At 26.8% G+C, this 57,671-nt stretch carries 61 protein-coding genes (1 of these 61 running past the window's edge); 15 read left to right on the forward strand and 46 right to left on the reverse strand.

The genetic code is table 11. The annotated features are described in order from the left end of the window. Positions 1–638: 638 nt before the first annotated feature. The 13 genes from E6771_RS11970 to E6771_RS12030 all read right to left on the reverse strand — a co-directional run bounded on the left by E6771_RS11970 (position 639) and on the right by E6771_RS12030 (position 10,365). Entirely contained in the window at positions 639–1,697 is a 1,059-nt protein-coding gene (locus tag E6771_RS11970) for a hypothetical protein (protein ID WP_316091553.1), read from the reverse strand. 131 nt (positions 1,698–1,828) lie between these two features. Then, positions 1,829–1,990 (reverse strand): hypothetical protein, encoded by a 162-nt coding sequence (locus E6771_RS11975; RefSeq protein ID WP_316091554.1) that lies wholly within the window; start codon positions 1,988–1,990, stop codon positions 1,829–1,831. A gap of 54 nt (positions 1,991–2,044) precedes the next feature. Then, positions 2,045–2,782 (reverse strand): hypothetical protein, encoded by a 738-nt coding sequence (locus tag E6771_RS11980; RefSeq protein WP_316091555.1) that lies wholly within the window; start codon positions 2,780–2,782, stop codon positions 2,045–2,047. A 59-nt stretch (positions 2,783–2,841) separates the two neighbouring features. Continuing rightward, a complete protein-coding gene (locus tag E6771_RS11985; RefSeq protein WP_316091556.1) occupies positions 2,842–3,393 on the reverse strand; it encodes a zinc ribbon domain-containing protein in 552 nt (183 codons plus the stop codon). 19 nt (positions 3,394–3,412) lie between these two features. Further along, positions 3,413–4,027 (reverse strand): hypothetical protein, encoded by a 615-nt coding sequence (locus E6771_RS11990; RefSeq protein ID WP_316091557.1) that lies wholly within the window; start codon positions 4,025–4,027, stop codon positions 3,413–3,415. Between the two features lie 207 nt (positions 4,028–4,234). Then, positions 4,235–5,164 carry a M48 family metalloprotease gene (locus E6771_RS11995; RefSeq protein ID WP_316091558.1) on the reverse strand — a complete coding sequence of 310 codons (930 nt, stop codon included), beginning with the start codon at positions 5,162–5,164 and terminating at the stop codon, positions 4,235–4,237. Positions 5,165–5,290: 126 nt separating this feature from the next. After that, positions 5,291–5,812 carry a DeoR family transcriptional regulator gene (locus E6771_RS12000; protein ID WP_316091559.1) on the reverse strand — a complete coding sequence of 174 codons (522 nt, stop codon included), beginning with the start codon at positions 5,810–5,812 and terminating at the stop codon, positions 5,291–5,293. A 173-nt stretch (positions 5,813–5,985) separates the two neighbouring features. After that, positions 5,986–6,240: a hypothetical protein gene (locus tag E6771_RS12005; protein WP_316091560.1), complete on the reverse strand. Its 255-nt coding sequence runs from the start codon at positions 6,238–6,240 to the stop codon at positions 5,986–5,988. A 10-nt stretch (positions 6,241–6,250) separates the two neighbouring features. Further along, complete coding sequence (locus E6771_RS12010; protein ID WP_316091561.1) at positions 6,251–6,868, reverse strand: Rad52/Rad22 family DNA repair protein; 618 nt, start codon at positions 6,866–6,868, stop codon at positions 6,251–6,253. 12 nt (positions 6,869–6,880) lie between these two features. Then, positions 6,881–7,171: a DUF960 family protein gene (locus tag E6771_RS12015; protein ID WP_316091562.1), complete on the reverse strand. Its 291-nt coding sequence runs from the start codon at positions 7,169–7,171 to the stop codon at positions 6,881–6,883. 2 nt (positions 7,172–7,173) lie between these two features. Then, positions 7,174–8,025 carry an ArdC-like ssDNA-binding domain-containing protein gene (locus E6771_RS12020; protein ID WP_316091564.1) on the reverse strand — a complete coding sequence of 284 codons (852 nt, stop codon included), beginning with the start codon at positions 8,023–8,025 and terminating at the stop codon, positions 7,174–7,176. 15 nt (positions 8,026–8,040) lie between these two features. Then, positions 8,041–8,535 carry a siphovirus Gp157 family protein gene (locus E6771_RS12025; RefSeq protein ID WP_316091565.1) on the reverse strand — a complete coding sequence of 165 codons (495 nt, stop codon included), beginning with the start codon at positions 8,533–8,535 and terminating at the stop codon, positions 8,041–8,043. 267 nt (positions 8,536–8,802) lie between these two features. After that, positions 8,803–10,365, reverse strand: coding sequence for a hypothetical protein (locus E6771_RS12030; protein WP_316091567.1), 1,563 nt, complete (start codon positions 10,363–10,365; stop codon positions 8,803–8,805). A 190-nt stretch (positions 10,366–10,555) separates the two neighbouring features. On the opposite strand from E6771_RS12030, the gene E6771_RS12035 reads away from it, so the two are divergent. From E6771_RS12035 to E6771_RS12050, 4 genes are all read left to right on the forward strand, one after another. Continuing rightward, the gene (locus E6771_RS12035) at positions 10,556–11,299 is read left to right on the forward strand and encodes a hypothetical protein (protein ID WP_316091569.1); all 744 of its coding nucleotides are present in this window, start codon (positions 10,556–10,558) and stop codon (positions 11,297–11,299) included. A 12-nt stretch (positions 11,300–11,311) separates the two neighbouring features. After that, a complete protein-coding gene (locus E6771_RS12040) occupies positions 11,312–13,051 on the forward strand; it encodes a BREX system Lon protease-like protein BrxL (protein ID WP_316091571.1) in 1,740 nt (579 codons plus the stop codon). A gap of 42 nt (positions 13,052–13,093) precedes the next feature. After that, the gene (locus E6771_RS12045; RefSeq protein ID WP_316091573.1) at positions 13,094–13,288 is read left to right on the forward strand and encodes a hypothetical protein; all 195 of its coding nucleotides are present in this window, start codon (positions 13,094–13,096) and stop codon (positions 13,286–13,288) included. A gap of 132 nt (positions 13,289–13,420) precedes the next feature. Beyond that, positions 13,421–14,449 carry a tyrosine-type recombinase/integrase gene (locus E6771_RS12050; RefSeq protein WP_316091574.1) on the forward strand — a complete coding sequence of 343 codons (1,029 nt, stop codon included), beginning with the start codon at positions 13,421–13,423 and terminating at the stop codon, positions 14,447–14,449. A 350-nt stretch (positions 14,450–14,799) separates the two neighbouring features. Here E6771_RS12050 and E6771_RS12055 read toward each other — a convergent pair whose 3' ends face one another. The 22 genes from E6771_RS12055 to E6771_RS12160 all read right to left on the reverse strand — a co-directional run bounded on the left by E6771_RS12055 (position 14,800) and on the right by E6771_RS12160 (position 35,876). Beyond that, the gene (locus tag E6771_RS12055; protein WP_316091576.1) at positions 14,800–15,990 is read right to left on the reverse strand and encodes a DNA cytosine methyltransferase; all 1,191 of its coding nucleotides are present in this window, start codon (positions 15,988–15,990) and stop codon (positions 14,800–14,802) included. Positions 15,991–16,135: 145 nt separating this feature from the next. Continuing rightward, positions 16,136–16,921, reverse strand: coding sequence for a SinI family restriction endonuclease (locus E6771_RS12060; protein WP_316091577.1), 786 nt, complete (start codon positions 16,919–16,921; stop codon positions 16,136–16,138). A gap of 38 nt (positions 16,922–16,959) precedes the next feature. Then, the gene (locus E6771_RS12065; RefSeq protein ID WP_316091578.1) at positions 16,960–18,423 is read right to left on the reverse strand and encodes an HD domain-containing protein; all 1,464 of its coding nucleotides are present in this window, start codon (positions 18,421–18,423) and stop codon (positions 16,960–16,962) included. Continuing rightward, complete coding sequence (locus E6771_RS12070) at positions 18,413–18,928, reverse strand: hypothetical protein (RefSeq protein WP_316091579.1); 516 nt, start codon at positions 18,926–18,928, stop codon at positions 18,413–18,415. The genes E6771_RS12065 and E6771_RS12070 overlap by 11 nt, the downstream gene beginning before the upstream one ends. Before the next feature lie 165 nt (positions 18,929–19,093). Continuing rightward, the gene (locus tag E6771_RS12075) at positions 19,094–20,089 is read right to left on the reverse strand and encodes a restriction endonuclease (protein ID WP_316091580.1); all 996 of its coding nucleotides are present in this window, start codon (positions 20,087–20,089) and stop codon (positions 19,094–19,096) included. An 18-nt stretch (positions 20,090–20,107) separates the two neighbouring features. Further along, positions 20,108–20,569, reverse strand: coding sequence for a hypothetical protein (locus E6771_RS12080; RefSeq protein ID WP_316091581.1), 462 nt, complete (start codon positions 20,567–20,569; stop codon positions 20,108–20,110). A gap of 63 nt (positions 20,570–20,632) precedes the next feature. Then, positions 20,633–21,211: a hypothetical protein gene (locus E6771_RS12085; RefSeq protein WP_316091582.1), complete on the reverse strand. Its 579-nt coding sequence runs from the start codon at positions 21,209–21,211 to the stop codon at positions 20,633–20,635. Positions 21,212–21,434: 223 nt separating this feature from the next. Further along, positions 21,435–22,460, reverse strand: coding sequence for a hypothetical protein (locus E6771_RS12090; protein ID WP_316091583.1), 1,026 nt, complete (start codon positions 22,458–22,460; stop codon positions 21,435–21,437). Positions 22,461–22,810: 350 nt separating this feature from the next. Beyond that, positions 22,811–23,428 (reverse strand): hypothetical protein, encoded by a 618-nt coding sequence (locus E6771_RS12095; RefSeq protein WP_316091584.1) that lies wholly within the window; start codon positions 23,426–23,428, stop codon positions 22,811–22,813. After that, a complete protein-coding gene (locus E6771_RS12100; RefSeq protein ID WP_316091585.1) occupies positions 23,415–25,448 on the reverse strand; it encodes a dynamin family protein in 2,034 nt (677 codons plus the stop codon). Before E6771_RS12100 ends, E6771_RS12095 begins: the two co-directional genes overlap by 14 nt. A gap of 73 nt (positions 25,449–25,521) precedes the next feature. Further along, positions 25,522–26,838: a tetratricopeptide repeat protein gene (locus E6771_RS12105; RefSeq protein WP_316091587.1), complete on the reverse strand. Its 1,317-nt coding sequence runs from the start codon at positions 26,836–26,838 to the stop codon at positions 25,522–25,524. A 12-nt stretch (positions 26,839–26,850) separates the two neighbouring features. Further along, positions 26,851–27,993, reverse strand: a complete 1,143-nt coding sequence (locus tag E6771_RS12110) for a hypothetical protein (RefSeq protein ID WP_316091588.1) — start codon at positions 27,991–27,993, stop codon at positions 26,851–26,853. A 50-nt stretch (positions 27,994–28,043) separates the two neighbouring features. Next, on the reverse strand, positions 28,044–28,628 hold the full coding sequence (locus tag E6771_RS12115) for a hypothetical protein (RefSeq protein WP_316091589.1): 585 nt from the start codon (positions 28,626–28,628) through the stop codon (positions 28,044–28,046). A 33-nt stretch (positions 28,629–28,661) separates the two neighbouring features. Beyond that, complete coding sequence (locus E6771_RS12120; protein ID WP_316091590.1) at positions 28,662–29,231, reverse strand: zinc ribbon domain-containing protein; 570 nt, start codon at positions 29,229–29,231, stop codon at positions 28,662–28,664. A 79-nt stretch (positions 29,232–29,310) separates the two neighbouring features. Beyond that, positions 29,311–30,918, reverse strand: coding sequence for a hypothetical protein (locus tag E6771_RS12125; protein ID WP_316091591.1), 1,608 nt, complete (start codon positions 30,916–30,918; stop codon positions 29,311–29,313). A gap of 43 nt (positions 30,919–30,961) precedes the next feature. Further along, complete coding sequence (locus tag E6771_RS12130; RefSeq protein WP_280729219.1) at positions 30,962–31,474, reverse strand: hypothetical protein; 513 nt, start codon at positions 31,472–31,474, stop codon at positions 30,962–30,964. A gap of 210 nt (positions 31,475–31,684) precedes the next feature. Further along, entirely contained in the window at positions 31,685–31,945 is a 261-nt protein-coding gene (locus E6771_RS12135; protein WP_316091592.1) for a hypothetical protein, read from the reverse strand. A gap of 10 nt (positions 31,946–31,955) precedes the next feature. Next, positions 31,956–32,561, reverse strand: a complete 606-nt coding sequence (locus tag E6771_RS12140; RefSeq protein WP_316091593.1) for a Rad52/Rad22 family DNA repair protein — start codon at positions 32,559–32,561, stop codon at positions 31,956–31,958. A gap of 12 nt (positions 32,562–32,573) precedes the next feature. After that, positions 32,574–32,864, reverse strand: a complete 291-nt coding sequence (locus tag E6771_RS12145) for a DUF960 family protein (RefSeq protein ID WP_316091594.1) — start codon at positions 32,862–32,864, stop codon at positions 32,574–32,576. 2 nt (positions 32,865–32,866) lie between these two features. Continuing rightward, entirely contained in the window at positions 32,867–33,709 is an 843-nt protein-coding gene (locus E6771_RS12150) for an ArdC-like ssDNA-binding domain-containing protein (protein WP_316091595.1), read from the reverse strand. A 16-nt stretch (positions 33,710–33,725) separates the two neighbouring features. Then, the gene (locus tag E6771_RS12155) at positions 33,726–34,220 is read right to left on the reverse strand and encodes a siphovirus Gp157 family protein (RefSeq protein ID WP_316091596.1); all 495 of its coding nucleotides are present in this window, start codon (positions 34,218–34,220) and stop codon (positions 33,726–33,728) included. A 183-nt stretch (positions 34,221–34,403) separates the two neighbouring features. Next, entirely contained in the window at positions 34,404–35,876 is a 1,473-nt protein-coding gene (locus E6771_RS12160; RefSeq protein WP_316091597.1) for a hypothetical protein, read from the reverse strand. A 298-nt stretch (positions 35,877–36,174) separates the two neighbouring features. On the opposite strand from E6771_RS12160, the gene E6771_RS12165 reads away from it, so the two are divergent. The 4 genes from E6771_RS12165 (at position 36,175) to E6771_RS12180 (ending at position 39,984) form a co-directional block, all read left to right on the forward strand. Then, positions 36,175–36,771, forward strand: coding sequence for a hypothetical protein (locus E6771_RS12165; RefSeq protein ID WP_316091598.1), 597 nt, complete (start codon positions 36,175–36,177; stop codon positions 36,769–36,771). After that, on the forward strand, positions 36,761–38,593 hold the full coding sequence (locus E6771_RS12170) for a BREX system Lon protease-like protein BrxL (protein WP_316091599.1): 1,833 nt from the start codon (positions 36,761–36,763) through the stop codon (positions 38,591–38,593). The genes E6771_RS12165 and E6771_RS12170 overlap by 11 nt, the downstream gene beginning before the upstream one ends. A 48-nt stretch (positions 38,594–38,641) precedes the next feature. After that, positions 38,642–38,848: a hypothetical protein gene (locus E6771_RS12175; RefSeq protein WP_316091600.1), complete on the forward strand. Its 207-nt coding sequence runs from the start codon at positions 38,642–38,644 to the stop codon at positions 38,846–38,848. Positions 38,849–38,955: 107 nt separating this feature from the next. Next, on the forward strand, positions 38,956–39,984 hold the full coding sequence (locus E6771_RS12180) for a tyrosine-type recombinase/integrase (RefSeq protein WP_316091601.1): 1,029 nt from the start codon (positions 38,956–38,958) through the stop codon (positions 39,982–39,984). A gap of 227 nt (positions 39,985–40,211) precedes the next feature. Here E6771_RS12180 and rpsI read toward each other — a convergent pair whose 3' ends face one another. The 7 genes from rpsI to E6771_RS12215 all read right to left on the reverse strand — a co-directional run bounded on the left by rpsI (position 40,212) and on the right by E6771_RS12215 (position 47,226). Next, positions 40,212–40,610, reverse strand: coding sequence for a 30S ribosomal protein S9 (rpsI, locus tag E6771_RS12185; protein ID WP_316091627.1), 399 nt, complete (start codon positions 40,608–40,610; stop codon positions 40,212–40,214). 16 nt (positions 40,611–40,626) lie between these two features. Further along, complete coding sequence (rplM, locus tag E6771_RS12190) at positions 40,627–41,061, reverse strand: 50S ribosomal protein L13 (protein WP_316091602.1); 435 nt, start codon at positions 41,059–41,061, stop codon at positions 40,627–40,629. 120 nt (positions 41,062–41,181) lie between these two features. Next, positions 41,182–41,895: a DUF6941 family protein gene (locus tag E6771_RS12195; RefSeq protein WP_316091603.1), complete on the reverse strand. Its 714-nt coding sequence runs from the start codon at positions 41,893–41,895 to the stop codon at positions 41,182–41,184. A gap of 182 nt (positions 41,896–42,077) precedes the next feature. Further along, on the reverse strand, positions 42,078–43,820 hold the full coding sequence (locus E6771_RS12200) for a flavocytochrome c (RefSeq protein ID WP_316091604.1): 1,743 nt from the start codon (positions 43,818–43,820) through the stop codon (positions 42,078–42,080). Positions 43,821–43,907: 87 nt separating this feature from the next. Further along, positions 43,908–45,569, reverse strand: coding sequence for a sensor histidine kinase (locus tag E6771_RS12205; RefSeq protein ID WP_316091605.1), 1,662 nt, complete (start codon positions 45,567–45,569; stop codon positions 43,908–43,910). Between the two features lie 11 nt (positions 45,570–45,580). Further along, complete coding sequence (locus E6771_RS12210; protein ID WP_316091606.1) at positions 45,581–46,261, reverse strand: response regulator transcription factor; 681 nt, start codon at positions 46,259–46,261, stop codon at positions 45,581–45,583. 113 nt (positions 46,262–46,374) lie between these two features. Continuing rightward, positions 46,375–47,226 (reverse strand): PstS family phosphate ABC transporter substrate-binding protein, encoded by an 852-nt coding sequence (locus E6771_RS12215; protein WP_316091607.1) that lies wholly within the window; start codon positions 47,224–47,226, stop codon positions 46,375–46,377. A gap of 230 nt (positions 47,227–47,456) precedes the next feature. Here E6771_RS12215 and pstC point away from each other — a divergent pair, with 230 nt between their 5' ends. From pstC to E6771_RS12250, 7 genes are all read left to right on the forward strand, one after another. Then, positions 47,457–48,332: a phosphate ABC transporter permease subunit PstC gene (gene pstC / locus E6771_RS12220; protein ID WP_316091608.1), complete on the forward strand. Its 876-nt coding sequence runs from the start codon at positions 47,457–47,459 to the stop codon at positions 48,330–48,332. A 17-nt stretch (positions 48,333–48,349) separates the two neighbouring features. Then, positions 48,350–49,192: a phosphate ABC transporter permease PstA gene (gene pstA, locus E6771_RS12225; RefSeq protein WP_316091609.1), complete on the forward strand. Its 843-nt coding sequence runs from the start codon at positions 48,350–48,352 to the stop codon at positions 49,190–49,192. Between the two features lie 38 nt (positions 49,193–49,230). After that, positions 49,231–49,995 carry a phosphate ABC transporter ATP-binding protein PstB gene (pstB, locus tag E6771_RS12230; protein WP_316091610.1) on the forward strand — a complete coding sequence of 255 codons (765 nt, stop codon included), beginning with the start codon at positions 49,231–49,233 and terminating at the stop codon, positions 49,993–49,995. Between the two features lie 57 nt (positions 49,996–50,052). Beyond that, a complete protein-coding gene (locus E6771_RS12235; RefSeq protein WP_316091611.1) occupies positions 50,053–50,745 on the forward strand; it encodes a phosphate signaling complex PhoU family protein in 693 nt (230 codons plus the stop codon). A 339-nt stretch (positions 50,746–51,084) separates the two neighbouring features. Then, positions 51,085–52,269 (forward strand): M20 family metallopeptidase, encoded by a 1,185-nt coding sequence (locus tag E6771_RS12240; RefSeq protein WP_316091612.1) that lies wholly within the window; start codon positions 51,085–51,087, stop codon positions 52,267–52,269. A gap of 32 nt (positions 52,270–52,301) precedes the next feature. Beyond that, on the forward strand, positions 52,302–53,051 hold the full coding sequence (locus tag E6771_RS12245; protein WP_316091613.1) for a transporter substrate-binding domain-containing protein: 750 nt from the start codon (positions 52,302–52,304) through the stop codon (positions 53,049–53,051). Between the two features lie 11 nt (positions 53,052–53,062). Next, entirely contained in the window at positions 53,063–53,815 is a 753-nt protein-coding gene (locus E6771_RS12250) for a transporter substrate-binding domain-containing protein (protein ID WP_316091614.1), read from the forward strand. Between the two features lie 84 nt (positions 53,816–53,899). Here the strand turns inward: E6771_RS12250 and E6771_RS12255 are convergent, their stop codons facing one another. The 4 genes from E6771_RS12255 to E6771_RS12270 all read right to left on the reverse strand — a co-directional run. Continuing rightward, a complete protein-coding gene (locus tag E6771_RS12255) occupies positions 53,900–54,688 on the reverse strand; it encodes an aldo/keto reductase (protein WP_316091615.1) in 789 nt (262 codons plus the stop codon). A 104-nt stretch (positions 54,689–54,792) separates the two neighbouring features. Further along, complete coding sequence (locus E6771_RS12260) at positions 54,793–55,941, reverse strand: glycerate kinase (protein WP_316091616.1); 1,149 nt, start codon at positions 55,939–55,941, stop codon at positions 54,793–54,795. A gap of 3 nt (positions 55,942–55,944) precedes the next feature. Then, positions 55,945–56,844: a dihydrodipicolinate synthase family protein gene (locus tag E6771_RS12265; protein ID WP_316091617.1), complete on the reverse strand. Its 900-nt coding sequence runs from the start codon at positions 56,842–56,844 to the stop codon at positions 55,945–55,947. A gap of 12 nt (positions 56,845–56,856) precedes the next feature. Continuing rightward, positions 56,857–57,671 carry the 3' portion of an enolase C-terminal domain-like protein gene (locus E6771_RS12270; RefSeq protein ID WP_316091618.1) on the reverse strand. Its footprint extends 514 nt past the window's final position, so the window shows 815 of its 1,329 coding nt (coding positions 515–1,329); its start codon lies beyond the right edge, outside the window; it ends in the stop codon at positions 56,857–56,859.

Below are 57,671 nucleotides of genomic sequence, written 5' to 3' on the forward strand. Positions count from 1 at the left end.
TCTTCTTTATTAATTTCTTCAGAATTTGAAAAAGACATTGATGAAAACATGAAAAAACTAAAAAATACTATCTTCCATCTCATATACTTTCCCCATTTTATATTATTTTAATGTATTTAATTTTATTATACATTCTTTTGGATTAAATTAGTAGAAATTTTTGTTGCTTTTATGTAAAACAAGAAACATTTCCTACTATATCAATGAAGGAAAGGTATTATTCTAAAACAATTCATTTTTTAAATAGTATGAAGTAAAATACTAGATATACTAATTCTTAGAAGAAAAATTTTAACAAATAATTATTTAGACAATTATAAAATTACGAAAATATTCATTATAAATAATATGAATTTGACTTTTTCATTCAATTTGATACTATCTATATAGATAGTATCAAAAATATAAGTATATATATAATTTTTAAAAATAAAATTACATATTGCTTTATCTTTTCAGTGAGTATAGAACCTTCCAGCTTCTATACTCACTGTTTATTTATATAAATATATGCTTTTTTCTTAATATTTATATCTTTTCTCTTAATTTTATATGTTTTTTATATAAAAATATTCTTTATATCTAAAACTTTATTCTTATAAAAAAATAAGATACCCCCAAGCATGAAGGGGAATATCTCATAAAAATATATTTTCATTTTTATCTACAATACTATATTTTATAAAGTTATTTCTCATTTCTATAATATGTTTATATGTATCTAGAACTATTATTCCTGTACTTTCTTGATAATCATTCAATATTTTCCTTACCTTTGTAACTGCATTTTCTCTTGTGCTTGTATTTTCTATTTCTATATTTAAAGCTCTTCTTAATATTTCATAATCGTATATTTTACTTAAATTTTTTAATATAAATACTTCATAGTTAAAATTTCCTAAGGCTCTTTCTGAATATAAAATTTGTGCTAATCTAACAGATGCTTCTTTGTATAGCATTTCTATTATTTCTATATCAAGAACATTATCTAATATATAGCCTTTATATTCTTCAAAGTATGAAAGGTATATATCAAAGCTTTTAAACTCTTCTAAATTTAAAGACTTTCTCCTTATCCTTTTTGAAACCTCAAATCTGATTCTTTTTCTAAGATCAGGATAATTAGCAGTTATATCTTTCATCATATCATCTTCTGTCTTACTCAATATATTTTTATATTGATCATATATTACTAATTTACTATTATAGGAACTTATTGATTTTGTATCTGCATATGTTAAGGTTTCTTGCTCCTTACTTACTATATCAATTATTCCTTTAGTTGAAGATTTAGGTTTTTTTATTTGATACACTTGAGCGAATATCATGAATATATTTTGATGATTATGAAAACTTTCTTCTTCTCCCATGTAATAAGTAAATGGTATATCTACTCTTGTTAGGTTTATATCCTTAATGAGAGTTTTTAAATATGGATCATTCATTATATATTCTATAAGGTGTTTTTGTACTTCAAAGCATTCTCTTCTTGTTGATATTAGATATGCATTTATTCCTTTAAAAAATCTTGGGTATGATATTTTTACCGCTAAACTTCCATTTTTAGTCATTTGTAATACATCACAGTATGTGTATCCATATGTGCTTCTTAAATTATTAAAGCTATTCTGAAGAATTCCTATCTCCTCAAGTGTTATCCCTTCTTGTAATCCAATTACTATTTCTATTGTATCCATTCTTGTTTCCTCCATATTATATGATTTCTAATAGGTTGTTGATTAAAACTATAAAAGACTTCTAGCAATTAGAAGTCTTTTATAATAGAATATATAAATTTCAAAATATAGTTATCTCATATCCTCTCTATTCATTTTCTAAATAATACATCAATTAATCCTGCAATTATAGTAATTGCAAATCCTATTGCTGAAAAAATAGATATATTAATTAATATTTCAGAATTTATTGCAAACCCTATAATTGAAAATAAAATAATTGAAACTAAAAATATTAAAGCTGCCCTAAACATTTATATCATCCCCTTTTTTATTTCACTTTTTAAATTCTTATAATTTTATTATAATTATGATCTATCCTCATCTTTCTTTAATATTTTTAGAATATCTTTAGGTATCAATTTATAGACCTCTTCAACATTATCAAAACCTATCTGACTATTTTGTATCACTTTGTCATTTTTTTTATTAATCCTTATTATTATCTTTTTTTTGTCTTTTTGATAAACATAATATAATATTTCATTCTCAGTAAAAATCGCCTCTATGATTTGCCCATTTTCTTTTTTTAATTTACCTTCTGAAGTACTTAAAGAACCATTATATAAGACTTTTTCCAATGGAAATTTTAAGATAAATCCATCAATTTGTGTTCCATTATATTCTATTAAATAATTTCTATTTATATAAAATTTTCCTGTAGCCGATTCATTAAGATCTTTTATTCCCCCATTAAAACTATCTTCTATTGTCTGACCAAAAATTTTTATTTCTCCATTAAACACATCTTCTTCTTCCCATGTACCTTTAGCTTCAACTACTGTATATCCTGCAAGATTACGTAATATAAAATTTCCATTAGGAATCCCTTTATCATAATATATCTCTGATACAACAACTAAATTGCCAGTTCTATTTTCAACTGTATTTGTTATTCCTCCTTTAGCAGGTTTATTATTAGAATATAAAAGCATTTTTCCATTTTCTTGTCTAATAGTAAATGGTCCTCCATTATTATCACAACCAGTTAATAATGTCATTATTAATAACATTAATATTTTTAGTAATTTTTTAATATTTTTCATTTCAAAATCCTTCCTTAATTTATATTGTTTTTCTAACTTGGAAAATAACTAGTTTTAAATTATTGATCTGCATTCTTATTTTCTACTGCTGTTCCACAATTAGGACAGAATTTAACATTCTTAGGAAATGTAGCTTCACACTTACTGCATTTTATTTTGGAACTTATTGGTTTCTTTTTGCTAAACACCACAGTTGAACGTTTTATTATATATTCATTCATCTTAGGATAAGTTACACAACTAAGTACAGTTCCCAACATAGTGCTCATAGCTAGAGTAAACAATACTGAAAATGTTGAAGGTTCTGCAGAGCCTAACTCTAGTATAACTATTCCAAACAACATACTAGCTGATGATAAAGAAAACATTGCTGGTAATCCATATTTAAGTATTTTAGTTGCATAACCATTATCTTTAATTCTATCTCCATATACTTCTTCAAATAATTTACAGATAGATATAAGAGCTATGCTGAGCATAAATGCTGAAACAGAAGCATATACAGACAAAGTCTCTGTACTATCTAACATATTAAATTCTTCTGCCATAATTAGGCTTCCTATAAATACTAAAATTGCTGATATTGCTGATAAAATAATATTAAGTTTCATGATTTATTCCTCCTCTTTTTTATTTAGTTTGTAAAATCCTTCTAACTGGAAAATTTATTGTACTTGGTTTTCCATTTAAAATGATATTAAGTGTTCCATCTAATACACCATTTATATCTTTAGTTTTCTTATCAATTGGAATTATGAAAAAAACTAAATTAGAAACTTGTGTTCTTAAATCACTATTAGTAAATGATATTACAATATTATTTTCTGTATCAAAGTAATCTTCATCAACTGTTTCATAAAAATAATACTTACTATTTCCTAATAGAATTTCTTTTTTTCTCTCTATAATCATTTCTTTTAAATGTTGGGGATCCATCATATAAATATCTAAATCTTCATCTTTTGCCATATCTAGATCAAAAGTTAAATAAGCACAAAGTTCAATTGGATCTTCTATCCTTATTCGTCCAACTCCATTTTCAATAAAATATTTACTTTTAAATTTTTCTTTTTTTATTTTTTCTATAACTTTATTGAATTCATTAGATGCTTTAGTTCCTTCTGAAGTTAAATATTCTATTTTTGTACTGTCCTTTTTTAATATATTTTCAATTTTCTGTATTATACCTGCAAAACTAGAAATATAAATTAAAACTGTTAAAATTAGAATCAATATTTTTTTCATTCTTATTCTCCTCTTTTAAAATATTTTATTAAAAACTTCTTAAACATCCATCTTTCTTATTGTGATGCTAAATCCTAAATAAATACTTATTCTAAAAATAATTAATGATATTATTACAAATAGCCTAAGTACAATAATCCTCTCCAATTACAGCTACTTACTTTGTAAAAAAACTGGTAACACTTTTTCATTATTATCCTCTTAATATTAGTAACTTATTTCTTGTGTCAATTCCGCAGTGTACTCTTCTAATTTTCTTATTCTATCTTCTGTTTTAGGATGTGTTGAATATAGTATCTGAACTAAGCTATTAGAAGTTGATATTCCATATAATCTCTCAAGAGCTAAAAACTTATTAAAAACACTTATTAAGGAGTCTCTATATCCTAACTCAGCTACAAATTCATCACATTGATATTCTATTTTTCTATCATGTACTCTTAATAATATAGTTAATATTGTATCTGATAATAATTTTACAAATATAAAATAAATTATTAAGATTATTATGTCTAATACAAACGTATTATTTCTCTCTCTTGAATATTCTGATCTTTTTCCTATTCCTTTAATCCAAAATGATCCTACACTCCCAATTCCCTTCATAAATAAATTACTTATTAACATACACATAAGAAAAATCGTATCTTTATTTAATAGATGTGAAAATTCATGCATTAATACAGCTTTTAATTCATCTTCTGAAATATTTTCATCATATAAAAATCCTTCTGAGACACAAATAGTATTTTTTCCATAAGCGAATGCTTCTAATCCCCTAGTCTTAATTATTTCAAATTCAAATTGTTCTATTTTTAATTCCAAATTCTTCTCTGAATTAATAATTAATAAAATTTCATTAACAATAGAGTTCAAGTATTCTTCTTCTTTGTTCAACAACTTTCGAGTATTATTAATATAAAAGAACTTTAGTATCCCTATAAGTAAATCAGTAGATGCTAATACAGTCATTCCCAATGGTAATAATAAAGGAATTCCTAAAGCTATATATGGATTTCTGCAATTGAAAATCCCTATTAATATTGGTACTAATATAACCAGAGATATTAATGTATTTAATAAAATATTTATCCCCAATAGTAAATATGCTGTCTTTGTTCTAAAGCCTTGTCTCATTTTCTATAATTTCCTCCTAATTTTATTTTTAAAAAATTTTTTATTAATTTTAAAATTTTTTTATTATCTTCCATCCCTTTTTATAAACTTTATTCAGTATCAATTACTGTTATTTTATTCTTATCCTTAACTAATGATTTCTATTTGACTTACATAATAACTTTTTCCATTAACTAAAATTTGAAGATAGTTTTCTTTTTTATTTCTATCTATTTTCTCGATTCTTCCTTCTACTATTCCTTCAACAGTATGAAACTTTAATACTCTATATTCTTTATGGGATGACATTAAAAATGCTATTTTTTCTCTAAAAAGATTTACCTCTCTTAAAAATGATGGTAATACTGCATAAGATGAAAATATTTCTCTTATCATTTCTGATTCATTCATTCCATTTATTCCCTTTCGGATTTCAATATAAAATCCTGTATTTTCCTTATGTAATGTAAATTGTAAATACTCCTTTTCTTCAAATGACATCTCCTGACAATGATTTGATCTAAATCTTAAAGAAAACTTTAATAATATTAAATTACAAAGCTTGTACTTTGATATTTGGAAATGCTCTACATCTTTTGCTATTATTTCCAAAATATATTTGGGGACCAAAGCCCTTATATTATCTTTTTCTGCATTTATTTTCAACATTTCCAACTCCTTTCCACTTCCTTATATTCTACTATCAAATCTAAAAGGTGCCTATACATAGGATTTTCTTAATTTTATTTGTATATATACAATTTTTTCCATAAAAATAGTTTATACTTTTCAACATTTAATAAAAAAGAAGAGCAGAAATGTTTTCTGCTCCTTCTTCCACATCATATCTTTCTATAGATTCTTAAAAATTCTGCTATCTCTTCATTATCACTCACATTCAGTTTCTCATACTTTATATAAAACATATAAAGTGATTGTAATGTAATATCTTTTTCTATGCATGCTCCTGTTGTTTTAAAATATCTATACAGTTCATTATAAAATACTATCTTTACTGCTCTTTCAAATATATCTTCTTTTTTTAAGCTTAATATATAATTTTTAAATTTTAAATATTCTTCTGTTATCCTATCCATGATTCACTCCTTATGCTATAAGCTTAGTACAAGCATTTATTATTTCTGCATCCTTAGCCTTATCCTTCAAGTATTTTATATAATTATGGTCCTTTTCATATATCTCTTCCAATGTCATCCCTTTATATTTTCCAAAATCAATTATAATACCATTCCTTTTATTTTCTTTATCATCTTTAGAAATTATTTTATTATTGAGTTCAAGTTTTGGTTCTGTAATAAATATATAACCCTTTCCCTGTTGTTTTATTGGAAACCACATATTCTTTGCATTATATAGGTATCTTCCTATTCCAAATCCACTTGAAGCCACTCTTTTAAAAGCACTTGATATTCCCCCTTTTACTGATTCAAATTCTGTTGTTGGTGCTCCATCTTCCTTTGTAACCCATTTATCATTTATCTTTACTGACAGAGAACATATAAAACCTGCTGTTATCTCTTTGTATGATACACTCCATCCATCTACTCCAAATAAACTATCTAATCTATTTTGGATTGCGCGTGCTTGTACATATGCTAGTGCCATTCCTTTTGTTTTATCACTATTTGTTGCGCCTACTCTGAACTCAATTTCACTGTCTTCAAATGGTTCCTGCAATTTTTTCATTATTTCCTTTATCTCCATAAATTCTCCCTCCTAATACTCTTCTGGATACATAATAGTCCAATATTCTCCTACTGTTTCATCTATTCCTTGAACTGCCCAAATTTTTTCTTTATTCTGAACTTTAAAATTCAACTTATATTCCTTCTTTTCTTCTGGTATTTCCTGCTTATTTATTAAAGTATCTTCAGACATTTCAAATATCTGGAAATAATCCATATTTTTATTTATTCTTATCTTTTCTCTAAGTATTTCTATTATTTTTGCTAATATTCTCAAATCAAGATTCTCTCTTACATTTCTTGTTAAATATATATTTTCCATTCTCATTCCTCCATCAATATTTCATTTAAACCTTTCTTTTCTTCATTTCCATATATAAGAAGCTCAAAAGTTTTCAGCGCAGTATTAAAACATTTACCTAAGTCTATACCTTTTCTATATCCAGCAAGATATTTATATTTTCCCGATATGTCTAAATTAAAATAGGAACCATATATCATGGCTCCTAATTCCGCTTCTGTTTCCTCTTCATTTTTATTAATCTTTTCTCTTTCTTTTTTAAAGTGATTCATAAAATGTATAAACTCATGTACTAAAGTTCCTGTCATAGCTGTATAATCAGTTTCTACTACATATATTTTCTCTCCATCTGTCATTCCTCTCGCTCTTCCAAGATTTTCTACTTCTTTTACAATAGTATACTGTTCTATTATCTCTTTAGTTTTATTATATAGCCTGTCTGAATTATACCAGCTATTCTCCCCTATCTTTAAACTTGTATCTATGTCTGGTATCACCACTGCATTTTCTCCTGCTTTTGTCTGGGATATATCAAATACATTACAGTATTTATATCCATATATGTGTAATTCCTCCGATTCTTCTTCAATATTTTTTCTGATAAGTGGGATTAATATTTTTATCCCTTTACTGCCTTTTGATACATAATATCCAAGTTCTTCCCATTTCTTATATCCTGCTACAAATGATGCCAGAGGATTTTGCTTATATATCAATATACTATTTCTTACACTATATGAATAAAAGTGTCTTCTTCTAAATTTTATAAATTCCTTCAGCTCCTGTGAATTATCTACAAAATCTTTTATCTTAATATCTATTCCCGCTTTAAGCTCTTCTAATACTTTTTGAAAACTATTTTCCCTTGCTTTCATTTTCAACGCCTCCTTTTATTTTATAAGCAGATTATAGTCCTCCACAATTACTGCTCCTGCTATTTCTTCTCCATTTTTCATTTTCTGTGCTATTAATGCTTTATCAGGTGATATTTCCTGCTTTATTCTTAAACATTCTTCTGGTAGTTTAGATATATCAATAATTTCTACTTTACTTGATTTCCTAAGATTATAGTTCCCAAGTTCTGTTTCTATCTTCTTTTTACCTAAAAGTACGAGTATATTTTTTAGATATCCTTTTAAAGATTTTACTTTATTTTCACGATTTTTCTTTACATCCTCAAGTCTTTCTATCTCTGTTTTTACTGATATTGCTTCAAGTTCAAGATTTCTTATGTACTTAAGAATATTTGTTCCTTTATTTTGCAGTTCTTCTTTCAAATATTCCATAACATCTTTATATGTTTCTTTATCTGCTTCCTGCTGTTCTGAATCTAAAAATATGTCCAGGGTGTCAATCATAGCCCCTGCTATCTCATATGTTTTCATATGTATCTTCCTCCTTTTAATCATCATTAAATAAATCATCCAATGCTCTTAATGTTGTTCCTGCTATAACTAATATTCCAGCTATTGTTCCTAACATTCTTCTCCTCCTCTTATTTTAAAAAACAAAAAGTCCAATCTTCCCTTAAGGAAAACCAGACTTTTTTATCTTTGATTCAGTTTATAATATATAATTATTTAAAAATTTTGTAATCAAGTACTTTCATTTCTCTGTAAAGTTAATGTTTTCCTTACATACTTCAGAAATAGCTATCTATGAAAAATTGAATATTCTGATCTTATTTCTAAAACCATTCCTAAAACTTCAAAATCACCTTCTTTTAGAACTATTTCAAAAAACTCTTCTCTATTATATAAAAATCTTTCTCTATATTGACATATGTAAAAATCTCTTCTCACATCTAAACAAGTTATAACTGTTTTGTTAAAATTGCTATTCTCCCTTTCCACTAAAAATAAATTACAATCTAAATATTTTTCTTGTAAGTATGACTCTCCAAATGTGCTTTCTCCTTTTTCTTTAATTTTTTTTACTTTTCTTTTAAAATGTTCTATATTATTCTTAATATTCTCTATATTTAATCTAACAAAACAAAGTCTTCCAAATTCTATTTTTTTATATTCTTCTGCTGTATCTACTTTTACATTAACATTATGTAAAAAATCATCTTTAAATTCCTCTATTTCTTCAGTTGTATTTTGAGACTCTAAAAGCCTTTCATCTAAACTAGTATGAGGTTTTTTTAAAATTTTTTTTCCATTCACATGAGACAATTCATTTCTATATAAAACATCTATTTCATATTCAAAAATCTTTTCTTCAGTATAGTCTAACAAAATTAAAGAATAAATCTGATTTGATTTAAAATAATCACCATACAATTCAACTATTCCATATCCTTGTACTGAATTTCTATCTCTATATTTTCTTACAAACTTATCAATAACATTTAGAGGAATTGACCTATAACCTTTTAAATAGCCATTTCCAATAATTATAGGTGATTTATTTTCAACTAAAAAATCTTCATAAAATTTCTTTCGATCTTTATTATATTCTATATCAATTATATTCACCATTCTTAAAATTGTTTTTAAATAACAATAAATTTCAAATTTTAAAGGGCTTGATAAAAAAAATGAAAGTGCAATTTTTTTATAAAAATCATTTTTTAACAAGCTTTTCAAATAATTTTCTCTTAATTCTGATAATTTAATTTCACTCTTTCCTAATAAAATCAATCTTTCTTCTATACATAAAAGATAAAATTCTATTTTTTTTATTAAATTGTCTGTATCTTGAGATATGTTTAAACTTTTTTCTAATTTTCTTTTTTCATTTTCAAGTTCTATTTTAATGTTCTTTAATAAGTTCACAGAGCTTTTTCCCTCTTGTACAGAATAAAAAAATTCAATTATAAGACGACATGCCTTTATAGTATTTATAAAAAATTCTTCTTCTCGTGAAACTGCTATTCCTGCTATATATTTTGATATATTAGGATTATTAGTATTACATATTACTTTAAATGAAGTTTTTTCTAACTCTTTAATTTTAAAGATAACTTCTTCACTGATTTGGAGTTCTTGAGCATACTCACCATTAATTTCATTTAATATTCTATGTAAAATTTCATCAAAAGACATATAAGCTAACTTCATATCTTTGGTATATATAATTCGAAAACTATATTCAGAGCTGTTATCATACAATTCTGATAAATTTTTCATTTTTTTCATAACTACATACTCTGTATCTTTAAAAATAGATTGATCTAATCCATATTCATTTTTTATTATTATTTTTTTCATATTTATCTCCTTTCTAAATTATTTTTTAATTTTTAAAATTAAAACTTGATAAATTAATTTTTTATAGTATTATTATGTTGTGTATGCTTTTAACTTTTAAAAGTTATTTTTATTTATTTTAATTCTATGGAGTATGGTACCATAAAAACAAATATATTTGCAAGAAAATCTAAAGTAAAAGGAGAAATTTATGAATACCCAGAATAATCAATTCAATAATTTGGTATCAATAAAGCTTAACACCAAAAGTAGTTTTGAACAAAGAAAGATATTTGAAAAAGAAATTTGCAATGAAAAATTAATCAGAAATTATCGCCCCTCTCCATCTACAGAGAGAAAATTTATTAACAAAGAATATTTTCGATTTTTTACAGACTGTGCAACAATCCAAGATCAATTTTTTCTTATAGACATTTTTAATAATTTTTTTGGATTTAGTGATTTTAATAAAATGAAAGATTCAGCTTATTCTACAATTGAAAAATATTATCTTGAACTATTTTCACCTTTTACTAAGGTGGATGAGAGAGATAATATTATTGAAATCTCTTTTTTAAAACACTCTCCTATATCTCCAAAAGAAATTTTCACTGATATAAAACATTATGAACGTATCAAGCTTATTACTTTTATTCTAGAACATATGGGATTCTTATTTGAAGTTTTTTCTCTTGATGACTTTTATCTAAATCCATTATTTGGTATCTTTCTTTATCGTTATCATCATCTTCATAAATTTGATGAAGATAAGCTTAAAAATATCCTTAGATGTCATAAATGTCATTCTTCAATGGAGTTAGATTTAGATCATTTCAAAGAAAAGGGATTAAGAACACAAGAAGCATATTATTCATGTCCTCACTGCAAAACATCTAGTAGTTATACAAAACTACTCAAAACTTATGAAACAAATAAAAAAAATTCTTATAACTAAAGGAGAACAAGTATGAAAAAAACAAAAATACAACTTATCCCTATGCTTTCTGTTATGAAAGAAAGCATAAAAAATCCAAGGCTCTCATATGCTGATATTGAAAGTAAAATTTCAAGTACCTATGAAGATTTTCTTGATCATAGTTTCTCTATTAATGATAACTTTAATCTTATCATTAATAGTACTGGTAGAGATGGAAAAAATATGTTGGCAAAAGAAAAAATTATCTATTCTATGCTCATAATACCACAGTTACAAAATGCAGTTCATTTATGGGCTTATGGTCGCCCTTCTCTTGGAAAATCATATCTCTTTAAGAATGTTTTTTCCTCTACTTCAACCAGCATAAGTGGAAATATTACTATCCCACAATTATGCGGTAGTTTAAGAGAAAATAAAGCTGAAAGTATTCTTTTTACTTTTAAATCTCTTGCTTTTGAAGATATCCAAAGCTTTCCTTTAACTACTGAAATAGTAGGAAAGTTATTAGATATTCTCAGTACTGGTAATATAAGCAGAAGTGAAAAAGAATCCAAAGTTACAGATAGTAGCATCATTTTTATTGGAAATTATAGAGATGATATTGAAAGTAAACTTCAAGAAAACCCATATGATAATCTCCAAGAAAGTGTAAGTACTTCTTTTAATGAAAAACTCAACACAGAAGCTTTTAAATCTAGAGTATCTATTGTTCCCTTGTGGTTATGCCGTACTTTACCACTAATTAAAGACAGCTCTTCATTTGGAGTCAAGATAGATTTTCTACTTGATAAATTCTCTGAACTTCGTTCTCAAGTACCTTTAGTAAACGATTTTTCCAATCTAAGTATGGAAAGACTAAAAAATAATGCTAGAAGTCTTACCAATGGTTTTTATAAAATAGGATACTTCTCATCATTAGTTGATGGTGATACTAATTTTTCTCCACTTGACATAGAAGCATTTAATTTTATATCAGAAAAAATAGCAATGCTTCCATTTAGCAATAAAAAATTAGTATTAACAGGGAATGAAGCTATTAATCAGCTTTGGATAAAGCTATCACAAGATTTTATGCCCTATCCAATAACTTCAATCACTGAAGCATATGTTGATGAAAATAGAGTTACTCTTCGCTTTAAAGAAGAACCTGAAGTGCTTTATAAAATTGCTATTGATCCTAAAGGCATTGAATATAATGCTAAAGAAGTAGAAATCTTCAGTGAAGCTGATGAATTTTTAAAAGAAGAACTTGTCCCTGTTGTTTCTATCAGAAATGATAATATTGTTATAAAAGCCATTACCAAATCTAGTGTTTTAAGTTCTTATCAAAAAATAAATCATATAGATTCTTTAATTGGCGACCATATGAATATTGAAGAGCTAAAAGCTAGTTGTACTGATCAAAATTTTATTAAAATGTTTGATTTTTTAATGGAGCGCCTTACTAAAGAAACTAGTGTGTTAAAAAATGAATTAAATGAAATAAAAAAATATAATCATAAAATTCTTATGGAATGTACTACAAAGGAACAAAGATTGGCAATAGGCTTTTATAAACCTTCTAAAGAAGAATATGAAGAATTAATAAATGAAGAAATTGAAATCATTCAAAAAATGACTAGTACCCACAAAGAACTTTTTAAAAACTACTATTTCACATTTGATAAAAATAGCAAAAGAAGTACTTTACTTCATTATTTTTTTCTTCGAAATGAAAATTTAAGTTTTCAAAACATATCTGAACTCTCAGATAGAGTAGGAGCTTTATAGCAGTGATGGTTATATATTATAAATAGAGAGGAGGATCAAAGAATGTCTACAAGAATGTCTATAAAAGAAGCAGCAACTCTATTAGGTTTACCTGAACAGACACTAAGAGTCTTTCTTCAGTATGAAAAATTCAAAGAATTTGGTGAAGCTATAAAAAAAGAAGGCTCGAAACACTGGACCTACTATATCAATGAAAATAGACTCTATGATTATCTGAAAATGAAAAAACCTGCTTAGGCGGCAACCTAAACAGATTTTAATCAGATATTCTAGGCAAATTTACCAGAGAATATACTCTGACTGCATATTTAGAGTATACCATCTCTGGTATTTTTAATAAAGAAATATTTTAAAAGAGGAGATGATACAATGAGAAGAGCTAATGGAAATGGAGGAATTACAAAAGTTTCTGGCAATCGAAGAAAGCCATATAAAGTTACTATCACTAAAGGTTGGGATCCAAATACTGGAAAACAGATAAAAAAATTGCTTGGATATTTCGTTTCACAAAAAGAAGCAAATAAAGCTCTTGCTGATTATTTAGATACACCATATGACTTAGAACTATCAAATATTACTTTTAAATATATTTATGATAAATGGAGTCAAGTTAAATATCAAAAAGTTAGTAATTCAGCTATATTAGGTTATAAATCAGCATATGATAATGTAGAAAAGCTTCACTATATGAAAATAAAAGAGATAAAAACAAGACATTTGCAAGAAGCAATAGATAATTGCCCTAAAGGCCTAGCTACTAAAAAGAAAATAAAATATCTATTTGGACAAATATTTGCATATGCTATGCAGAATGACATTATATCCAAAGATTATAGTAAATTTATAGATATTGGAAAAAATACTTCTGAGAATAAAAGAAAGCCATTCAGCACTAAAGAAATAGAAATATTATGGCAGCAATTAAATAATATCGAATTTATTGATACTATACTGATCATGATTTATAGTGGGTTTAGAATAGGAGAACTTCTTGAACTAGAAATTGTTAATATAGATTTAGAAAATAAAACTATGACTGGGGGATTAAAAACAGAAGCTGGTAAAAATAGACTCATTCCTATACATCCTAAAATAATACCACTAATCAAAAATCGATATGATCTCAATAATAAATATCTTATTGTAAATTTTAAAAACAAACAAATGAAATATGATAACTATTATCGAGAAAAATTCATTCCTATAATGGAACAATTAAATATGATACATCGTCCTCATGACTGCCGTCATACCTTTGCCACATTACTTAGTAATGCTAATGCCAATGCTACTGCTATCAAGAAAATGATAGGCCATGAAAGTTACATTACAACTGAAAAAATCTATACTCATAAGGACATAGAAGAGTTAAGAAAAAATGTAGAATTAATAAATTAATGAATAATATCCTGTATTTTTTACAGGGTATTTTCTTTTTTATGTTAAACTATCTTTATTTAAGGAATTAGAAGAAAAAAGCCTGGGTTCTGTATGGTACCTGTATGGTACCTACTATCTACTTTTTTTATATATTTTCACATTTTTATACAAATAAAAAACCCCACAAACATTGTGTTTGTGGAGTCTGTAAAATCCAACCAATTATCTTTTTGAGAATTGGAAAGTTTTGATTTTATTAATATAGATGTTTATTTTGTTACCTATATGTTTCCTACATATCTATTTTTCAATAAATCTTTCTAAATTTAGCTCTTATATAATTAATATTTTTATTGCTATTATTCTAATTAAAGTTTCAATTGATTTTGATTCTCATTTTTCTTTTTTTGAATTTTTTCAAAATGTTTATCAAACTCTATATCAGTTGTATTTTTATATTTTGAATATTTTATAATTAAATTTTTTTCTTCATAAAAATCAATCAAGGTTTTCATCGCTATATAACCTAACCCTATTGGTACTGCATTTCCTATTTGTTTATATATTTCAGTTATTTTACCCTCAAAAATCCAATTATCAGGAAACTCTTGAATTCTTGCATATTCTTTTATTGAAAGTGGTCTTAATTCAGTAGGATGACATAACATTGTGGCTGGCATCGTTGGTACAGTTACTAATGTAGGTGAAGGTTGAGAAAAACTTAATCTCCTATAAAAGCCTGTTTTCCCCCCCCCTAAATAATATGCTCCTCCCATGGCTTCTTTTTTTAAATCTTCTGGTAAATTTGTCCAATTTTCTCCTTCTTTCAATAAAGATAAAAATTTTTTATTTCTATCTGATAATTCATTATATTCAGATAATTGAGGTTTTTTTAATCCTTTTAAAGCTTCTCTCAATGTTTTCCATGGCAAAGTATTCCTAATAATAGAATTTTCGCTATGTGTTGGTCTTGGAATACTTATTCTTTCATCTCCATAATATCCAAATAAAATCATTCTTTCTCTTTTTTGTGGAACTCCATAATTAGCAGCATTCAATAAAGCAAAACTTACTGTATAACCATAATTTTTAAGCTCTGTTTTCAGAAACTTCAAAACACTTCCTGGCAATTCTTTTATATTTTCATATTTTGAAAATTCCTCTGGAACACTATTTAACTTAGCAGTTAATAATCCTCTTACATTTTCCATTAAAAAGAATTTAGGTCTAATTTCCTCTATTATATTCAAAAATCTAACCATTGTATTTGCTCTAAAATCTCCTAATCCCAATTGCTTGCCTGCATAACTAAATGGTTGACATGGTGGCCCTCCAATAATTGCAAATACTTCCCCTTTTTCCAATCCTGCTACTTCTAATATTTTTTCACTACTTACTTCATTTATATCAGATTCTATAACTGGAATTTTAGTGTTTCTTCTTATTGTTGCTGCTGCAAATTTATCTTTTTCTATACAAACTTTTATTGTTGCCCCAGCTTTTTCTGCTCCTATATCCAATCCCATAGCCCCTGAAAATAATGATATTACATTGTACATTCTAGCCTCCTATACCTTATATATTATTATTTTATAATATATAATTATCTTTTAAATTTTATCATCCTTTATAAAAAATTGGTAGCTATTATTTTAAATATAAAAAAATGATTTCTAAATAAATTTGAAATCATTTTTATCTTTTCTATTCTTCAATTATTTCATCTTCATCACTTTGTAAATTATCCCAATAATTTCCTGGAATTAATAACATAGGGTTATTTCTTATACACATTTTTATAAAAGTTTCATATTTTTCCTCTGTTAATTCAATATTTGGCTGATTATTACTTAATTTTCTTTCGTTTATTTTGTTATTCAACTCTCTCCAATTAAAAGTATTTTCTCCATTCAGCGGTTTCCCTATTCTATTCCATTTTTCAATAGTTCTTCCATTTCTAACTGTAATACTTGAACTATTTTCTGTATTATATTTATTTTTTATTTGTAATAATGTATTGCTATTTAAATGATAGAAATCTACACTTCTAATTATACTTCCCCTACACCATATCCAACCATATTCTTCTATATTCCTAGCTATAAATTCTTCTAATAATTCTCCTTGAATATTTTCAATATTCATACAAAGATTATGCGCTTCTTGTATTCCTAGAAGACAATCTTCACTCAAATTTATATATTTTTGTTTTAACATAATATTTATAACTGGGTCTGGAAGAGTTTGTACTCCACTAGCTATTTTAGATGAAGGATATGTTTTTTCCATTGCTTTTTTCAATTTTTCAATCCATTTATTTACATAACTTGAAGCATCAACAATTTCATTACTTCTTATATTAGGAAAAAGATCTATATCATTCATACAGGAATTATATAAATAACAATAATTTGCTTTTGATCGCAGTATTTCTTCGCTTTGTTGACTTAAGATTATATCACTCATATGAAAATCTTTTAATGATGGCATTTTACCTCCTACATAAATAATATTTATTTTGGGTATAATTAATTTGAAGTTACTATAGCTTCTATTTTTTTACGCATATCTCTATAATCACTATCTTCTCTATTTTCCAATACATATACTCTTATAAATTCACTTTTATAATTTACTAATTTACCTATGACAGATAATTTATCTTCTGCTAAATAAGATATTTTTTTTGTATCAATCTCACATAGTTTTATAGCTTCTCTCATATCTTCTTCATAATTTTCTTTTTTTTGTGTTAAAGTATAATGATTCTGAATTTTTTCAATTGTTATAGGAACAATTTGATATCCCCATTTATCTGTTTTTAAAATTTCCGTAATTTTTTCAGGATTTTTCATTAAAATCCATTTTAAAATTGCACATTTTGAAGATGATTCTTCTTCATATAAATCTTTCACTTCAAAAACTACCTTAGGCCGAATTCTCTTACAATACATTTCATATAATTCTTTGTATTCTTCATCTGGTATCTTATTATCCAGTATTTCTTTATAATAATTTTGAAAAGCAACTTCTAAAAAAGAATCATTGAAATTTAAAAAATTATCCTCATTAACATTTTCTTGAATTTCTTCTAAAGAATTAAAAAGAAACTTTTTCTTTTGAATAAGTTTGATATACATACTTTTTATCATACCTTCAAATGCTATATTAGTTTTATGAAAAATAACTTGTGAATAATGAAAATATCTAGACATTAAAAAATGTTCTATAACATGTTGGCCTTTTTTATTACAAACTAAAATTTTATTTTTTCCACTTTCTTCACAACTATCAGTAATTAGTAATAATCTTATCAAATATTGTAGATCAACCATCCCATATTTTACACCTGTTTGATATGAATCTCTTAATAAATAATCCAATCTATCTGCATCTAAACTTGAATGTAGTAATTGAGTATATACCATATTTCTTGAGCCTCTTTCTCCTGTAAATATCTCTCCAATTTCTAAAGGATCCAGTTCATTTTCTTTCAGTATATCAGATATTTCTCTGTGATTTATAACTATATATTTTCCTAGATGCTCATGGTGAGCACTTTTAGAATGTGAAGAACACAACTCATATAATTTTTCTGAATTTTCATTTAATGGCATCTGTAAAAAATTTCTTCCATTATCAATATCCTTACAATAACTATATACACTTTCACCCAAATGAGAAAATGGGTAATGACCTATATCATGTAATAATGCTGCTACTCGCATTTTAACTGCATCTTCTTCATCTATATCTCCTCTTTTTAATAAATGTTCTGTCATTAATCCCATAATATGTAAAACTCCTAATGAATGAACATATCTAGAATGTTCTGCTCCTGGAAAAACATAATTTATTCTTGCCAATTGTCTTAAGCCACGCAACCGTTGAAAAATTGATGTATCAATAATTTTCATCTCTAATTCAGTAATTCCAATCGCACCATATATAGGATCATTAATATACTTTATTGGCCTTAATTTATCTGTCACCTATTGCCTCACTTTTTATAAATTTTTGTTCAGTTAAAATATTAAATGCAAATTCACACTGATTAATATCATATTTTGATTTATATGCTATTAATTTTTCAAATAAAGAATTTTTATTTGAAATATCTATTTTCCAACTTTCTTTATTAGTATAAATATACAATAATGAAGCCAGCAATTCATACCATTCTGCCGTTTTCATATTTTCATTTTTTTTCTTTTCAAAAAATTTAACTTTTTTAATATTTTTCTCAACATTATCATTCAATTTATATGTTTTTGCATAATTATTTGCTTTTAAAATATCAAGAGTTGTTTCTAAATCTATTGCTAAAGAAGGAGAATAAGGTCCCCTTGTATACCAATTATATTTATAACCTAAATCTATCCCTAAAGATTCTAACAAATATATTTTTTTTTGAGAAATTAATCTATCTTCAAAACTTTCATTACTTAATCTCATTTTTTGAAAAATTATTCCTTTTGCAATTATATATTCATTCATTTTATCTCCTCCTTTTTTATTTTTAATATATTTTTTATTTATATCAAACATTATATCATATTTCTCAAAAAAAATGTATTATTCTCTTTGTGCTCAAGATATCTAATTATATGTTTTTTGTATTTAAATTATCAGCTCTTTTCATAGATTTTCTCCAAACCCATATCATAAGTATTTCAAGCTTAACCTCATAAGTTGAGTTCCATTTATTAAAATGATCCCTTTCAACTTGGCTTCTTCTTCAACTTCTTTACTGAATCCACCAGTACAAACCAATACTTTATAAATTCTATTTTCAATATTATTCAAGTTTTTTACTATCTTTTCCAATTGTTCTATTCCTTCTAATTCATTACATTCTCCATCTTTTTTCTTTACTTGTACATAAATTTTATTAAAAGCAATTTCATTATCTATTTCTCCTAATATTGGCAAATTTCTTATAAAAATTCTATCTACATCTCCACCTTTTCCATCATAACTATTTCTCTTATCAACTACATAACCTTGATTTATAAAAATTTTTTCAACTAAAGTTTCCACTTCATTATTTCTAATTGTAAATATTTCTTGATTTAAATTTTTTATATTTTCTTCAAATCTTTTCTTTATAATTTCTTCAAGTTCTCTAATTTCATAGTTGCTTTCTAAACTTAATAATTCTTTTATAGCCTTTTTAATATTTTCATCTTTTACACTATTAATGGCAGTTTGATAACCTCTTAATTTATTATGAATTTCTTTACTATACTCATTGCTTAAATAATTAAAAGTTTTTAACTTTTTAATATTTATTCTAATGATATGTCCATAATCTTCTATTCCCTTTTCTACTTTAAAAGTATACTTTTCTGCTACTTCTACTACTGATAAAGTATCCCAATAAGGATATTTAGGAATTACAATTATATCTCCTTTTTCCATTTCCAACATTTTTAATAAATTAGTATGTTTTTTTCTAATATAATCTAATTTATTATAATCATTTTTCCATACTTGTAAATAACTACAGATCCACTCTTCTTTCTCTCTCTGTTCTTCAAATGTATCTAAAAGAGATAATCCTAAAGCTCCCCAACCTTGCCTTAATCTTCCCTGTTCTATTTCTTTTTTTAAATAATCAAGATTATTATAATCTATTCTAAAAATATAGTATCTCATTTTTTCTTTCCTCCTTTTTTATTTATAAAATTGTAAAAATTCTTTAAGTATATCATCTATTTTTATTATAAGGTCAGAATAATTTAAATTTATTCTACTAATTTTCTTTGTAGATTTTTTATTAAATTCACTTTTTTTATTTTCTGATAATTTTGAAATATTTTCATAACTGCTCCCTAGCTCCAAATAGATTTCTTTTTTTCTATAGTTATATACAAAACAAATATAGAATCCATCATTTATTTTATTCTTTCCATATAAAAATGCAATTCCTACATCACATATTTTAAGTCTTCCTTGTCCTACAAAACCCTTCAATAAAAAATTTTTATATCTATATTCATTTTTAGCATTTGCATAAATTTTGTACTTTAAATTTGTAGCCCCCTTAATTGTCTTTTCATTATTTTCAAATTTTTTATCAACAAATTCAATTAACTCACTTACAATCTCAATTACTTCTGTGCTTTTTAGTTCCAAATTTATTCCTCTTCACATAGTAAGATTTTATAATTACTCAGTTTCTTTTTTATATTAGTTTATCTATATTTTCAAAATATAATAACTATATCCATTACTTAAATTTTTCCAGTCTACTACATATTTTTTTTCTATATTTATAAAAAATTTATTTTCTCCTGTTGGTTTTTCTATATTTTCCTTTATGATTTCATTTTTTCTAAAATATTTATATATTCCATCAACTTTATTCCCAATAATGTATCTTTTATCATCTGTTAATACTATGCTCAATCCATTTGTAAAGCCACTCCTTGTTAACTCTTCCAAAAATTTTAAGTCTCTTAAAAATGCAAACATATGTTCTGGATGCTGTCCTTGAGATTTTAATGGATGCTTCAACTCTATTGCATATTTTTCTTTCTTATCTTTACTATATACCACTATATCAATTTCTTTTTTAATAAATTCTTTTTTATTTAAAACTTTAAAAAAATAACTGATATTTCTTTCAAACTCTATATTATATTCTTTGCCTAAATTTTCTCTTAAAAAAATGCCTAATTCATGCTGAAAACTAAATTCATTATATATCCTAGTAAACTGTTTTTCCTCTTCCAGTTTTAAAAAACTTTCTATCAACTTTATTAATTCTAAAATCATATTCACTCCTCTATTTATTTATATTTACTATATTTTATCATTTTTTGTAATCTAATTATAGTGCTGTTATAATTAAATATATCTATTTATCAGTTATAAAATTACAAAAATATTCATTATAAATAATATGAATTTGACTTTTTTATCAAATTTGATACTATATACATGTATATAGTATCAAAAATACAATTATATATATATATTTTTAAAATAAAATTACATTTTAAAAATTTCTTATATAATTTCTTATTCTTTCTAACTTTTCTCCTGTCTTCATAATAATAACCTTTCTTCTTTTTTCATACTCGGAAATTATTTTTCTTACTGTTGTTATAGCATTTTCCCTTGTTTTTATACTACCACATGCTTTATTTATAGCTTGCCTTAAAATTTCATAGTCATAGATATCTTTTATTTCATTTAATATGAATTTCTCATATGTAAAATTACTACTTTTTCTATCTTCTATTAATTGATATGCCAATTCATCTATTCTTTTTTCATATACCTTTTCAATCTCATCTAAATTTAATAAATTATCAAATATATACTTTCGATATTTATTCTTATAATCAGAAAATAAATCTTCTTCTACAAATTCCACCATAGAAAATGCTTTTCTTCTTATCCTTTTCGATACTTCTATTCTCATTCTATCTTCCAAGTCTGGAAAGCTTTTTAACGTCCTCTCCATCTCTTCTGGTTCTAATTTACTTTTTAAATTTAAATATTGATTGTAGATTATTACTCTCTTATTGTATCCACTTGCTGTTTTTGAATCACTATAGACAATAGTTTCTTTTTCTTCTGATATTAAATCTTCATATGCTTTCGGACGTCCTTGAGAATTTCGCTTATAATACACCTCTCCCATAATTTTGAATATATTGATATAATCTGAAAATCTTTCAAATTCATTCATAAGATAAGTAAATGGTATATCCACTCTTGTAAGCACTATTTCATCTAAATTTCTCAATAAACTGTTCTGCTTTATATTTTTTATAAAATGCTCTTGAACATCTAGACATTCATATCCTTGTCTTATAATATATGCATTATTTCCAAAGTAATATCTTGGATATGATATTTTTACTATTATCTCATTTTCTGATTCAAAGCTTAATACATCACAATATTTATATCCTTTTGGGCTTTTAATATTAGTAATATAATCTCCTGCTCTCAAAATTGTTTCTGTACTTCTGTGTCCTTTTCTTAAAATAATTTTAATTGAAATTGTATCCATATTCTTTCCTCTCCTTTAAATTATTTTTATAATCTAAAGAGTTTTTAATATATTCAATTAACTAGTATTTCAGTGAGTATCAGTTTCATTGCATTCACTGATACTCACTGTTTATATAGAAAAATACCTTTATTTTATATAAAAATGCTTATTTTTCCTCTATTTTCCCACTTTTTATGGTTATTTTTGTCCTTTTTTATATTAAAATACTAGTTGTAAAATATATCTATTTTTTAGTCAACCCCTTAGAATACAAGGGATTGTTAAAGTAAAATATTATTTTTATTAATTTAGAATAAATAAAAAAACCAATAACTTTTTAAGTTATTGGTTCAGCATTATTTTCTCTTTTATAATTCCTCTTTAAATTCAGGAAATTTTTCTTTAGTTCTTTTCAATAAATATCTTTCTACTTCTTCAAGCCAATTATTAAAATTTTTTTCTATTCTTTTTAAAAACTCTTGTACAATTTTTTTTAAATTCTCTTTATTTTTTTTATTATTTGCCTTTTTCATTTCATAAGCTAAAAGACCTGCTATTAAAATAGATAAAGGCAGTACTAATCCATTACTTGTCATTGCTAAAATGGTTCCTGCTACTACAACAGTTCCAGGAATTATTATTTTTTTATAATCTTCTTCTTCAATATATTTTATATCTTCTATCTTAAATTTAAAATTATCTATTATATCTTTTCTAAATTGATATCTATTGAATAAGTTGCGGTTCTCTGTACTATTTTTAAAAAAAGAACTTTTTTCAAATAAACTTTCTTGCATATCATAATAGAAATCTTTTAAAAGAATTTCACATTCTCTATCTAGTTCTCTAAATGTTATTTTATAAATATTATTAATTATTGTTTCTGATTTCTCATCACTTTCTATTAATTTAAAAGAAGATGTTTTTAATTTTTTTAGCATATTCTGGATCTTTTCAGAATATTTATCTCTTTCATATAATTTCATTTCTATCTCCTTCTATAAATCTTATATTTTTCTTTATAACCTTTATAATTTTTTCATTTTCTTGTTTTGACTTATAAATTGCTCCCAATATTTCTTCTATTTTTAATTTTTTTTCAATTAATTTCTCATTATTCTCATACAATACTTCTGTTTTTTTTAGCTCGTCTTTTCTTGTATCTATATTTTTTTGCAATATTTTTTCATATTTTTCAATTGTATTTGTTAGATATGAGCATAGATATTTACTGAGTTTATTACTTATTTCATTTGCCCTATCTGTAATTGAATCTTTTATTTTATTTACATGTTTGTCTTGTGAATATTTATGAATATATTCTACTTTTCTAAAAGTTATCCCATTTTCATATTCTTCTACTTCTTCTGAATCTTTTTCTGTTTCTTTTTTTATTTTTTCAAAATCTTCTGAAGTAAATTCAGGTATTAGATATGAATAATCATTTATAGTATCAGTATATATTATCTCTCTATTACATTTTTCTTGTATTTCTTTTATAATATTTTCTTGATAGTTTTTTAAATGATTTCTAAAATAAAAAAAATGTTTTTCAAGTTCTTCAAAAGTTACTATTTCATTCATACTTCTACTATATTCTTCTATTTCATATTTTATCTTTTCATTTATAATGCTGTTATATTCTCTATCAATAGCTTGAACTTTAATATTGGCAATATCTTCTTTTTCTTCTATTTCAGCAATAATTTTACTGATTTTTTCTTGTATTATCTTTGGATCTATAATATCTAAAATACCTTTATCTTGCTCTAATTTAGAAGAAATTCTTTTATAAAATTCCTCGATTGTTTTTAAAAAATCTTTTGCTAATAAATAAAAAGATTTTCTTCCAAATTTATCTACTACCTTTGATAAGTGTAAAAAATTTGATTTATTCTCTATCTTTTTTATCAAATCTTCCAAATTCTTAGTAGTCCGAGAAAAACAAGCAGTTATTGCTGGGTCAATAGAATTTTCATTTTCATCAATATATTCACACAATTCCTCAAAAGTTTTTTTAGAATTTTTAATCTCAATTCTATATAATCTTAAAAGACTATCTACTGCTAAAATCTGTTCTTTATTTATTATGTTTTGATAATATTTATATGCTTCATTAAATTTTTCTTCTAAATTTTTTGAAGATAATTTACCAGCTTTTGTTAATACTAAAAATGAAGTATCTCTATTTATTGAATTTTTTATAATTAGTTCTTGTAAGGCTTTTGATTCTATTGGGACTTCTACTGAATGTAAAAAAATTATAGCATTTACATTTTTTATATAGTCTTCAGTAATACTTCCTAATCCTCCTATTGCATTAACTCCAGGGCTATCTATTATTTCAATTCCCTTCATATCATCTGATTCAAAAGGATATTCTATACTTATTTCTTTTATAAGATTTCTCCAATCTCCATCTTTCTTACTGTTAATATATTCTTTAATTAATTTTTTATATTTTTCATCATCTGTGCCAGGCTCTTTTTCATTCATTATACCATTAATAAATTCATCAATTTCTTTTTCATAAATTTTTTCTCCATTCTTTTTAAAAAATATTTCATAATTTATTAAGTCTACTGGTATATCTCTATATTTTTCATTTATAGCTCCATTCTCTTTTAAAAATCTTTGTATTTTGTTAATCTCTTCATGTTCAATAAAATTATTATCCCCTTTAGTAGCTATTAATTTAATTTTTTCTCCATATTTTATTTTTATTATTGAACTTGTACACTGTAAAATTCCTGTTGGTAATAAATTCACTCCCAAATATGCATTTATAAAAGTAGATTTTCCACTTTTAGCTTCTCCTAAGACCATTAACTTAAATTTATCATTTTTTATATCTTCTGCCAATTTTCTTATACTTTCTATTACTCTTTCTTCTTCACCTTGACTTTTTATATATTCTAATCCTTTCAAATTAGAAATATTTTTTTGAAAATAATTGTAATTTCTTAATACTTCTTCCTTTATTTTTTGATAATCGTTTTCTATCACTTTTTTCCTCCATACATAACATTTATCCAATTATTTATAAATACATCGCCTATAAAATATTATAAATTATATTTTATAAATCACTCATTAAAAAATTTTCTGCCTCTTTATTTCCTAAAAGAGCTGCTTTCTTTATATACTTATATCCTCTTATTGAATCTTTAATTACCCCATAACCAAATTTATAACATTTTCCTAATTCAAACTTAGCTTCTACTCTTCCTTGTTTTGCTGCTCTTTCTAACCACTTAACTCCCACTCTATATCTCTCTTCTTTTCCAGCCTCAATATAATATTTCCCTAATTCATATTGAGCATTTTCATTTCCTTGTTCTGCTGCTATTATTAAATGTTTAATACCTTCTGAGAATTTTTCTTCTTTTAAATAAAGTTTTCCTAGTCCATACTCAAGTTTTGCTTCTTCTTTAGAAATAATTATGGCTTTATTTTCCTCTATTTCACTCTCTATTAACTTCTTTTCTAAACCTAAATTTAATTCTTCCAATATTTCTATTTTACACTTTAATAATTTATTAAAAATATCTTTCAATGATATTTGGATATTTGTATTTATTCTATTTTCTAACATAATAAAATCTAATTCTTCTTTTCTTAATTCTCCATTGAATAGAATATTTTCTATTATTTGCAACAATATATCTACAATATAATTATTTCTAAAACTACTTATTTCTATATAAATTTTACTTAAGTCATTTGGTGTGATGTTCTTAATATCTTTAAAAAAATCAATGATATCTATTTTAACATCGTCAATTATATCCATTTTTTTCATATTTTCTTCAAGTGATTTTACTTTTTTATTATCTAATTCTTTGATATTATTTTCATCAATCTTAGATAAAATCATACAAATAGCAACTAAAAAATTAGTATGAGTGTATGTTCCTAGCCTTATCTCATCAATAAGCATATAAAAATTATCAATGCTATCAACTTTATTATTTAATTTTTGAGTAAGGTTAATTAGTTTTTCATTTAACTTCTTCACAAAACTCCCCATAATATACTTTGTATTATAGAGTTCTTTATATATATTATTTTGCTCTTTAATTAAATTATTGATATTTCTACTCAAACTGAGTATCACTCTCTGTTCTACAACCTGCCTTTTGTATAATTCAGAAATGACATCTATCATATAAAAATTTAATTTCTCAGAATTTTCTTTTATTTCATTTTTACTTAAAGTATTTTTTCCTGTAACAGTCTTTACCATTCTTTTAAACCAGCTTTGGTTTTCTATTGTCTGTAATTTTTTATTACTGTCATTCATCAAAGAAATCATTTCTACTGTTACTTTTTCTATATTTTCTTTACTTTCTTGTATAAGATAATTAACATCTTCTTGTAAAACTAAATTATCCATTTTATCTCCTTTTTAAATTGAACTATATAATTTTTCTAATGCAGAATCTATATTTTTATTTTTTTCTCTCAAGTTATCTGTTTCTTCACTTAGCTGAATACGTTCTTTTTCATAAGCTACTGCCTCTTCTATAAAGTTTTCATATTCATTAAATGAGATGAGCATTACTTTAACAATATCTTGATATGCATTATTTACATCATTATAGTACTTTGCCTCAGATAGTATTTTTTTGTATTCTCCTTTTCCAAAAGCTGGCGCAACTATTTTATTTAAAGTAGCAGATATTGCTATAGATGCTGGAATATTTATTAATTTAGTCATTCCCAAAACAGTAATTTTAGCAGCAACAGGTATCATAATACCAGCAGTTCCAGCAGATACAACTGCTGAACTTCCTCCTGTTTTTAAAATTTCTTTAAAATATTCTTCCTTGGTAATCTCACCATTTTTAAATCTTCTATATGAAAAAATTGTTTCCAATCCTAATCCTAAAGCTCCTCCCATTATCCCTGCTTTCCCCATAGTCATACTTATATTTTTCCAGTTGTAATCAAAATTTATATTTCCGACTTTAGCATCTTCAAAACGTTTTTCTGCTGTTTTTTTCCCCTCTTCAGCATTCATAAATCCTTCTGTTTTATATCCTTTATTTCTCGAATATTCTACTTTTTCACTATTAGTAATAACTATGGCTGTTTTTGGAGTATTAGATAAATCTGGATTTGCTTTTCCATAATATGCCTTATTTTGAAATGTATTTTTTATTTTTTCGTTAAAAAATCCTTTTTCAACAATATCTACCCCTTTTTGAGTTGGATTTGTCCCTAACTCAAATTTTGAAAAAAAATTACCAAATTTTCCTCTAAGGTAATTAACATAATCCCATTCATATCCTTTCCCCTGAATGTTTTTTATCCATTCTGGTTTTTCGGTAAAAAGAGTTTTTATAGTTTCAACATCTGTTAATTTTTTAGGAAAGTTAGCCTTTAACCATTGCCAAAACTCCACTTCATTTACAAGAGCTTCAGATGTTTTATATGCTGCCATTCCTGAAATAAAATTATTTGTTACTTTTGAAGCAAATATTTCGCTGGTATCTTTACACATTTCTAAAATTTCTTCTGCTGTTATATTGTTTTCATTTTTTATCATTCTATATCTTACCCTCCCTACTTAAATCTGTATTATAAAAAATTGATTTCTTATATTCCTTTACAACATTCAAAAGCCTTTTTAAATCGTTTTATTTGTCTAGAATCTATAGGTAGTTTATCAAAAACTGCCAATTCATTTAAAATTTCTTTAATTTTATTTATACTCATTTTATCTAACTTCTGTATTTCTTCCTTAATTTCATCTAATGGGTATTTAGATATATAAATACCTTTTATAACATCTTCTATTTTTTTCTTTTGCTCATTATTAATAACAAGATAAAGGTCTTCTAAGTACTTTTGAGCTTCTAGTGAAATTTCATTATCATGTATAAAATAAATTAATCTCACTATTATTTCTAAATATTTCTCATTACTTTTTATTCTATATAATGTATCCTTGTATAAAATATTTTTTGCTTCTGCCTTTTCATATCCTTGTCTATATGAAATTATTTTTTCTTTCTTTAAAACTTCTTTTTTAACTTCATATACTTCACATAATTTATTTTCTAACTCTCTTACTTTTTCTTTATCTAAATTATTATTCTTCTCTTTTCTTTTTATAGTATTCATAACTCCTGCTGTTGTTGCTATTGCTGTTCCTATTCCTAATATTAACGGTAATGGCATGATATTCCTCCTGAATCTCCCAATAAGAAAATATTATTTTGATATTTCTCTCCCACAGTTTGGACAGAATTTCGTATTAGAATCAATCTCAGTACTACAGTTCTTACAATATTTTTTCTCAGTAGTAGAAACTAATGATGGTTTTGCATTTTCTTTTGTTTTTTTCAATTTTTCCTCTATTTTATTAATAATTCCCATAGAATCTTTTGGATAAGCTATTACAGTAAATGTAATTCCAAATACTACTGAAGGTATAATCCATATTAATTCAATAATTCTTGAAATTCCACTTTCTCCCAACATCATAGAATACATTCCCATAGTTCCATTTAGCATAGCAATCATTAAATTAATTATTAATGGAAATATAACTGAACAAATATGAATTCCATAATTAATAAAAATATCTGTAATAAAATTTTGTGGCATTTTTTCATAGTAATTTTGTTTAAATATTTCACATAAACTTATAGCTGCCATACTTCCTAAAAATATTGTTAAAAAAGTTAAGCTTCTTGTCCAAATAGATGTCCCATCTATTAATAAAAACATTCCTATAAAACTTGTTATTACTGATAATATAACTGAATGAACAAATAACATCTAATCCCTCCATTTTTTACTTATTATTAGTTTATTATAAAAAACTATTCAATAGAGCAGAATTATCTGCTCTATTTTATTATTTGACTTCTTTATCTTTTAGATATTCTTTATATTCAGAAATAAATGTTGCAACATTTGTATGATAAATATCATACATGTTAATTTGAGTCATTTTATGATATTCAAGAATATCGTTTACTGCAATTCCATATAAAGTATGAAATGAAATCATCATAGGATCGTTATCTTTCATTTGAATCCATTTCTTCTGCTCTATATGATATTTATATACCTTATTTAATTCGTTATTTAATCTAAATATTGGAATAGTAATATCATCTCCACCTTCAAATAATCTTCTATTGACTTGAACTGTACTATTTCCACTCCAATCTTGTTCAAATTGCATTACATAATAAGATTCCTTTTCATTAAAATCAGGCTCTTTATCATAATCAGCTACAAATCCGTAGTTTTCATCTTCAAAAGTTGCAGTCCATAACTCTGGATATTTCTTGACAGAATTTATCAAATCTTCCATTTGTTGATTACCAAAAGCAATTTCTATTTGATATCTTGGATCATCTTGTTTTTTAGCTTTTCTTTGATTATAATCATCTAAAGTAGGAGCAGTCCAGAAATAGACTCTGTCACCTGAAGGTACATTTTGAAAACTAACTCCTTCAGTATATTGAGATTTATTAGAGTAATCTTTATGATTTAGTATTCCAGTGAATGGATATTTTTTAAATCCATTATCCATTAATTGAGATTCAGCATTTGCTAATTCAGTTGGATCTATATATACACCAATTTTCTTTTTAGATAGTTCTTTAAGTGCATTCTCATTAAAATAACTTAATTTGAATTTTGAATTTCTATTGTATATATGTGCAGAGTATAGGTTTTTTACAAATCTATTAGCAATATGTTGCTCAAACTTAGGTACTGGATTTGGTGCAGGAGCAAATGGACTAACTGTAGTCTCAAAAGTAACATGGTCTAAATACAATAGAGTTAAATCCCATATACTTTGATTTATAACAAAATCCACTCTGTAAACAAATTCATTCATACTTAATACAGTATACCCGAAGAACTTTCCTCCTATTAAATATCCATTCAATCCTAAACTTATTATTTGTCCATTATATTCTCCAACAAATTTAGAATCAATATATCTTCCATTTAATATAAAACTTTTTTCATTATTCTTATTCATTTGGTATCTAACAATTTTAGTTGGATTTGCTAAAGCTTTAGCAGAGTTATTAATTTCATTATAATACTCACATTCTTCTAAAACTTTACCATGTACTGGATCATCTACAAATACAGACTTATTTCTTAAAACCCAATCTCCTCTCATATTTTTCATGTAATATTCGGAAGTTCCATCTACTAGAACTCCTTTATCATATATACCTTCAATTACTGTTTTCCCATCAGGATCTAAATCAGTATATTTTGCATTTCCATGATAAATACCATCTTTTAATTCCACATATCCTTCTTCTTTTAAAAGTGTGCCTGTATAAGGTTTCCCTTTATAAGTTTGAAATGCTCCAATAGTTTCATTTTCTTCCCACCCCATATTAGGATCATCCATTTTTACTTTGTTTGGCATTCCACATCCAATAAACATTATCATCACTAATAACATTCCTAAAAATTTATTTCTCATTACTTTCCTCCTCTAATTTTTTATATTTTATTTAATATAACTTTTATGTTACAAACTCTATCTCTTTCATTTCATAAAGATATTGTTGATTCTCTATCTTCACTTTTAAATAGTTATAACCATTTTCTCTATCTCTTTCTAATTCTATTGGAATTCCATCTAGTAATTTTTTTCTATAATATATCTTTATACTTTTGTTTTCCTTTACTGCTTGTTCTATCCGCATAAATAAATCTCTATTTATTGTCCTTTCTCTTATTGAAGGATGAAGATTGGCATATGTCATGAAAACTTTATTCAAAAATATACTCTCCTTTTCCATTTTCTGAAACTTCATCATTTCCTGAAATAATTCTGTATTAATATCATTTAAATTAAAAGATATAGTTTTTCTTTCATCTAGAAGATCTCCTCCTATTTCAAGAAGTTTTTCAAAACCTAACCCTTGAATTATAAGGTTGTATAAAGTTTCCTTTCTTAATTTAAAATATTGAATATCCATATATATAACTTCATGAATAAGTTTTGGCAGTGATACTCTTACTTTTTTTCTCATTAAATTTCTCCTTAAAAATAATTATCATTTTATTATATAATTTTTTCCAAAGGGCAAAAAGAGAAACCTTTTTTCTTAAAATCAATTCAATTATTTAATTCTGGTTTCGTTTTAAACAAATTATTCGATTCTTTTTTTAATTAAATTTGTTCTCTTCATGAGAACTATTAATCCTTTTATAGAAAAATAGGACAGAAATTTCTGCCCTATTTAAAGATATCCTTTCATATAAACTTTTAAAAATTCTGCTATTTCTTCATTATCATTTATATTCAGCTTCTCATACTTTATATAAAATATATAAAGTGATTGTAATGTAATATCTTTCTCTATATATGCTCCTGTTGTTTTAAAATATCTATACAGCTCATTATAAAATACTATCTTTACTGCTCTTTCAAATATATCTTCTTTTTTTAAGCTTAGTATATAATTCCTAAATTTTAAATATTCTTCTGTTATCCTATCCATGATTCACCCCTTATGCTATAAGTTTGGTACAAGCCTTTATTATTTCTGTGTCCTTAGCCTTATCCTTCAAGTACTTTATATAATTATGGTCTTTTTCATATATCTCTTCCAATGTCATTCCTTTATATTTCCCAAAATCAATTACAATTCCATTCTTTTTATTTTCTCTTTCTTCTTTAAAATTAAGTTCAAGTTTAGGTTCTGTTATAAATACATAGCCTTTTCCCTGCTGTTTTATTGGAAACCACATATTCTTTGCATTATATAGATATCTTCCTATTCCAAATCCACTTGAAGCTGTTCTTTTAAAAGCATTTGATATTCCTCCTTTTACTGATTCAAATTCTGTTACTGGTGCTCCATCTTCCTTTGTAACCCATTTATCATTTATTTTTATTGATAAGGAACATATAAATCCTGCTGTTATTTCTTTATATGATACACTCCATCCATCTACTCCAAATAAATTATCTAATCTATTTTGAATTGCTCGTGCTTGTACATATGCAAGTGCCATTCCTTTTGTCTTATCACTATTTGTTGCTCCTACTCTGAACTCAATTTCACTGTCTTCAAATGGTTCCTGCAATTTTTTCATTATTTCCTTTATCTCCATAACTTCTACCTCCTAATACTCTTCTGGATACATAATAGTCCAGTATTTTCCTACTATTTCATCAATTCCTTGAACTGCCCAAATCTTTTCTTTACTCTGAATTTTAAAATTCAGTTTATATTCCTTCTTTTCTTCTGGTACTTCCTGCTTATTTATTAAAGTATCTTCAGTCACTTCAAATATCTGAAAATAGTCTATATTTTGATCTGTTCTTATTTTTTCTCTAAGTATTTCCATTATTTTTGCTAATATTCTCAAATCAAGATTCTCTCTTACATTTCTTGTTAAATATATATTTTCCATTCCTATTCCTCCATCAATATATCATTTAGACCTTCATTTCCATATATAAGAAGCTCAAAGGTTTTCAGCGCAGTATTAAAACACTTTCCTAAATCCACTCCTTTTCTATATCCAGCGAGATATTTATATTTTCCTGATATGTCTAAATTAAAATAGGAACCATATATCATGGCTCCTAATTCCGCTTCTGTTTCCTCTTCATTTTTATTAATCTTTTTTCTTTCTTTTTTAAAGTGATTCATAAAATGTATAAACTCATGTGCTAAAGTTCCTGTCATAGCTGTATAATCAGTTTCTACTACATATATCTTCTCTCCATCCGTCATTCCTCTTGCTCTTCCAAGGTTTTCTACTTCTTTCACAATAGTATACTGTTCTATTATCTCTTTAGTTTTATTATATAGTCTGTCTGAATTATACTGGCTATGTTCTCCTATCTTTAAACTTGTATCTATATGTGGTATTATCACTGCATTTTCTCCTGCTTTTGTCTGTGATATATCAAATACATTACAGTATTTATATCCATATACATGTAATTCCTCCGATTCTTCTTCAAAATTTTTTCTAATAAGAGGAATTAATATTTTTATTCCTTTATTGCCTTTTGATATACAATATCCAAGTTCTTCCCATTTCTTATATCCTGCTACAAATGATGCCAGAGGATTTTGTTTATATATCAATATACTATTTCTTACACTATATGAATAAAAGTGTCTTCTCCTAAATTTTATGAATTCCTTCAGTTCCTGTGAATTATCCACAAAGTCTTTTATTTTAATATCTATTCCTGCTTTAAGCTCTTCTAATACTTTTTGGAAACTATTTTCTTTCTCCTTCATTTTATCAATCCTCCTTTTATTTTATAAGCAGATTATAGTCCTCCACAATTACTGCTCCTGCTATTTCTTCCCCATTTTTCATCTTCTGGGCTATTAATGTTTTATCAGGTGATATTTCCTGCTTTATCCTTAAACATTCTTCTGGAAGTTTTGATATATCAATAATTTCTACTTTGCTTGATTTCCTCAGATTATAGTTTCCAAGTTCTGTTTCTATCTTCTTTTTGTCTAAAAGCATGAGTATATTTTTTAGATATCCTTTTAAGGATTTTAACTTATTTTCACGATTTTTCTTTACATCTTCAAGTCTTTCCATCTCTGTTTTTACTGATATTGTTTCAAGTTCAAGATTTCTTATGTACTTAAGAATATTTGTACCTTTATTTTGCAATTCTTCTTTTAAATATTCCATGACATCTTCATAAGTTTCCTTATCTGTTTCCTGCTGATCTGAATCTAAAAATATGTCTAGTGTGTCAATCATAGCTCCTGCTATTTTATAAGTTTTCATAAGTGCCCTCCTTATTTTCTTTTTCTCAACTTCTCAATCGCCCTTATAGCTGCTCCAATAATTATTAACATTCCTCCAATAAAGTCAATAATAACCACCTCCCATTTATTTATTATTTGGGTAATATAAAAAGCTTCTGCCTATTAAGCAGAAGCTTCCTTTATTCTATTATAGAATATATAACTATTCGTATACTTTTTTTATTTCATTTTTTTCTCCATATGACTCAAATTCTATTATTAAGGAATCATCTTTATAAATATTGTTTTTTTCCAGCTCTTTTAATATTATATCTTTATCATTTTCATTAAGACAATTAATTATTATAGGATCAAGATTTTTACTTATTCTCACTTTACAAAAATTTATTATATTTAAATTTTCTATATATATTTCATAAAAAATTATATAAATTCCTTCAATTCCATTTGTGCAATAAATATTTTTATACTTTAAATTATTAAAATTAATATTTTCTATATCTCTAACAAAGAGTTCACCCATTTCATCAAGATAAAAAATTTCTGCATACATTGGAACAAGTATTTTTTTATTTTCATCATTGTCATAATATCTTTTTGATCTTTTTCTTTCTTTTACAATTTTACATAAAAAAGAATCTATATTTTGATTTTCATTTTCCTTAAAACGTTTTTCAGTTAAAATTTCTCTACCTTTTAAAATTTGTGTTCCTTCAGAAGTGTATATAACCTTTGGCTTTTTGATACTTTTTTTTATTAATCTATTATTCTTTATTTCTTGTTTATTTTCAAGTTCTGATAAAACTATGTATTTTATTTCATTTTTGAATTTTAAAAGTTTTATTTTCTCAATTTCTATTATCCTGTTTGGCTTTATTAATATAGATTTTTTTTCTTCCTTTTTTTTCAAATCTAAAAATCTAATATTTTTATCATATAATTTTTGGGGGAGAATCTCATAATCTGAATATTGTTGCTCTCCATTAAAGTTATAAATTTCAAGTTTCCCTCTATATTCACATATAAAAAAATTTTCAATTCTTTCATAATTATCAAAATAAGCTGTTTTATCTTTTTTTAGTTTTCTAAAAGTATATTTATTTTTTTCTTTTATAAAAAATGTTTTTCCATTATCTGATATAAACTCAATTCTTTGAAATTCATCAGTTATTATATTTTTTAAATCAATATTTAAAGGAATCACATCATTTTGACCTACTTTAAATATCCTTAAATTTTTTCTATTAATAGCATTATTATTTATTACAAGATATTTAACTACATATTTTTCATTTTCAGTTCCTGCATTTAAAATGTCACTAAAATCTTCTAAATTTTCTAAATCTTCTAAATTTTCTGTTGAGTTTGTTATAAATTCTGTAGCTTTAATTTTAAATAAATCAATAGTTTCATTTTTTTGCAAAACATATAAATAATACTTTTTCCCTTTTCTTGCAATTCCCACTCTAGTACAATAAAAAAAAGTTTTATACTCCCGAAAAATTCTCTTCTCTTTATCATTTCCTATTTTACTACATTCTATAAATTCCTTAACACAGTAAAAATCATCACTTAGAATTTTTTGCCCCTTATAATCGTTCTTAAATGTTAGTTTATCTTCTGGTACCTTAGTGATAATATCAAATCTTGAAAAAAAATCATTTGCGTCTCTCATTAACACCATCCCTTTTTATTTTTTGATTATTTTATTTTATAAATTTTAAGAAGTTTTTTAACTTTTAAATAAGGAAATAAGTAAAACTAAATACAATAAAGTAAATTTATTTGTTACTATTACTTTAACAGGAATAATTACAAAAAATTTTGGGAAAAATTAGGGAAAATAAAAAATTTAAATTTTTTATTTAACCTAATAAAATTGAGGTTTCCCAATTCCCAACTTTTAAAACTATATATAGTTTAGCACATATTTAATAGAAAAAAATAAAAAATTTACAAGGAGGAAAAGCAGAATGAAAGAACTTGAAAAAGAAATTCAAGAAAAAATTATTTCTATTGCTATGCAAGGAGGATATAAAAATATCTTAAATATGGCACTTGGAAAATGTTACTGTTATTCAGATGTTCTAACTTTTTTAATCTCAGCATCAACTAATTATTGTATTTTGGGACAAGGGGTGATTTATTTAGAAGATAATTTTAATGAAAATATTGATAATTCCTTTTTAGAAAATATCTCAAATAATTTTATTGAAATATCCAATCAAGAACAGTTTGAAAAATTCAAAAAACACCTAGAAATAATAAATAAAGAGCAATTAAGAGTCGAAGAGGAAAATAGAAAAAATATTGATGAACAAATAATGGAAAGTATTATTGAAGAACTTCCAAATGAAACTGAAGAAAATAGAAAAAAATTATTAACTCTAGTAAAAGATGCTGAAGGAAAAACAAAAGAAAAACTATTAGTATTAATGGATTCCGCTTATGAAATAGTAGGTTCTCAGGGAAAAATAACGGAAATTTTCATGACAAATCCTAACTTAAAAATTAGTAAAAATACTTATAACCGTAAAGAAAGAGAAAAGGTGATTAATAATGGAAAATAATAAAATAGAAGTTTTAATTAATGCAATAATTGATTTTAAAAAAAGTTTATCTCCAGAAGAAAGAAAAATATTTATTGAACAGCTTTTGTCAAGTGAAGATTTATCAAAACAAAATCTTAGCTTTGAAGAAGTTCCTTATCCTAATAATGATAAGGTTTCCTTATCTACAGTGAAAAAAAATGATTTAAAACGCTTAAAATATAATGAAACTACCACTCAAATAGAATTAGTTTTAGAAGGAAAATTTGAATATGAGGAAGACAAAATAAAATTTATATCATCATATCTAGATGAGAATCTCTATTGTTATTTTATTAAAAAAGAACAAAATGAATTCCTTAACAAATATGAAGGAAAAAACCAACTAATTCAAGCAGAAATTCGTTATACTCCAATTATTGATAAATTTACTCTCCATAATATAAAGATATATGTCCACTTTAATCCAATAGAAAATTGGATTAAGATACAGAAGAATTCTGATTTAATTTCAAAGCTTTCCAATATAGCCAAATATTTATGTATTGATGCTGAAAAACTTCTATTTTTTGAACTATGTACTTTATCATTACGATTAGTCCCATTAGTTCAAAAACATTATTTATATGTTGAGCTTGCACCTAGAGGAATTGGAAAAACTACTTTATATGAAAAACTTCAATATTCATTACAATCTACACTTTTAACTAGAGCTAATATGTTTATTGACAGTAGAAATAAAAAAAATGGAGACTTTCTTACTTGTGAAAATTCTTTCATTATTGATGAGTTTCAAAAAATCCAAGATACTGAAGTCTTTGCAATGTTGCAAATATATCATTCTGGTGATAAAAATACTGGAACTATTACTATAAACTCACAAAACAAGAGAACAATGGATATCTCTACCATATTATTAGGAAATGTACCTCAAAATATTGATTACACACATATCTATTCTCAAAAAATAAATATTTTTAAAAATACAGCTATAGTAAATGAAAATGATAAAACAGGTGATGCTTTTATTAGCAGAATAGATGGACTAGTAAATTCTGCTGGCTGTAGAGAATTTTCTCCAGATATGAAGTTAGAAGAATTAGAAAATACAGATGATTATTCATTCACATTCCTTAGAAGTCTTTGTGATGATTTAAGGGAACAAAAAATAGATATAAAAGAACTTTTAATAAGACTTAATGTAAATTTTCAAAGTAATAGCAGTCGTTCTCAAAATGCTGTTGAAAAAACTTTTGAAGGACTTGTGAAACTTTTATATCCTGAACTTATAGCCAATTTAAATATTAGAGGAATTGAAAATGAATTACTATTTCTATATGAAAAAGCAATTGAAGCCAGAAAAACAGTTGATAATATGTTGAAAATTATTAAACCAGATGAAAAAAAAGAAGATACTTTTCCCAAACTTTATAGCTATGTGAGAGGAGATATTTTAGGTATAAATGGTAACTATAAAAGTACTCCACATAGAATTCTTATAATTGATAGAGATAAAGTTATGAAATTACCTTTGGATAAAATAGGCATTATACAAAATAGAAGAGAAAAAGAGCTTCTTGAATCTTTAAATTACAAGACAGAATATACTGAAAGTAACATTTTCTCACATGAAAATTGTATTACTTCAGAGATAATAAAAAAATATTTATGTAATTTTGAAACAAATAATATTCTCAATCGTGACTGGTCAAAAACAAAGGAATACAGAGATTCTTCAATAAACTATGATTATAACTATTTAACAGGTGAGTATGAGGAGATTGATAGTGAGGAACGTGACGAAATTATTAATTTTTCATTCTATAACATAAATAAAAAATGATTATATATTATAAATTAACTAAAAAAAGATGAATAGGAGGAAATAAACATGGGAACAAGAATTTCTACAAAAAAAGCTGCCTCTCTGCTAGGTTTACCCGAACAAACACTCAGAATTTTTCTTCAACATGGTAGATTTAAAGAATTTGCTGAAGCTATAAAAAAAGAAGGCTCAAAACATTGGACCTATTATATAAATGAAAATAGGTTATATGAATATATTAAAATAAAAAGACCTGTTCAGACAGCAATCTAAACAGGTCTAAGTAAAACAAATACCAGAGTATATAACTCTCACTACAATTAGAGTATATCATCTCTGGTATTTTTAATAAAGTAATATTTTTAAAGGAGATGGTATTTATGAAAAGAGCAAACAGTAATGGAAGTGTAACCAAACTCAGTGGAAATAGGAGAAGACCATATTTAGTTAGAGTTACACTAGGTTGGAATGAAAAAACAGGAAAACAAATTAGAAAAGTTATAGGAACCTATATCACCCAAAAAGAAGCCAATAAAGCTCTTGCTGATTATTTAGATACACCATATGATTTAGAATTAGCAAATATTACCTTTAAATATGTTTATGATAAATGGAGCCAACCTAAGTATCAAAAAGTCAGTAATTCTGCTATATTAGGTTATAAATCAGCCTATGATAATGTTGAAAAACTACATAATATGAAGATAAAAGATATTAAAGCTAGGCATTTACAAGAGGCTATAGATAACTGTCCTAAAGGGCTAGCTACTAAAAAGAAAATAAAATATCTATTTGGACAAATATTTGCTTATGCTATGCAAAATGATATTATCTCAAAAGATTACAGTAAATATATTGACATTGGTAAAACTCTAACTGAAAATAAAAGAGAACCATTTAATACTAAAGAAATCGAATTATTATGGAAACATTTAGATGATATAGAGTTTATTGATACTGTGTTGATTATGATTTACAGTGGATTTAGAATAGGAGAGTTACTTGAACTTGAAATAATAAATATTAATCTCACTAATAAGACTATGCTAGGAGGATTAAAAACAGAAGCTGGTAAAAATAGATTAGTTCCTATTCATCCTAAAATTTTTCCTTTAATAAAGAAGAGATATGACTCAAATGAAAAATACCTTATTGTAAACTTTAAGGGGAAAAAAATGAAATATGATAATTATTATAGAGAAAAATTTATTCCAATTATGGAACAATTAAATATGAAACATAGACCTCATGATTGTCGTCATACTTTTGCTACATTACTTAGTAATGCAAATGCCAATTCTACAGCTATCAAGAAAATGATAGGACATGAAAGTTATATCACTACTGAAAAAATCTATACTCATAAAGATATAGAAGAATTAAGAAAAAATGTAGAGCTTATAAAATAAATTTATACTCTCTTGTTATTGCAAGGGGGTATTTTTTTATAAAATATGATATCCTTAATTTTTTGCTTATAATCCTTAATTTTAGGTTTCTTTAACTCCTTCATTTTGTTACCTACCTGTTGGCTGCTTGTTACCTACAACAAAAAATTTTCTTAATTTTTTAAACACTTAAACAAATAAAAAACCCCACAAACATTGTGTTTGTGGAGTCTGTAAAATCCAACCAATTATCTTTTTGAGAATTGAGGACTTCTTCTTGCTTTTTTCTTTCCGTATTTTTTTCTTTCTACCATTCTTGAGTCTCTAGTTAAGAATCCAGCTTCTCTTAAAGCTGATTTTAAAGCTTCATCAGAAAGTAGTAATGCTCTTGCTACACCATGTCTGATAGCTCCAGCTTGTCCAGAGTTTCCTCCTCCAACTACATTAACTCTTACTTCAAATTTATCTAAAGTTTCAGTTAATACCAATGGTTGTTCTACTATTCTAGAAAGAATTTGTCTTCCTCCAAAATATTCAGCCATTGATTTTCCATTTATTTCAATTCCTTTTCCTCCAGGAATTAGTCTTACTCTTGCTACAGAAGTTTTTCTTCTACCAGTTCCTCTATATTGAATCATTTCAGCCACTGTCATTTACCCCCTATTAAAATTCTACCTTTACTGGTTTTTGTGCTGCATGTGCATGTTCTGCCCCTACAAACACTCTTAATCTTGTTAGTTGTTCTCTTCCTAATTTATTTTTTGGAAGCATTCTTTTAACAGCTAGCATTAATAGTTCTTCTGGTTTTTTATCTAAGATTTCTCCTAGTTTTCTTTCTCTTAATCCACCTGGAAATCCAGAGTGATTGTAATATGTTTTATCAGTTAATTTCTTTCCAGTAACCATTATTTTAGCTACATTAGTAACTACTACAAAATCTCCTCCATCAATATGTGGAGTGAAAGTTAATTTTTCTTTACCCATTAATTTTTTAGCAACTTCAACTGCTAATCTACCTAATATTTGTCCTTCTGCGTCGTAATGATGCCATTCTCTAACAACATCTTCTTTTCTTTGCATAAAAGTATACTTTTTCACTTTAATTTTTCCTCCTCAAATGTTATATCTTCATAATATAACGCAACGGTCCTTTTGTGGGAAAGGTTTAATATACCTAATTATTATATTCATTTTCCTTTATTATGTCAAGCTTTTTCTTTATTTTTCTTCAGTTTTTTCAACATTTTCTTCTTCTTTTTTTTCTGGCTCAGCTTCAGGTTGTTTAGGAATAGGATTTCCAAACATCCATTCAATTTGTCTTCTTATTCCTGTAAGGTCAAATATTCTGTCTCCAACAGTTATTCTATCATTTTCTGGAATAGCAATATGCCCCTCTTCTAATGGAATATTTTTATCAAGACTTATTTGAATTTTTACAGGTTCTGTATCCTCAACTGGTTTAAATTCTGTTTTAACAGTTTTTATTACGCCTTCAGTTTCTAATATATGAGCTATCTCTTCATCAGCAAATCTTCTTTGAGGTGGATAATCAGCGATGAATAAATCTGCTGTTTGAATAAATTTCACTTTATCTTCTGCTATTTTTTCAAATATATCTATTGTATATTTTCCTCTTTCAGTTATCAAGAATTTTTCTAAATCAAGTATTTTTTTACCTACCCCAAATGGATCTAAATATACTCCAAACTCTCCTTTTGTAATTAATGTATCATCAGGTGCATTTAATCTTACTTCAAACATTGTTGGTCTTTCTAAATCAGAAAAAGTTAAAACTATTGATAAATTTGCCATTGGAAATGGGAACATTGGTTGAATTAAGTTATCAAAAGCTCCAAATATATCAACCATTCCTGATACTTGTGGATTTACCTGTGCTTTGTATGCTGTTACAATACTTTTTAATTTTGCCATTACTCTTACCCCTTTTTTTGTTTTTTATTTTACACTTAGCTTTAATATACCATATTTTTATTTATTTTGTAAATAGTTACAACTATATTTTAAAATATTACTGAAATAAAAAAATGAGAGTATCCCTCAAGAAAGATTATATTTAATCCTACTTTTTGAACACTCTCATTCAATTTTATTTTTTATTTTTCTTTAGCTGCATTTTCTCCAGCTATTCTACCAAATACAGTTATATCTGTTAAAGCATTTCCTCCAAGTCTATTAGTTCCGTGGATTCCTCCAGTAACTTCCCCAGCTGCATACAATCCAGGAATTGGATTTCCTTTAGTATTTATTACCTGAGCTTTTTCATTTATTTCTACTCCACCCATAGTATGATGTACAGTAGGAATACGTGGTCCAGCATAATAAGGCGCTTTATCAAATTTTATTCCAAAAAGTTTTCTTCCAAATGGATCCTTTTTAGCATCTACACTTTTATTGTAATCTGCAATAGTCTTTTTGAGAGTATCAGCAGGAACTTCTATTTTTTCAGCAAGTTCATCTAATGTATCTGCTTTTACAGCTCTACCAGCTTTTATTAAATCACCAATAGGTTCATTAAAATTATTTTTAGTTTCCAAAGTAGGATAAACTTTTGAATCTACTATTACCCACATATAGGCATCTTTTTGTTTAAAAAGAGCATTTGTCATAACATCTCTTCTTTCATCTTCAGCCACAAAACGTTTTCCTTCTTTATTCACAAATATTCTATCTTCAACAGTTGTTTCTATATTTCCACTTAAACTTCCTGTTGCAGGGTCTCCCATAGGAAGAAGCTGTATATCTTCCATTCCTATTAATTTAGCTCCTATTTTTTCAGCCATTTTTATCCCTGCTCCATCTCCACCAGGATGATTAGTTGTAAGTATGTTTTCTGTCAGATTAGAGTTGAATTTTTGCCTATATTCAACATCTCCTGCAAATCCACCAGTTGTAAGAATTACAGCTTTTTTAGCATTAAATACAATTTTATTTTTTGCATCTTCAGCTTCCACTCCAGTTACTTTTCCATTTTTTACAATAAAATCTTTTGCTTCTGTTTCATAAAAAATCATTATTCCATTTTTTTCAGCAAAGTCTTTATGCGCAAGAATCATACCAGTTCCTACTGGTGTAGTTGGCTTATGGCTTCTTGGGTAAAGAGCTCCTAATACTGTAAATACTTCATCTTTGAAAGTCATCCCTAAACTTTCTAACCATTCTAATGCTGGATAAGCATTTTCAACAAGTATTCTTACAAGTTTTGGATTTCCTTTCTTATCTCCACCTTCATATGTGTGTTGATAATGAAGCTCTACAGAATCTTCTATTCCTTGTGGTACTTGTCTTTTAGGATCAACAGCATTGTATGCTCCCCCTGCTAATACAGTATTACCTCCTAATCTAGGCATTTTTTCTATAAGAATAACACTTGCACCATTTTCCTTAGCTGAAGTAGCAGCTGCAAGACCTGCTCCTCCTCCACCAATAACTACAACATCTGCAATATATTCTTTATTTCCTTTTTTAATTTCTGGAGCAGGAACTCTTTTTCTAAGTTCTCTTGTGTCTCCACCTGCTTCCTTAACTGCATTAGTTATTGCAGTAAGAACTCCTCTGCTGCTCACTGTTGCTCCTGCTACAGTGTCTATACCAAGACTTTGCTTTTCTAATACCATTGCTGGTATTCTTTCAATTGCTAATCCTGATATAAATGGTGTTTCTTTATTAGGAAGAACTTTTATATCCTCTATCCTATCTTTTGAAACAGTTACTTCTACCTCTATTTTTCCTCCATAACCAGTAGCCTCACCTTTATAGTTTCCTGGTTCATAAGAAAATGAAAAGGCAGAAAGAAACATCACAAATATAACTAATAAAATACTTCTTATCTTTCCCATATTCCCTCCTGATACTTTAATATACTCTTCTAATATTATATTAGGTTTAAAATATTTGGTCAAGTATTATTATCATTTACATTTTAATCATTTAGAAATATAGAATTCAAATGTTGTTCCTTTTCCCTCTTCAGAAATAACTGATATTTTTCCTCCATATTTTTCTATAAGGCTTTTTACAATTGCAAGACCTAATCCAGTTCCACCAAGATTACTTGTCCTTGCTCTATCTACTCTATAAAATCTTTCAAAAACCTTATATTGCTCATCTACAGGTATTCCTATCCCATTATCTGAAACTGAAAATTTATATCTATCTTGCCCTTCTGCTATTTTTACTTTTATTTTAGGATTTTCAGATTTATTATATATAATTCCATTTTCAATAAGATTTTTTAATATCATTGTTATCTTATCAAAATCTGCTCTAATATAATTATTTTCATCAGTTACATCTATTTGATATTCAATAGAAGCATTTTTCTTTTTAAGAAGTATTTCCATAGTTGCTTGAATATTATTTTTTATTTTTTCAATACTTACCTGTGTTATATTCAATATATTTGAATTTTCTATTTTTGATATATTCAAAAAATCTAAAACTATATTTTCTAATTTCTCTACATTCCCTTTAATTACATTTAAAAATTTTTCTCTCATTGGATCTGGAGCATCTTCAAGAGCGATAAGATATCCCTTTATATTTGTAAGCGGTGTTTTTAGCTCATGACTCACATTACTAATAAAGTTTTTCTGTACTTCTACTGCTTTTCTTGTACTTGTGATATCTTTTATGGTAATGAGAACCTGATTACTGAATTCTAATTGTTTCAATGTCACAATAAAATATCTTTTCAATCCCTGAATATATACTTCTTCTTTTATACTTGTTTTTTCGTTGACACCTTTTTTTATTATATCTATTATCTCTATGTATTTGATGCACTCTAAATACTTTTCTCTAGTGAAGTCTATGAGATAACTTAATACATTATTTTTTACAACAAATTTTCCTTCTTTATTTAACAAGCCTATAAAAATATCAACAGAAGATATTACTAAAGAAAGTGTTTTCCTCTCCCTTTCTAATCGTTCAATATTTCTTAGATTTCTTCCCTGCCATTCTTTTAAAATATCCCAAAATTCAAAAAACCATTTTTCTTCTTTGAGATAAGTTATTTTCTCTTTTTCTCCAATTTCAAGAAATCTTTTCATCTTTTTAATTTTATTATAGAAATCTCTTTTAATATAATTCTTATAGAAAAAATGAATTGCAAAGTTTAATGCAAGAAAAAACATTATCTGAACAAGTAAAAATTCTCTTATCTGTCTGATTTCTTTTGAATAATCACTAGAAGTTCTTATTATATATTTTTCACCAAAATCATTTGTAAAACCTGTTGTATAATAAGCAAACATATAACCTATCGTTTTACTTTCTCTTATGGCAAATCCTTCTTCTCCATTGATAGCTTCCTGTACTTCTTCTCTTTCTAAATGATTATCCATATATTCTTCTCTGTCTACATTTTTAGAATCAAATACAACATTTCCATCATAATCTATTAATGTAAATCTAAGGTCACTTTCTGAAAATACATCTTTATATCTATCATGTTTATAATCTTCTGCCAATCTTTTGATTAAAATATTATCCTGTTTTAAATTTTGTTTTACTCTCTGTTGATAAAGATTTGAAAGAATAGTTGAATTAAGGCTGATAAATATCCCTTCTATAATCAATATCATTATTAAGGTAATTATTTCTTTTCTTCTAATTTGTATCCCACTCCTTTCACAGTTTTTATGCAGTCAGATAGTTCAGGTATTTTATCTCTTAATTTTGATATATAAACATCTACAGTCCTATCTCCAGTATAATAGTTGCTGTTCCAGACTTTATCCAGTATTCTTTCTCTTGTAATAACCAAATCCTTATTTTTAATAAGAAGAAGCAAAAGATCATATTCTTTTTTAGATAGTTCTACCTCTTCTCCATTAGCTGTTACTACATGCCTGCTTTCATCAATTTCTATATCTTTGAATCTATATTTTTCATTTTTAATTTCTCTATCTGTTGTTTTAAGAAATTTTTTTATTCTTAAAACAAGCTCTCTAGGGTCAAAAGGCTTTTTCATATAGTCATCTGCACCTATTTCAAGGCCATCTAATACATCTTCTATTTCAGTTTTAGCAGTAAGCATTATTATCACTGGTTCTCCATATTCAGAAGATATGTCTCTCACAATCTTTGTAAAATTCTTCCCATCTAAATTAGGTAGCATCAAATCCAGTACAACCAATTCATTTTTGTTTTCTTTAAGAAGTTTCAATCCCTCTAATCCATCAGAGGCTCTATCTACTTCATACCCTTCTTTTGTCAGAAAATATGTTATTAATTCCTGTATCTCTTTATCATCTTCTACAACCAGAATTCTCATCTGAATCCCCCTGTTTTATTTTTTATTTCTCTATATTAATTATATCATAAAAAAGCCCACTTAAAAATCTCCTTTAAGTGAGCTTTGATAATAATCTCATTTTTCAGTCAATGCTATTTTACAGGTACAAATCCTTCATTTTTGATTATTTCTTGTCCTTTTGGAGATACTGCATAATCAACTAAATCTTTAACAACACCTTCTCTGGCATTATCAGCATACCAGAAAACTTCTCTTGCTATTGGATATGATTTATTTAATACATTTTCAGGAGTAGCTGCTATACCATCTACTGTTACAGCTTCTACTGATGAATCCATATATCCCATACCAATATATCCAACAGCATATTTATTTGCCTTTACCTCTTGTTTTATAGCCTCATTAGATGGCATATATAGAGTTTTAGCACCATATTCTTGAGTTCCTTTAGAATCTCCCTCTCTAATTATATGTTCTTTAAAGAATTCATGTGTTCCTGATGAAGAGTCTCTTGATAAAACAACTATTTCTGCGTCATCTCCACCTAATTCTTTCCAATTAGTAATTTCTCCTCTAAATACTTTTCCTAGAGTTTTATCATCAATATCTTTTATTGGATTAGATTGATTAGCTATTATTGTGATTCCATCAAATCCAACTACAATTTCATCTACATTTATTCCTTTAGCTTTGGCCTGCTCAATTTCTTTAGCTTTAATATTTCTTGATGCCATTGCTATATCAGTAGTTTTGTTTATTAATGCTGATATTCCTACTCCTGATCCTCCACCAGTTACTGCTATTCTTGCTCCTTTGTTTTCACTCATAAATTTTTCTGCTATAGCCTGAGACGCATTTAATATAGTATCAGAACCTTTTACTTGTACAACACTCGATCTTGCTTCAGCTTTTTGTCCTAATCCCATACCTCCCATAACTATCAAAGCTGCTATCAATCCTTTTTTTAAAAAATTTTTTTTCATAATTTTTACCTCCTTAATTTATCTTAAATTAAATTTTTTCTTTACAACATCACTATATATCTCCTTTGTTAATCAATTATTAAATTACTGTAAAATTAGTGTAAAATTTTTTTTACATTATTTTTACATTGGATTAATATCCATTTTACACAGTAGCTTTAAGATTATCTTAAATAAACAATATTAAATACATAAATGTGTGTAAATTTTTTATTTATATAGGAGGTATTATGTTTTCCATAAGAAAGGTCAAGGATTCTGCTATGAGACATACTTTGTTTGGAATAGGAGTCTCAAATATAGTAATCATATTTCTTATTTTTCTTTTCATATTTTTAAATGGAATAAAGTTTTTTAAACACTATTCTTTATCAGAGTTTCTTTTTGGTACAAGATGGATATCACTTTCAGAGTTTTATGGATTACTTCCATTACTGGTAGGATCTTTTTGGGTAACATTTGTAGCATTACTCATTTCCATTCCAGTAGGTATTTCTACAGCAGTTTATATATCAGAATATGCCTCTTCTAAAGCAAGAAATATACTAAAAGTTACCATTGAAACAATGTCTGCAATCCCCTCAGTAGTTCTTGGATTTATAGGATTATATGTTCTGTCTGGTCCTATAAAAAATCTATTTAACCTAAACAGTGGATTGACAGCTTTAACAGGAGGAATAATGTTGGCCTTCATGGCAATTCCTACAATAGTAAGCATTGCAGATGATTCACTAAATGCTCTTGATAAGTCATATAAAGAAGCATCTCTGGCTCTTGGGGCAAACAAAATTGAAACTATATTTAATGTTCTGCTCCCAGCTGCTTTTCCTGGTATATTTGCTGGAATAATGCTCGGATTTGGAAGAATAATTGGAGAAACTCTCACAGTTTTAATGATTACCGGAAATTCTCCAATACTTGCACTTTCTCCACTTTCTCCAGTGAGAACACTTACAGCTACTATTGCAGCAGAAATGGGAGAAGTGGTTCAAGGAAGTACACATTATTATGCTCTATTTGCAATAGGCATCATTCTATTCCTTATAAGTTTTATAACTAATAGTGTTGCAGATAATTTTATACAAAAATCTAGAAAAATGAATTAATAACAGAGGAGAAAATTATGCTTATAATAAAAAAAAGAGGAGAAAAAATATTTGAAAATATAATAAAAGCTATTGGAATAATTTCTATCCTTCCAGTATTTTTAATTATTGGATACATTATATTCAAAGGTCTTCCTGCTATTTCATGGGAGTTTTTAACTGAAATGCCCAAAAACGGAATGAGAGAAGGAGGAATATTTCCAGCTATTATTGGTACTATCTATTTAACTATTGGTACCATTGTCGTATCAGTTCCATTTGGAATACTCACTGGAATATATCTTGTAGAATATGCAAAAGACAATCTTCTTACAAGAGTAATAAATCTTACTATTATCAATCTCGCTGGAATACCAAGTATAATATACGGACTTTTTGGAATGGCTCTTTTCGTAATATTTCTAGGATTTGATGTTTCCATTATATCTGGTTCTCTTACCTTAGGAATCATGTGTCTTCCAGTAATTATTACTTCTACTAGAGAATCATTACTAGCCATACCTAACCATTTAAGAGAAGCTTCTCTAGCCCTTGGTGCTACAAAATGGGAAACTATAACTAAAGTAGTTCTTCCAGCTGCACTTCCAGGAATTCTTACAGGAGTCATCCTTAGCATATCAAGAGCTGCTGGTGAAACAGCTCCTATCATGTTTACTGCAGTAGCATTTTATCTTCCATTCCTTCCAGAAACTCCTTGGGATCAGGTAATGGCTCTGCCATATCACTTGTATGTAATATCTACACAAGTTCCTAATATGCCAGTTAGTTATATGAATGGTACTCTTTTTGTTCTTGTGGTAATAACTATCAGCTTTAACTTAATTGGAGCTGTAATCAGACAAAGATTTAATAACAAATAATTTTCTATAATTCATAAAACTAGGAGGAAAAATATAATATGAATAATGAAGATATCAGAATACTAGTAAAAGACTTTAATTTTTACTATGGTAGTTTTCAGGCATTAAAAAATATAAATATGGAAATCAAAAAAAATAAAGTAACTGCTCTTATAGGCCCTTCTGGATGTGGTAAGTCAACCTTTCTAAGATCAATAAATAGAATGAATGACCTTATTTCAGGAGCAAAATATGAAGGTGGAATATTATTTGATAAAAAAAATATTTTTGATAAAGACTATGATATAGTTGAACTTAGAAAAAAAATTGGAATGGTTTTTCAGAGACCAAATCCTTTTCCTAAAACAATATATGAAAATCTTGTGTATGCTCCAAAACTTCATGGAGAAAAAGATAAGGACAAATTAGATGAAATAGTTGAAAATTCTCTAAAATCTGTTGCTTTATGGAATGAAGTAAAAGATAAACTTCATCAGTCATCTCTTGGACTTTCAGGTGGACAGCAACAGAGATTGTGTATAGCTAGAGCTATATCAGTAAGCCCTGAGATACTTTTGATGGATGAACCTACATCAGCTCTTGATCCAATTTCTACTGCTAAAATAGAAGAGCTTATAAGACAATTGGAAAAACAATACAGCATAATTATCGTTACACATAATATGCAGCAGGCGTCTAGAATATCTGAATATACAGGTTTCTTCTACCAGGGAGTATTAGAAGAGTTTGATAAAACAGAAATAATATTTACAGCTCCAAATAATAAAAAAACAGAAGACTATATTACAGGAAAATTTGGATAAAATATTTTTATTTTAAATTCATATTTTTCTATCATAAATCCAGACAGGAGGAATAAAATGAAAAATCTGCAGGAAAGTCTTGAAGGACTTAATCAACATTATTTAGAACTTTTAAAAAATCTTAATAGAGTATTAGATGTAAATATAGAAATGCTGTATAATCAAAAATTAGATTCTACATTATATGGTGAATGTGTAGTTGTAGAAGATGTTATAAATGCTTTTGAAGTAAAATTAAAAGAAGATTCTATCATTTCAATAGCCAGATTCCAACCAGCTGCTGGTAATTTAAGACTTTTAATTATGCTTATCAACAGTGCACGTCTTTTAGAGAGAATGGGGGACCTTCTTAAAGCTAATTTTAAGATTATAAAAGATATTGAGAAAACTTCCCCACAAGTATCAAAATATCTGAAAGAAATTCTTTACCCAATGGTAGTAAAAATAAAAAGTATTTATGAAACTTATATTTCAGCCTTTATAAATAGTGATGAAAAAGCACTTTATCTCCTTCTGACACAGGATGAAGAAATTGATGAGATAGCTGAAAAAAACATGAAAATTCTTATAGATTTGATGAAAGCTTCTCCTGACAATGTTGAAGGAGGAACCTATTTAGTTCTTTTAAATAAAAAGTATGAAAGATTCTCAGATCATGTTATGCATTTAGCTGTTGATCTTGTATATATTTTAAAAGGAGAGAACCTCAGAAAACTTGAACTTCTTGAAGAAAAGAAAATAAAAAAATAAAAAATTATTGACAATTATATTTTCATATGATATACCTAAAACAACAAGAAATTAAAAAGGGGGAAGTTCAGAATGTTATTTAACAAACTAAGGATAAGGAACAGGAAAAACAATAAAAATATTGAATACCTTATCTTTTTTGTCTGCTAAACGACATTATGACTTTTTGATGAATAAATTTCAGATCATATCTTAATTATTTTGAAGATTTGGGTTTATATTGTTTTATATAACCCATGATCATATTTTTAAATCAATGTCAGTGTAGCATTCAAATGTTATGCTGACTTTTTATTTTACAAAAAATTATATAAATATAAAATATCAATGGAGGAAAAAATGGAAAATATGTCAGTAAAACTTTCAGAACTTTTTTCAAAATATGCAGAGGAATTCAAAGAATTAAATGAATATCTATACAACAATCCTGAACTAGGATTACAGGAATTTAAAGCTTGTGCAGCTCATACTGAAATGTTAAAAAAACATGGATTCACAGTTGAAACAAATTTTGCAGGGCTTCCTACTTCTTTTATAGGAAAATACAGTACTGGAAAACCTGGTCCTAAAATAGCTATTCTTGCTGAATATGATGCTCTTCCTGGAATAGGACATGGATGTGGGCATAATATATTTGGTGTTACAAGTGTAGCAGCTGGTATTCTTACTAAAGAAATAATGGGAGATGTTGCTGGAGAAATAATGGTAATTGGTACTCCTGCTGAGGAAACAAATGGAGCTAAAGTTCATATGGCTTCTTTAGGAGTTTTTGATGATATTGATGTGGCTATGGCTGCTCATCCTACTGGTGAAGCCCATCACAGAAGTGGCACTTCTCAAGCTATGGAAGCTATCCAGTTTACATTTAAAGGTAAAACTGCTCATGCTGCTGGAGCTCCTCATGAAGGTATAAATGCTCTTGATGGTGTATTAATACTTTTTAATTCTATCAATGCTCTTAGACAGCAAACTTTAGAAACTGCAAGAATTCATGGAGTAATATCTAATGGTGGAAAAGCAGCTAATATAATCCCTGACTTGGCAGTAGCTAACTTTTATGTAAGAGCTAAAACATTAGACTATTTAAAAGGTCTTGTAGAAAGAGTTAAAAATTGTGCTAAAGGAGCTGCTCTTGCCAGTGGAACTACTTTAGAAATAATAAACTATGAAACTAGCTTTGCTGATCTTGTTACTAATGAAAAACTTTCAGCAGCTTATGAAAGAAATCTAAAATCTTTAGGTGTTACTGATATTAGAAGTAAAGATTCAGGTGGTTCTACAGATATGGGAGATATAAGTCACTGCTGCCCAGCTATTCATCCATATTTTCCACTTACAACAGCACATCTTATAGGTCACAGTGTAGAATTTGCAAGTGCATCTATAGCTCCTGAAGCTTATAAGGGAATGGAAGAATCTGCTATATCAATGGCTCTTACAGCTATGGACATTTTCACTGATGCTGAATTATTAAAAGAAATAAAAGACGAATTTAATAAGAATATAAAAAAATGTAAAAAATAAAATTTATATATAAAAACTTTGGAGGAAAATTTATGAAAAAACTTGTATTAATATTAATGATGATTTTATCAACACTTTCTTTTGCTGCTAAAAAACTTTATGTAGGAACTAATGCTGAATTTAAACCTTATGAATATCTTGAAGGAGATAAAATCACTGGATTTGATATTGATTTTATGAATGCCATTGGAAAAGAGATTGGATATGAAGTTCACTGGGTAAATATGGGATTTGATGGACTGCTTCCTGCTCTTCAAATGAGTAAAGTAGATGCTGTTATTGCTGGTATGTCTCAGACTCCTGAAAGACAAAAAGCTGTTGATTTCTCAATGCCATATATGTTCACTAAATCTGAGCACTATGTTATAGTCAATGAAAATAGTTCTATTGTTAAAAAAGAGGAGCTAAAAGATAAAAAAGTAGGCGTTCAGATTGGTACTATTCAGGAAGAATTTACTATTGCACTAGGTGGTATACCTCAAATATATAATGCATGGACTGGAGCCTTAATGGATCTTCAGCAGGATAAAATTTCTGCTGTTATTATTGCAGATGTATCTGGAAATGCTTATCTTGAAAATATGAAAGGTCTAAAAAAAGTTGATGTTGTAATAGATAATCAGCCTGGAGCTTCTATAGCATTTAGAAAGGGTGAAACTACCCTTGTAAAATCTGTAAATGAAGCCATTTTAAAATTAAGAGATGATGGAACTTATCTTCAATTATTGGAAAAATATTTTCCTGAAAGAGCTGAAGAATTTAAAGAAGCATTTAAAAAATAGGGGGATAATAAATGAAAAAATTTGTACTGATATTTACTTTACTTTTGTCAACACTTTCTTTTGCTGCTAAAAAACTTTATGTAGGAACTAATGCTGAATTTAAACCTTATGAATATCTTGAAGATGGTAAGATGGTTGGATTTGATATTGGTGTAATGGATGAGCTTGGAAAAAAATTAGGTTATGAAATAGAATGGGTAAATATGTCTTTTGATGGACTGCTTCCTGCCCTTCAAATGAAAAAAATAGATGCTGTTATTGCTGGTATGTCTCAAACTCCTGAAAGACAAAAAGCTGTGTCTTTTTCTATACCTTATATTTTCTTTACTTCTGAACACTATGTTATAGTTAATGAAAATAGTACTTTTAAAACAAAAGAAGATTTACAAGAAAAAACTGCTGGAGTTCAAATGGGAAGTATGCAGGAACAATTTGCTATAAATAATGGAAGTATACCTAAATTATATAATACTTTTACAAATGCTCTTATGGATCTTCAAAATGGGAAGGTAGACTGTGTAATTATTGCAGATAATTCTGGAAAAGAATATCTTAAAACTATGGATAAAATCAAAAAAATAGATGCTATTATTGACCCTAAACCAGGTGCTTCTATCGCTTTTAGAAAATCTGATAAAGAACTTGCAGAAAAATTCAGTAATGCTATAGTAGAGTTAAAGACTACTAAAGAGTATTCTGATCTTGTTGAAAAATATTTTCCTGAAAGATTTGAAGATTTTAAAGCGCAAAATTTGACAAAATAGGTTATAATATAATTACTGATACGCCTATTCTAATTTTTGCTATCATATAAAAACCCCCTCAGCCCTAACTGAGGGGGTTTTTATTTATTCTATATCCAATGAAACTTTTTTATTAGGAGCAGGAAATTCACTATTTAAAAGCTCTATATCTTCTTCATTCAATATTATGTCTAAACATTCAATGTTCTCTTTCATATGTTTTAACTTTGAAGTTTTAGGTATTGAAATCATATTTTCTTGATTTAATACAAATAAAAGAAGAATCTGTATAGGAGATACACCATATTTTTCACTTATTTTTATAACAGATTTCGATTTTAAAAGTTTATCTTTCAATCTTCCCCCTTGTGCCAGAGGACAATATGCCATTGTTGGAATATTTCTGGAATCAGTAAAAGGTTTTAAAGAATATTCTATTCCTCGAGATCCTAAATGATACAATACTTGATTTACCTGACACTGGTCTCCCTTTGCTGCATGAGTTATTTCAAACATATCATCTATATCCATATTTGAGACTCCCCAACGTTTAATCTTTCCAGAAGCCTTTAATTCCTCCATACACTCAATAGTTTCATCTAAAGGTATAATTCCTCTCCAATGAAGAAGATACATATCTAAATAATCAGTTTGTAATCTATCAAGAGTATTTTTACATGATTGAAATATTCTGTTTCTTCCTGCATTACTTGGAAGAACTTTTGATACAATAAACAAAGATTCTCTATCATATCCCTTTATGGCTTCTCCTATTAAAGATTCACTGTTCCCATTTCCATACATTTCTGCTGTATCTATCATATTTACACCTTTATCAATTGCATATCTTATACATTCTATCTCTTCTATTCGAGTAGATAATGAGTCTCCCATATACCAAGTACTTTCTTCTCATATATTTCCTCCTAAATTATTTTCAAATAATAAAAAGAGAGTGACCTGTTAAGTAAAATACTCTTTAGTCACTCTTATTTTATTTAATGTCCATCTCTTAATAAAAATGCTCTCATAGCCTTTTCTCCAGCAAATTCCAACAACTCTTTTACATCATGAATAGCTTTTTCAAGATTCATAGGCTCGTTGATTATATCCATTACCAGATCTATTCCATTAGCATAAATATCATCAAGATTTCTAGCAGAACTTCCAACTACTGCAATAACAGGAATATTATATTTTTTAGCAGTCTTAGCAATTCCTACTGGTGCTTTTCCATTGACAGATTGGTTATCAATTCTTCCTTCTCCAGTTATTACAAGATCTGCATCTTTTATTAAATTTTCAAGCTCTATAAGTTCCATTATTTTAACAATACCCTCTTTAAATTCTGCTCCACAGATACTCAAAAATGCATATCCAAGTCCTCCAGCAGCACCGCTTCCAGGTTCTTTAGAAAAATTCTTTCCAACAATATTATCAATGATATTTCCATAATTTTCAAGAATTTTATCGAGAATTTTTACATCTTTAGATTTTGCTCCCTTTTGAGGTCCATATATATATGATGCTCCATTTATTCCACAGAGACTATTACAAACATCTGATAGAACTGTTATACTAGCTTCTGATATTCTTGTATCTAATCCCGAAATATCTACTTTAGCTATATCTTTTAATTCTTCTGGTGTATATCCTATTTTTTCTCCTTTTATATTGTAGAATTTTACTCCTAATGAAGCAAGCATTCCTGCTCCACCATCATTAGTTGCACTTCCCCCTAAACCTATATAAATATCCCTTATTCCCATATCCAATATAGCTTTAAGCATCTCTCCTACCCCATATGTATTTGCTTTATATGGATTTAGATTTTCACGCTTTATTAAATTCAATCCAGAAGATTCAGCCATTTCAAGAACAGCAGTATTTCCTCGTATCACTCCAAACCTTGCTTTAACTTTATCTCCCAAAGGTCCAGGTACTTCTAAAAATTTATATTCTCCATTGACAGCTTCAACTATTGCTTCTACTGTTCCTTCTCCACCATCTGCAATTGAAACTTTTTTTATAATAATGTTATTTCTGCCGAATTTCTTTATGCCCTTTTCAATACTTTCTGCAACTTCTCTTGAAGATGCACTTCCCTTAAAAGAATCAACTGCTATAATGACTTTTATCTCTTTCATAAGTTACCTCTTTATTTGACCAGCTTCTGTCATCTTTTCTGCCATAAAATCTACAACAGTTTTTTTAGATGAAAGACTTGGTTTTATAGGTTCCCCTACATTCATTTTATTGATATTTGCCATATCTTTTGTAGCTACAGGGAAACTTGCTTTATCCATAGATAATCTAACTGGGTTAAGTTTAAATTGAAGCTCCAATGATTCTTTAAGATCTCCTTCTTTGTATTTATTATATATAGAAGTTACAAGCTCTGGGAATATATTAGCTGCTGTACATACTCCTCCCACTGCTCCTACTGTAAGCGAAGAAAATAATAAAGTATCTTTCCCACCAAATATTTTAAATTCTATATCTCTTGTCCTTCTTATAAATTCAAGTAATTGGTTAATATCTCCACTAGAATCCTTAATTCCAACAATATTTTTTACATTTTTTGCTAATTTTTCTACTAAATCAGCAGATAGTGTATATCCTATTCTAGGGTTATTATATATCAAAAGTGGAAGTTCTTCAATAGATTCTGCTACTGTTTTATAATGAAGATAAAGTTCTTCCTCAGTAGGTTTTAAAAACATAGGTTGTAAAAGAGCAACTCCATCCACTCCTATTTTTTCTCCCATTTTAGCCAATTTGATACATTTAGAAGTTCTTATAGCTCCTATTCCCATTATTACAGGGACTCTTCCATTTACTTCATCTACTATAGTTTTTGTAATAAGTTCATAATCTTCATCATCAAACATATAGAATTCACTATTGCTTCCATGAGCCAGTATTCCGCTAACTCCTCCATCTATTACAAAATTTACCTGTTTTTTTAGTTTTTCTATATCTACATTTTCATTCTCATCCATTGGTGTAAGAATTGGAACATAAATTCCTTGCAATAAGTTTAAATCCATACTTTATTCCCCCTAGTCCCTGTCTAAACAAGGTCTTTTATTATCAAATTTCCAGTCTTTTATTAAATACTGCATAGCCACAGAATCATCTCTTGCCCCTAAATTTTTCTCTATATATAATTTATGAGCTGCCATAATTTTATCCATGTCTACTTCAATTCCAAGACCTGGAACATCTTTAGGGACTGTTATCTCTCCACCTACTATTTTATGTGCATTTTTAGTTAAATCCTGTCCATCCTGCCATATCCAGTGAGTATCTATAGCTGTAATATTTCCTGGAGCTGCTGCTGCAACATGACTGAACATTGCCAAAGAAATATCAAAGTGATTATTTGAGTGAGAACCCCAAGTCAAACCAAATTCATTACACATTTGTGCAACTCTTACTGATCCTTCCATTGTCCAGAAATGAGGATCTGCCAGAGGAATAGAAACACTATTTAAAGCTATTGAATGCTGCATTTGTCTCCAATCAGTAGCTATCATATTTGTCGCTGTAGGAAGACCTGTTGCTTTTCTAAACTCAGCCATAATCTCTCTTCCAGAGAATCCATTTTCTGCACCACATGGGTCTTCAGCATAGGCAAGAATTCCATGCATATCTTTACATAAAGATACTGCTTCCTTTAAAGACCATGCTCCATTTGGATCAAGAGTTATTCTTGCTTCTGGGAATGCTTCATGAAGAGCTTTTATAGCTTTAATTTCCTCTGCTCCTTTCAGCACTCCTCCCTTTAATTTAAAGTCTTCAAATCCATATCTTTTATGAGCTGCTTTTGCTAATTCAACCACTGTTTCTGGTGTCATTGCTTCTTTTCTTCTAA

It is taken from the genome of Fusobacterium sp. (assembly GCF_032477075.1).
Classification (GTDB): Bacteria; Fusobacteriota; Fusobacteriia; order Fusobacteriales; family Fusobacteriaceae; genus Fusobacterium_A.

Bases quoted from the DNA above. Each gene is read 5' to 3' on its own strand.
- E6771_RS11970 (WP_316091553.1), bottom strand. From the start codon at position 1,697: ATGGATACAATAGAAATAGTAATTGGATTACAAGAAGGGATAACACTT.
- E6771_RS11975 (WP_316091554.1), bottom strand. From the start codon at position 1,990: ATGTTTAGGGCAGCTTTAATATTTTTAGTTTCAATTATTTTATTTTCA.
- E6771_RS11980 (WP_316091555.1), bottom strand. From the start codon at position 2,782: ATGAAAAATATTAAAAAATTACTAAAAATATTAATGTTATTAATAATG.
- E6771_RS11985 (WP_316091556.1), bottom strand. From the start codon at position 3,393: ATGAAACTTAATATTATTTTATCAGCAATATCAGCAATTTTAGTATTT.
- E6771_RS11990 (WP_316091557.1), bottom strand. From the start codon at position 4,027: ATGAAAAAAATATTGATTCTAATTTTAACAGTTTTAATTTATATTTCT.
- E6771_RS11995 (WP_316091558.1), bottom strand. From the start codon at position 5,164: ATGAGACAAGGCTTTAGAACAAAGACAGCATATTTACTATTGGGGATA.
- E6771_RS12000 (WP_316091559.1), bottom strand. From the start codon at position 5,812: ATGTTGAAAATAAATGCAGAAAAAGATAATATAAGGGCTTTGGTCCCC.
- E6771_RS12005 (WP_316091560.1), bottom strand. From the start codon at position 6,240: ATGGATAGGATAACAGAAGAATATTTAAAATTTAAAAATTATATATTA.
- E6771_RS12010 (WP_316091561.1), bottom strand. From the start codon at position 6,868: ATGGAGATAAAGGAAATAATGAAAAAATTGCAGGAACCATTTGAAGAC.
- E6771_RS12015 (WP_316091562.1), bottom strand. From the start codon at position 7,171: ATGGAAAATATATATTTAACAAGAAATGTAAGAGAGAATCTTGATTTG.
- E6771_RS12020 (WP_316091564.1), bottom strand. From the start codon at position 8,025: ATGAAAGCAAGGGAAAATAGTTTTCAAAAAGTATTAGAAGAGCTTAAA.
- E6771_RS12025 (WP_316091565.1), bottom strand. From the start codon at position 8,535: ATGAAAACATATGAGATAGCAGGGGCTATGATTGACACCCTGGACATA.
- E6771_RS12030 (WP_316091567.1), bottom strand. From the start codon at position 10,365: ATGAAAAAAATAATAATAAAAAATGAATATGGATTAGATCAATCTATT.
- E6771_RS12035 (WP_316091569.1), top strand. From the start codon at position 10,556: ATGAATACCCAGAATAATCAATTCAATAATTTGGTATCAATAAAGCTT.
- E6771_RS12040 (WP_316091571.1), top strand. From the start codon at position 11,312: ATGAAAAAAACAAAAATACAACTTATCCCTATGCTTTCTGTTATGAAA.
- E6771_RS12045 (WP_316091573.1), top strand. From the start codon at position 13,094: ATGTCTACAAGAATGTCTATAAAAGAAGCAGCAACTCTATTAGGTTTA.
- E6771_RS12050 (WP_316091574.1), top strand. From the start codon at position 13,421: ATGAGAAGAGCTAATGGAAATGGAGGAATTACAAAAGTTTCTGGCAAT.
- E6771_RS12055 (WP_316091576.1), bottom strand. From the start codon at position 15,990: ATGTACAATGTAATATCATTATTTTCAGGGGCTATGGGATTGGATATA.
- E6771_RS12060 (WP_316091577.1), bottom strand. From the start codon at position 16,921: ATGCCATCATTAAAAGATTTTCATATGAGTGATATAATCTTAAGTCAA.
- E6771_RS12070 (WP_316091579.1), bottom strand. From the start codon at position 18,928: ATGAATGAATATATAATTGCAAAAGGAATAATTTTTCAAAAAATGAGA.
- E6771_RS12075 (WP_316091580.1), bottom strand. From the start codon at position 20,089: ATGAGATACTATATTTTTAGAATAGATTATAATAATCTTGATTATTTA.
- E6771_RS12085 (WP_316091582.1), bottom strand. From the start codon at position 21,211: ATGATTTTAGAATTAATAAAGTTGATAGAAAGTTTTTTAAAACTGGAA.
- E6771_RS12090 (WP_316091583.1), bottom strand. From the start codon at position 22,460: ATGGATACAATTTCAATTAAAATTATTTTAAGAAAAGGACACAGAAGT.
- E6771_RS12095 (WP_316091584.1), bottom strand. From the start codon at position 23,428: ATGAAATTATATGAAAGAGATAAATATTCTGAAAAGATCCAGAATATG.
- E6771_RS12105 (WP_316091587.1), bottom strand. From the start codon at position 26,838: ATGGATAATTTAGTTTTACAAGAAGATGTTAATTATCTTATACAAGAA.
- E6771_RS12110 (WP_316091588.1), bottom strand. From the start codon at position 27,993: ATGATAAAAAATGAAAACAATATAACAGCAGAAGAAATTTTAGAAATG.
- E6771_RS12115 (WP_316091589.1), bottom strand. From the start codon at position 28,628: ATGCCATTACCGTTAATATTAGGAATAGGAACAGCAATAGCAACAACA.
- E6771_RS12120 (WP_316091590.1), bottom strand. From the start codon at position 29,231: ATGTTATTTGTTCATTCAGTTATATTATCAGTAATAACAAGTTTTATA.
- E6771_RS12125 (WP_316091591.1), bottom strand. From the start codon at position 30,918: ATGAGAAATAAATTTTTAGGAATGTTATTAGTGATGATAATGTTTATT.
- E6771_RS12130 (WP_280729219.1), bottom strand. From the start codon at position 31,474: ATGAGAAAAAAAGTAAGAGTATCACTGCCAAAACTTATTCATGAAGTT.
- E6771_RS12135 (WP_316091592.1), bottom strand. From the start codon at position 31,945: ATGGATAGGATAACAGAAGAATATTTAAAATTTAGGAATTATATACTA.
- E6771_RS12140 (WP_316091593.1), bottom strand. From the start codon at position 32,561: ATGGAGATAAAGGAAATAATGAAAAAATTGCAGGAACCATTTGAAGAC.
- E6771_RS12145 (WP_316091594.1), bottom strand. From the start codon at position 32,864: ATGGAAAATATATATTTAACAAGAAATGTAAGAGAGAATCTTGATTTG.
- E6771_RS12150 (WP_316091595.1), bottom strand. From the start codon at position 33,709: ATGAAGGAGAAAGAAAATAGTTTCCAAAAAGTATTAGAAGAGCTTAAA.
- E6771_RS12155 (WP_316091596.1), bottom strand. From the start codon at position 34,220: ATGAAAACTTATAAAATAGCAGGAGCTATGATTGACACACTAGACATA.
- E6771_RS12160 (WP_316091597.1), bottom strand. From the start codon at position 35,876: ATGAGAGACGCAAATGATTTTTTTTCAAGATTTGATATTATCACTAAG.
- E6771_RS12165 (WP_316091598.1), top strand. From the start codon at position 36,175: ATGAAAGAACTTGAAAAAGAAATTCAAGAAAAAATTATTTCTATTGCT.
- E6771_RS12170 (WP_316091599.1), top strand. From the start codon at position 36,761: ATGGAAAATAATAAAATAGAAGTTTTAATTAATGCAATAATTGATTTT.
- E6771_RS12175 (WP_316091600.1), top strand. From the start codon at position 38,642: ATGGGAACAAGAATTTCTACAAAAAAAGCTGCCTCTCTGCTAGGTTTA.
- E6771_RS12180 (WP_316091601.1), top strand. From the start codon at position 38,956: ATGAAAAGAGCAAACAGTAATGGAAGTGTAACCAAACTCAGTGGAAAT.
- E6771_RS12195 (WP_316091603.1), bottom strand. From the start codon at position 41,895: ATGGCAAAATTAAAAAGTATTGTAACAGCATACAAAGCACAGGTAAAT.
- E6771_RS12200 (WP_316091604.1), bottom strand. From the start codon at position 43,820: ATGGGAAAGATAAGAAGTATTTTATTAGTTATATTTGTGATGTTTCTT.
- E6771_RS12205 (WP_316091605.1), bottom strand. From the start codon at position 45,569: ATGATATTGATTATAGAAGGGATATTTATCAGCCTTAATTCAACTATT.
- E6771_RS12210 (WP_316091606.1), bottom strand. From the start codon at position 46,261: ATGAGAATTCTGGTTGTAGAAGATGATAAAGAGATACAGGAATTAATA.
- E6771_RS12215 (WP_316091607.1), bottom strand. From the start codon at position 47,226: ATGAAAAAAAATTTTTTAAAAAAAGGATTGATAGCAGCTTTGATAGTT.
- pstC (WP_316091608.1), top strand. From the start codon at position 47,457: ATGTTTTCCATAAGAAAGGTCAAGGATTCTGCTATGAGACATACTTTG.
- pstA (WP_316091609.1), top strand. From the start codon at position 48,350: ATGCTTATAATAAAAAAAAGAGGAGAAAAAATATTTGAAAATATAATA.
- pstB (WP_316091610.1), top strand. From the start codon at position 49,231: ATGAATAATGAAGATATCAGAATACTAGTAAAAGACTTTAATTTTTAC.
- E6771_RS12235 (WP_316091611.1), top strand. From the start codon at position 50,053: ATGAAAAATCTGCAGGAAAGTCTTGAAGGACTTAATCAACATTATTTA.
- E6771_RS12240 (WP_316091612.1), top strand. From the start codon at position 51,085: ATGGAAAATATGTCAGTAAAACTTTCAGAACTTTTTTCAAAATATGCA.
- E6771_RS12245 (WP_316091613.1), top strand. From the start codon at position 52,302: ATGAAAAAACTTGTATTAATATTAATGATGATTTTATCAACACTTTCT.
- E6771_RS12250 (WP_316091614.1), top strand. From the start codon at position 53,063: ATGAAAAAATTTGTACTGATATTTACTTTACTTTTGTCAACACTTTCT.
- E6771_RS12255 (WP_316091615.1), bottom strand. From the start codon at position 54,688: ATGGGAGACTCATTATCTACTCGAATAGAAGAGATAGAATGTATAAGA.
- E6771_RS12260 (WP_316091616.1), bottom strand. From the start codon at position 55,941: ATGAAAGAGATAAAAGTCATTATAGCAGTTGATTCTTTTAAGGGAAGT.
- E6771_RS12265 (WP_316091617.1), bottom strand. From the start codon at position 56,844: ATGGATTTAAACTTATTGCAAGGAATTTATGTTCCAATTCTTACACCA.